We start from the raw sequence: 55,875 nt of genomic DNA, 5'->3' as shown, positions 1-55,875 counted from the left end.
AGTCTCGACCGCGAGCTCGAGCGTCGCCAAGCCAAGGCTGACCACAAGCCAACGCTGGAAGAACTGCTGGAGATCCTCGTCGAGCAAGCCCTGGTGGTTCAACCGCGCAGTGGCAACGACCTGTCGATCTTCATGCGCCTGTTGGGCCTCGCATTCAGCCAGAGCCAGGGCCACCTGCGGCGGTACCTGGAAGACATGTACGGCAAGGTATTCCGTCGGTATATGCTGCTGGTCAACGAAGCCGCCCCGCGTATTCCGCCGATCGAGCTGTTCTGGCGCGTGCACTTCATGCTCGGTGCCGCGGCGTTCAGCATGTCCGGGATCAAGGCGTTGCGCGCGATTGCCGAGACCGATTTCGGGGTGAATACCTCCATCGAGCAGGTGATGCGCCTGATGGTGCCGTTCCTCGCTGCCGGCATGCGTGCCGAAACCGGCGTGACAGACGCCACCATGGCGGCCGCCCAACTGCGCCCACGCAGCAAATCCGCGCCAACCCCCGCCAAGGTTTGACCTCCCCGGGTGGGCGCGGCCGCTTGCATCCGCTAAGCTAGCGGCCCATGCCGAACTCAGCTATTTACTCACAACCCGTTGTGCTCACTGTGCCTGGTGAGAGCAACGGGTTGTGTGCGTTCTATAAGGAAGGTTTATGACTGTTGCCCTGCAAGGTTCTTTGATGGTCGACGTGGCCGGTACCTGGCTGACGGCCGAGGATCGCCAGCTGTTGCGCCAGCCTGAAGTGGGTGGCCTGATCATTTTCGCGCGCAATATCGAGCATCCGCGCCAGGTGCGGGAGTTGAGCGCGGCGATTCGTGCCGTGCGCCCGGATCTGCTGCTGGCGGTCGACCAGGAAGGCGGTCGCGTACAGCGCCTGCGCCAGGGCTTCGTGCGCCTGCCGGCCATGCGTGCGTTGGCGGATAACCCCAATGCTGAATTCCTGGCCGAGCAATGCGGCTGGATCATGGCGACTGAAGTGCTGGCGGTGGGCCTTGACCTGAGCTTCGCCCCGGTACTCGATCTGGACTATCAACGCAGCGCCGTGGTTGGCACCCGTTCCTTCGAAGGCGACCCCGAGCGTGCCGCCGTGCTGGCCGGTGCATTCATCCGTGGCATGAACAGCGCCGGCATGGCGGCCACCGGCAAACACTTCCCGGGCCATGGTTGGGCTGAGGCGGATTCCCACGTCGCGATTCCCAATGACGAACGTAGCCTGGAACAGATTCGCGCCAATGACCTGGTGCCTTTCGCACGCCTGACCCAACAGTTGGCGGCGGTCATGCCTGCCCACGTTATCTACCCGCAAGTCGACGCCCAGCCTGCCGGCTTCTCACGCCGCTGGTTGCAAGACATCCTGCGCGGGGAGTTGCAGTTCGATGGGGTGATTTTCAGCGATGACCTGTCCATGGCCGGGGCTCATGTGGTTGGCGACGCGGCCAGTCGTATCGAGGCTGCGTTGACGGCGGGTTGTGACATGGGCCTGGTGTGCAACGACCGTGCGGCGGCGGAGTTGGCGCTGAGTGCGGCGCAGCGGATGAAGGTCAAGCCGTCGGCGCGCATTGCACGCATGCGTGGGCAGGCGGTTGCTTCGACGCAATACAAGCAGGATCCGCGATGGTTGGCGGCGCTGACGGCGTTGCGTGACGCTCAGTTGATCGACTGAAAACCGCAGCGCGTCCTTCGCGGGCAAGCCCGCTCCCACACTTGATTGTATTCACACATCAACACGTGGGGGCGGGCTTGCTGGCGAAGGCGATCTGACATTTAGCGCTTCTCTTGCTTATTGGGCAGCGGCGCAAACAACGCCTCGATATCCTCATTACCCAACTGCCAGTCCCCCGTCGTCCGCCCATCCAGCACACCCGCCGCCAGGTCGGATTTTTCCTTCTGCAGGTGCTGGATTTTCTCCTCCACCGTGCCCCGGGCAATCATCTTGTAGACGAACACCGGCTTCTCCTGTCCGATGCGATAGGCACGGTCAGTCGCCTGGTTTTCCGTCGCGGGGTTCCACCATGGGTCATAGTGGATGACGGTATCGGCTTCGGTCAGGTTCAGGCCTACGCCCCCGGCCTTCAGGCTGATCAGAAAAATCTGCAGCTTGCCGCTCTGGAAGTCCTTCACCGGCGTGCGCCGGTCCCGGGTCTGGCCGGTTAACAGGGCGTAGGCCACACCGCGCTTCTTGAGCTCGTCCTCGATCAGGCTCAGCATCGAGGTGAACTGAGAAAACAGCAGGATCCGCCGACCTTCTTCAAACAGCTCTTCAAGCATTTCCATCAGACTGTCGAGCTTGCCTGAACTGCTGCCGCGCGCGGGCAGGGCGGCGTCGTTGACCAGGCGCAGGTCGCAACACACCTGGCGCAGCTTCAGCAGCGCCTCGAGAATGATGATCTGGCTGCGCGCCACGCCCTTGCGGGTGATCTCGTCGCGCACCTTTTTGTCCATGGCCAGGCGCATGGTTTCGTACACGTCGCGCTGGGCTTCGTTGAGGTCGACCCAGTGGATGATCTCGGTCTTGGGCGGCAACTCCGTGGCGACCTGTTCCTTGGTGCGGCGCAACAGGAAAGGTTTTATCCGACCGTTGAGGTGCTGCAAGCGCACATCACTGGCGCGCTTCTCGATGGGCACGCGGTAATCGCGGTTGAAGCTTTTCACGTCGCCCAACCAGCCTGGCAGCAGGAAGTGAAACAATGACCACAGCTCACCCAAGTGGTTTTCCAACGGCGTGCCGCTCAGGCACAGGCGCTGCCGTGCATTCAGTTCGCGTGCCGCCTGGGCAGCCTTGCTGGAAGGGTTCTTGATGTACTGGGCCTCATCGAGGATCAGGACATGCAGGGGCAGGGCCGCGAGCTGTTCGATGTCCTTGGGCAGCAGCGCGTAGGTGGTCAGCAGCAGGTCATAGTCCCGCAGGTTCGCGAAATGTTTCTTGCGTGCCGCGCCATACAGCGCCAGCACCTTGAGCTGCGGCGTGAAGTGCGCCGCTTCATCCAGCCAGTTGGGAATCAGGCTGGTCGGCATCACCACCATGCACGGTCGATCCAGGCGCCCGGCGGCTTTCTCTGTGAGGATATGCGCCAGGGTTTGCAGGGTTTTGCCCAGGCCCATGTCATCCGCAAGTATCCCGCCGACGTCCAGCTGGCGCAGTGACTGCATCCAGCTCAAGCCTTCCAGCTGGTACGGGCGCAAGGTTGCGTTCAGCCCCTCGGGGGCCACGCAGGTGAAGTCCTTGATGTCCCGCAGGCGCTGGGCGAAGTTGCGGATCTTCTCGCCACCTTCCCATTGCAGTGGCAGGTCTTCGAGTGGGTTCAACCGAATCGCATCGGCCTTGGCCAGGCGCAGCGTCGTAGTGCCGGCGTCTTGCAGGTAGAACTCGCCCAGGGTAGCCAGCACCGGTTTCAGGCGGCCGTAGGGCAGGGCAACTTGCAGCGGGCCATGGCCGCCGTTGGGCAGGCCGGGGATGTTCACCAGGATCAGTTCATCATCGCGGCGGCGTGCGAGTTTTTCCGGGTTGAGGATCTCGGTGTGGGAGCGCATCAGGTTCAGCAGGATCGGCAGCAGGCTCAGCCGTTCACCGTTGACGATAATCCCCAGCTCCAGGTCGAACCAATCGCGCTCCGGGCCTTCGTCGACGGTGGCGTACCAGTCGTCGACGGCGCTCAGGTCGAAGCCGAAGTCCTCATCGATCTGCAGCTCCCACCCCTCGGCCCGCAAGGTCGGTGATGCATTGAGGGTGAAGTTCAGCCAGGCACTGTCGTTGACCATCTCGAACAGCTCGCCAGCGCTTTCGGGCAGCGCCTTGCTCTGGCGCGTAGCGATCTTGAAGCCCAATAGGCGCAGTTGCTCGCGATACGGCTGCTCCCGCTCCGGATGCCGCTTGATGCGCAGGCTCTGGGTTTCCTGGCGCACGATGATGTCGGCATTTTTCTGCCCACTGACGTAGTTGCCCAGATAGTTGAAAGACAGCGCCGCACGGTGCTGGATGTAACGCTGCATCTTGCCGTTGCGCGGCTCAAATGCACTGAACTCGACACTGGCGAGCCACAAGCGCGGCACGGGTAACACGTCTTCCATGACCACCTGGGGCAGCACCGCACGGTTTTCCAGCACAGCCTGGAGTTTTTCCAGCAGCTCGGCGTCCTGGGCGGCGGCGGGGTAGGCCAGGGTTTCCTGGACCTTGAGCAGCACCGCCGCGATGTGTTTGCAGTTGGTGTGCACCGGGCAGGTACAGCGGCTGTCCACCAGGATCAGCGTGCCCTTGGCCGACTCACGCAACGAGATGGTCTGCCGGTAGACGTTGCCGCCCGAGCCTTCGCAACTGGCGACGATGGTGCTGTCGCCGGACTCGACGATGCGCACGCGGTTCTCCAGGGCATAACGTCGCCCGCGCTCCAGGCTTTGCTCTTTGAAGCGATTGGCCCACGAAGGGGCCAGGGGTTTGGTCAGCGACGACGTCAGGGGCATGGCGCTGGATCAGTCCTGGAGGTCGGGCGGTGGTGCGCTGGGTGGCTTGGCGGTCAGCGAGGTGATCTTGATCAGCAGCGCCAAGTGGCCGCCGTCCAGGTAGTTGAGCTGATTGTTCTTGGTGCGCACATCGGTCTGGCTCAGGTGCTCGCTGGCGATCACGCTGCCGTTGGCGTCGAACTGGTTGATCCAGAAGTTCGCATCAATGTCGGTAAAACGCCCCAGTTGCAGGCTCAGCACGCCCTCGATAGGAAACTGGCCGAACTGCTCTTGCCCATCAGTGATGGCGATCTTGACCGGCTGCTCGCCCAGGTTCTGCTCCCACGCCTTGTGCGCCAGCACGGTGTAGCTTGAGCCGGCACGCAGCTTGTCGACGATATTACCCAGGCGCGGCGGGCTCAACCTGTCCCCCAGGCGCACGGCGCCAGCATCCCAGTTTTCCGGGGCGGCGCGGCTGCTGATCACCGGCTCCGCGTTCTGGCGCACCAGGATCATTTCCACCTGGTACGGGCTGTCGGCGAACGCTGTGGGTGCCACTACTACCAACAACAGGCTCAAAATGCGGAACAGGCGCATTGGGGCGTCCTTCAAGCAGATTTCGGGATGAGGCGCTCGAACAACGCCTCCAATGTATTAAAGCGTTCTTCGGCACGTTCCATCGGCACCATGAACTTGAACAGCGTAGCCCCTTCGAACTTATAACGGTTGGGCTGGCCCTGGATCAGCTTGATCAGCACCAGGGGGTCCACCGGCGTCTGCGCTTCGAACTCGATGCGCCCACCTTGCGGCCCGGCGTCGACCTTCTTGATACCCAGTTGCTCGGCCTGCAACTTGAGCAGGGTCAGGCGCACCAGGTTCTTGGTCGGCTCCGGCAACAGGCCGAAACGGTCGATCATCTCCACCTGCAGGTCCTTGAGGCCTTCTTCGTCGGTGGCCGAGGCGATGCGTTTGTACAGGATCAGTCGCGCATGCACGTCCGGCAGGTAGTCTTCGGGAATCAGTGCAGGCAAGCGCAGGTTGATCTCCGGGCCGCCACCCAGGGGTTGATCGAGGTTGGGCTGCTCGCCTTTGCGGATGGCTTTCACCGCGCGCTCAAGCATCTCCATGTACAGGGTGAAACCGACCGCCTGGATCTGCCCGCTCTGGCCGTCGCCCAGCAATTCGCCGGCACCACGGATCTCCAGGTCGTTGGTGGCCAGTACGAAACCGGCGCCCAGGTCCTGGGTATTGGCGATGGCTTCCAGGCGCTTTTCTGCGTCGCCGGTGATCTGTTGGCGCGGTGGCGTCAGCAGGTAGGCATACGCCTGGTGGTGACTACGACCCACCCGGCCGCGCAATTGGTGCAGTTGCGCCAGGCCGAACTTGTCGGCGCGCTCGATGATGATGGTGTTGGCGCTCGGTACGTCGATGCCGGTCTCGATGATGGTCGAGGCGATCAGCACGTTGAAGCGCTTGTGGTAGAAGTCGCTCATTACCTGTTCGAGTTCACGCTCGCGCATCTGCCCGTGGCCGATCGCAATACGCGCTTCCGGCACCAGTTCGGCGAGGTCGGCGGCGCACTTCTCGATGGTCTTCACGTCGTTGTGCAGGTAGTAAACCTGCCCGCCGCGCAGCAATTCGCGCAGCAGTGCTTCCTTGACCGTGCTTTTGTTCTGCTCCATCACGAAGGTGCGCACCGACAGGCGACGTGCCGGTGGCGTGGCGATGATCGACAGGTCGCGCATGCCCGACACCGCCATGTTCAGTGTGCGCGGAATCGGCGTGGCGGTCAGGGTGAGGATATCGACTTCGCTGCGCAGGGCCTTGAGCTGTTCTTTCTGGCGCACACCAAAGCGGTGTTCTTCGTCGATGATCACCAGGCCCAGGTTCTTGATCTTCACGTCGTCCGACAGCAGCTTGTGCGTGCCGATAACGATATCGATCTTGCCTTCCGCCAAATCGGCGACGGCCGCGTTGACTTCCTTGGCCGATTTGAAGCGGCTCATCACTTCCACGGTCACCGGCCAGTCGGCAAAGCGGTCGCGAAAGCTGTTGTAGTGCTGCTGGGCGAGCAGGGTGGTGGGGACCAGGATCGCCACTTGCTTGCCGCCATGCACGGCAATAAAGGCGGCGCGCATCGCCACCTCGGTCTTGCCGAAGCCCACGTCACCGCACACCAGGCGGTCCATCGGCTTGGGCGCGAGCATGTCGGCGCGTACTGCTTCGATGGTGGTTTGCTGGTCCGGGGTCTCTTCGAACGCGAAGCCGGCGCTGAATGTCGCATAGTCGGCTTTCGGGTCGGCGAAGGCATAACCTTCGCGCGCCGCACGCCGGGCATAGATGTCGAGCAATTCGGCGGCGACGTCGCGCACCTGCTCGGCGGCCTTGCGCTTGGCTTTTTGCCAGGTCTCGGAACCCAGGCGGTGCAACGGCGCCAGGGCATCGTCGCTGCCGGTGTAGCGCGCGATCAGGTGCAGGCTGGCCACCGGCACGTAGAGCTTGGCGCCCTCGGCGTATTCCATGGTGAGGAATTCGGCAGCCTGGTTGTCGATCTCCAGGGTCTGCAGGCCCAGGTAGCGGCCGACACCGTGATCGATATGCACCACCGGCGCGCCTTCGCGCAGCTCGGTGAGGTTCTTGATCACCGCGTCGTTGTTGGCGTCGGCGCGTTTTTCACGGCGACGACGCTGCATCACACGCTGGCCGAACAGCGGGCTTTCGGCGATCAGCGCGAGGGCCGGGTCATCCAGCAGCAGGCCTTCGTCGAGCGGTGCGATGGTGATCGCCAGGCGCTCCTTGCTCTTGACGAAGTCAGGCCAGCTGTCGACGGTTTTGGGACGCAGCTTCAGGCGCTCGAGCAATTCCAGCAGCACTTCGCGACGGCCTGCTGACTCGGCCGTAAACAGCACGCGGCCAGGGAAGTCGCCGAGGAAGTTGGACAGCGCTTCCAGCGGTTGCGTGGCTTTGGCCTGGATCGCCAGATCCGGCAACGCCGCCGCGGGGAAGCGCTCGCGGCCCACACCGGGGTCTACATCTTGCTGGCTGGCGACTACACGCGGCCAGTTTTTAAGGCGCGCGAAGCAGTCTTCCACCGGCAGGAACAGCTCGGCGGGCGGCAATAAGGGGCGCGAGGGATCGACGCGGCGTTCTTCGTAGCGGTTACGCACGTCGTTCCAGAAGTTTTCTGCAGCTTGCTCAATGCCCGGCAGCGAGAACACTTGAGTGTCCTGGGGCAGGTAATCGAACAGGGTGGAGGTTTCATCGAAGAACAGCGGCAGGTAGTACTCGATACCGGCCGGGGTGATCCCGCTGCTCAGGTCCTGGAAGATCGGGCAGCGGCGGAAGTCGACGTCGAAGCGTTCACGGAAGCGCGCCTTGAAGCGGGTGACCGCGTCTTTTTGCAGCGGGAATTCCCGTGCGGGCAGCAGCTTGACCGAGTCCACCTTGTCGATGGAGCGCTGGTTTTCCGGATCGAAGGTGCGCAAGGTCTCGATTTCGTCATCGAACAGGTCGATGCGGTAGGGCAGTTTGCTGCCCATCGGGAACAGGTCGATCAATGCACCGCGCACCGCGAACTCACCGTGTTCATACACCGTGTCGACGCACCGGTAGCCGCTGGCTTCCAGGCGTGTGCGCATCTGCTCTACGTCGAGCTTCTGGCCGATATCCAGGACCAAGCTGCTGCCCAGCAGGAACTTGGTCGGCGCCAGGCGATGCAGCGCCGTGGTGATCGGCACGACCAGCACGCCGTGGGCCAGTTCCGGCAAGCGGTACAGGCTGGCGATGCGCTGGGAGATGATGTCCTGGTGCGGCGAGAACAGGTCGTAGGGCAGGGTTTCCCAATCGGGGAAATGCAGCACCGGCAAATCGGGGGCGAAGAAGCTCAGCTCCTGCTCCAACCGTTCGGCACTCTGGCTGTCGGCGGTGAGCAGCAGGGTAAAGCGCTTGGCTGCGCTGGCAGCCTCGGCAATGGCCAGGCTCAGGGCGGCACCGGGCAGGTTGCCCCAGTGCTGTTTACCTGCCGCGGCAGGGAGAAGCGGTAGACGCAGAACGGGCACGGAAGGTTGAGCTCCAAGCGTTGCGACAAAGTCGGTAATTGTAACGGCCCAAGGTGCCGCCTGTCAGTTTCTGACTGAGCCTATTACGGTTTGTAGGAAATGTAGTGGCTAAGACAAACAATGGCGTGTTTTGACTCAATATGTAGTGCCGAAATACGCGATTGTTTAGGAGGGTTACGGACAAGTCGACACGCTTCCCCAACTAGTGGCCTTCTGGAACCCGCGTATTTACTGGGCTGCAGCGGGGCGGTATTTTTTGGCAAGGGGTTTTTGTTGTAGGGCGCGCATTGCTCCGAGGGCGGTCGGGCGGCATAATGTAGCCCCTTTTTTCAGCCCCTACATGTGGAAGGTTCCCGTGACTCAGAAGCCCGACCAGTGTCTTGGTGAATGGATCGACCGTGAAGCACTCGCAGAAGCGATGATCCCGCTTATCGGTCAGCTGTACCGCAATAACAATGTGGTGAGCTCGATCTATGGCCGCAGCCTGATCAACCAGTCTGTCATCGCGATTCTCAAAGCCCACCGCTTTGCGCGCCATCGCTCCGCCGACGACAGCGAACTCTCCGTCCACGAAACATTCCCACTGCTCAAGGCCATGAGCGAGCTCAAGCTCGGCGCGGCTTCGGTAGACCTGGGCAAGCTGGCCTACAAATTCCGTAAAGAAGGCAATGGCCGTAGCGCCGAGCAGTTCGTACGCGAAGAAATGGCCGAAGTGGTAGGTCAGCAAAACGCCGCGGCTCGCAAGGGCACCGACGTTGTGCTGTACGGCTTCGGTCGTATCGGCCGCCTGCTGGCGCGCATCCTGATCGAAAAAACCGGTGGCGGCGACGGCCTGCGCCTGCGTGCCATCGTGGTGCGTAAAGGCGCCGAGAACGACCTGACCAAACGTGCCAGCCTGCTGCGTCGCGATTCGGTACACGGTCCGTTCAACGGCACCATCGTCATCGACGAAGAAAACAACACCATCACCGCCAACGGTAACCTGATCCAGGTGATCTACGCGAAGAACCCGTCCGAGGTGGATTACACCCAGTACGGCATCAAGGACGCCCTGCTGGTGGACAACACCGGCGTATGGCGTGACGCCGAAGGCCTGGGCCAGCACCTGGCCTGCCCGGGTGTCGACCGCGTTGTGTTGACCGCGCCTGGCAAGGGCAAGCTGAAGAACATCGTTCACGGCATCAACCACACTGAAATCACCGCCGACGACAAGATCGTGTCCGCCGCTTCCTGCACCACCAACGCCATCGTGCCGGTGCTCAAGGCAGTGAATGACAAGTTCGGCATCGTCAACGGCCACGTCGAGACCGTTCACTCGTACACCAACGACCAGAACCTGATCGACAACTTCCACAAGGGCGATCGCCGTGGCCGTAGCGCCGCGTTGAACATGGTGATCACCGAGACCGGCGCTGCCACCGCTGCTGCCAAGGCCCTGCCTGAGCTGGCCGGCAAGCTGACCGGTAACGCGATTCGCGTTCCGACGCCGAACGTGTCGATGGCCATCCTCAACCTGAACCTTGAGAAAGCCGCCACCCGTGAAGAGATGAACGAGTACCTGCGCTACATGGCGCTGCACTCCGATCTGCATAAGCAAATCGACTTCGTCAATTCCCAGGAAGTGGTCTCCACCGACTTCGTGGGTTCGCGCCACGCCGGTGTGGTGGACGCGGAAGCGACCATTACCCAGGACAACCGCGTTGTACTGTACGTCTGGTACGACAACGAGTTCGGCTACAGCTGCCAGGTGGTTCGCGTGATGGAAGACATGGCCGGGGTCAACCCGCCTGCGTTCCCGCGTTAAGCGTTTGCGTTGAATGAAAAAGCCCCGACTGGTTCGGGGCTTTTTTACACCTGATGGTTTCGTGCTGTCGGTCATGGCCCCATCGCAGGCAAGCCAGCCTCCACCTTTTGAATGTGTTCGCAAATCAAAATGTGGGCGCTGGTTGCCTGCGATGGGCTGTCAGTCCAAAAGCTTGCTACGCAGGCTGTCGGACAATCCGTTGGGCGCAAGCCAGATCCCCAGGTAAGCCTTTGCCAGCTCGTCATCGCGACTGCTGAACGCCACTTGGCCATTGATCTCGAGGTTCAAGCCCCGCCCCGGACGAAAATCCAGGGCATAGCGATCGCCGCTGCGGATATTGCGAAAGCTGGCGTGCAGTTTTTCTATCTCGGGCTTCAGCCGGGCACTCGCTTGCTGGCGTTCCAGTGTGGTGGTGGCGGCCTTGATCACATCGTTGCGGTCGATATCACGGAAGTAGTACAGCACAAGGTGCAGTGCTTTTTGTTGGTCCCAGGCTTGTTTGGCGCTCAAATCCGACGGGGCATACAGCGCCGCCGCATACACATCCGCCCAGAGGTACGTGAGCACCGCCTGGTTTTTCAGCACCAGTGACTGGGACTGTGCCGGGAAGTTGGCTTGCTTGAGCCGATCCGCCTCATTGGCGTGTGCGGTGATCGACAGCATGAGCAATAAACAGAAAACGATGTGTCGCATAATGGCCCGTCCCGAAAAGATGCGTGACTACAGGTTAATTCATTTTCCGACAGCAGCAGGGTTCAGGGATAATCTGCGTTGTGTAGTAAAGGCAAGACTGGCCTACGACGCGACCAAGGGTTAATGTTCGCGGCGTTGAGCCTTATATAGACTGTGCCCCGGTTCACACACTTGAGCCAAATTGTCCTTCATGACCGCTGGCCGCGGCATGATTTAGCCCGGCGTCCAACCGTACGCCTGGCCTGTTCTGAGGAGTACGCATGGCTGTCTACAACTACGACGTGGTGGTACTGGGTTCCGGCCCGGCTGGAGAAGGTGCGGCGATGAACGCCGCCAAAGCTGGGCGCAAGGTGGCGATGGTCGATAGCCGTCGCCAGGTTGGCGGTAACTGCACCCACCTGGGCACCATCCCGTCCAAGGCCTTGCGTCACTCGGTGCGCCAGATCATGCAGTTCAACACCAACCCGATGTTCCGGGCCATTGGTGAGCCGCGTTGGTTCTCGTTCCCGGACGTGCTGAAAAGCGCCGAGAAAGTCATCTCCAAGCAGGTTGCTTCGCGGACTGGCTACTACGCCCGTAACCGCGTCGACCTGTTCTTCGGCACCGGCAGCTTCGCCGACGAGCAAACCATCGAAGTGGTCTGCCCCAATGGCGTGGTCGAGAAGCTGGTGGCCAAGCACATCATCATCGCCACCGGTTCGCGCCCGTATCGCCCGGCGGATATCGATTTCCACCACCCGCGTATCTACGATAGCGACACCATCCTGAGCCTGGGCCACACCCCGCGCAAACTGATCATCTACGGCGCGGGCGTGATTGGCTGTGAATACGCCTCGATCTTCAGCGGCCTGGGTGTATTGGTCGAGCTGGTGGATAACCGCGACCAGTTGCTGAGCTTCCTCGACTCGGAAATCTCCCAGGCGTTGAGCTATCACTTCAGCAACAACAACATCACCGTGCGCCACAACGAGGAGTACGAGCGGGTCGAGGGCCTGGACAACGGTGTGATCCTGCACCTCAAGTCCGGCAAGAAGATCAAGGCTGACGCCTTGCTGTGGTGCAACGGCCGTACCGGTAACACCGACAAGCTGGGCATGGAAAACATCGGGGTCAAGGTCAACAGCCGTGGCCAGATCGAGGTGGACGAGAACTACCGCACCTGCGTGACCAACATCTACGGTGCCGGTGACGTGATCGGCTGGCCAAGCCTGGCCAGTGCCGCGCACGACCAAGGGCGTTCGGCCGCTGGCAGCATCGTCGACAACGGCAGCTGGCGCTACGTGAACGACGTGCCGACCGGCATCTACACCATTCCGGAGATCAGCTCGATCGGCAAGAACGAGCACGAACTGACCAAGGCCAAGGTGCCGTATGAAGTGGGCAAGGCGTTCTTCAAGAGCATGGCGCGTGCGCAGATCGCCGGTGAGCCGCAAGGCATGCTGAAGATCCTGTTCCACCGCGAAACCCTGGAAGTCCTCGGCGTGCATTGCTTCGGCTACCAGGCGTCGGAGATCGTGCACATCGGCCAGGCGATCATGAACCAGCCAGGTGAACTCAATACCCTCAAGTATTTTGTCAACACCACGTTCAACTACCCGACCATGGCGGAAGCCTATCGGGTAGCGGCCTACGACGGCCTCAACCGGCTTTTTTGAGCGGCTCCGGCCGGTGGCCTGAGCCGGCCGGGGAGACCGATTTCAGTAATTCCCGAGAGTGGCAGTGGCCAAACCGGGAAAGTCTGTAATCAGGCTATCTACGCCGAAGTCGGCGAGCCTGCGCATCAGCGCGGGTTCGTTGACTGTCCACACGGACACGTGCAAACCCTGGCGCTGGGCTTTTTCCAGGCGCTCGGGGGTGCACAACGTCCAGTTCAACGCCAGAATCTCACAGCCATAGTTCTGCGCGACCTTCAACGGGTCGAGCCAGGCGTATTCGGCGACCAGCCCGCGTGACAGGTCTGGGGTGAGTTCAACCGCTGCTTTCAACACTTCTCGCGAACTCGAGGTGACGGTGACTTTGTCCATCAGGCCAAAGCGCACGGCCATTTCCCGAATCGCCAGCACGGTAGTGGCGGCGCGGGTGCGCGAAGCGCTTTTGACTTCCAGTTGCCAGTGATCGAAATCGCAGTGCTCGAACAGCTCTTCCAGGCGCGGGATCGGGCAAGGCTTGACCCAGCCCGGGCCGCCTTTGCGCGCGTCCATTTTCACCAGGTCTGCCGCCGAGTACTCGACGACTTTGCCGCGCCGGTCGGCGGTACGCTTGAGGGTCGGGTCGTGAATGACCATCAGCTCGCCGTCCATGGACAGGTGCAAGTCCAGTTCGCAGCGGCGTACGCCGTGCTTGAGGCACTCCTGGAAGCTGGTCAGGGTGTTTTCCGGTGCTTCGCCTTTGGCACCGCGGTGGCCGTAGATCAGGGTCACAGTTGCTCCTTTATGCCAGGTCGTCTGGCCGTGTAAATACGTATTCAGGTGTCTTGTGCGTCGCTCTGTTCCCGCGCCAGGCGCCGTTCCTGGGCCTGTTTCTGCAGGATGTAGCGCGCCAGCAGCTGGCGTTGGGCGTCGGTCATGGCTTCGAATTCCGTGCCAACATCAAAACCACCGGCCTTGGGGTCGCAATGAGTGACCCGCGCGCGCAGCAGCAGGCCGAGCGCCTGGGGCATCAGCACCAGCTTGACCGCCAGGTGGGCGCCGGCCGCCAAGGGCGTGGGGTGCTGGAAGTCGATACCGCCCTCGGAAATGATCACCGGCTGCGGTGCGCCGACCTCATCCAGCAGGCCGCGTGCCATGATCTGGCTGAGCAGGTCGAGGCGTTTGTTCTGCACGCGGAGGAAGGCGGCGAGGGTGCGATCCTTCTCGCTGAGCTGGCGTAGCAGGTGCTGGGCTTCGAATTCACTCAGGTGCAATTCGCTGAGCAGATTGAACAGTGGCGAATCATCCAGCAACACTTCCTTGCTCGCTGCTTCGGGGGCAGACAGGCTTTTGATTTGGAGTGCGATCATGTCGTCGATACGGTAGTATTCGCGGCGCTCTTCTTCATCTAATGTCGACATGGCGAACCCCAGGTAACGGTAATGGTCTGAGTGTAAAGCTGCTGACCAGACCCCGCCACCGGGACGTCTTCTTTTCCTCCGAACAAGCCCCGACATGTTCAGACCTCTCTTCGTATTTATCGGCACGCGTTATACCCGTGCAAAGCGCCGCAATCATTTTGTGTCGTTCATTTCCCTCACGTCGATGATCGGGCTCGCCTTGGGCGTGGTCGTGATGATCGTGGTGTTGTCGGTGATGAACGGCTTCGATCATGAGATGCGCACCCGCGTGCTGGGCATGGTGCCCCACGCGACCATCGAGGGCGATGCGCCCATCAGCGACTGGCAAAGCCTGGCCGACAAGGTCAAGCAGAACCCCAAGGTGCTGGCCGTTGCGCCATTTACCCAGATGCAGGGGTTGCTGACCAATGACGGCAAGGTGCAAAAGATCCTGCTCAATGCCATCGACCCAGCCCAGGAGCGCAACGTCTCGATCATCGACAAGTTCATGCTGCAGGGCAAACTCGACGACCTGGCGCCCGGCAGCTTTGGCATCGTCATCGGCGACAAGGCCGCGGCCAAGCTCGGTGTAGGCGTCGGCGACAAGCTGACCTTCGTCGCCCCGGAAGTCACCGTGACCCCGGCCGGCATGTTCCCCCGCATGAAGCGCTTCACCGTGGTGGGCACCTTCCACGTCGGCGCCGGCGAGATCGACGGCTACCTTGGCCTGACCAACCTCACCGACCTGGCCCGCCTGCACCGCTGGCAGCCAGACCAGGTGCAGGGCCTGCGCCTCAAGTTCAACGACCTGTTCGACGCACCGCGCGGTGCCTGGGAAATCGCCCAGCACCTGGGTGAAAGCCAGTACTACGCCCGCGACTGGACCCGTACCCACGGCAACCTGTACCAGGCCATCCGCATGGAAAAAGCCATGATCGGCCTGCTGTTGCTGCTGATCGTCGCCGTGGCTGCCTTCAACATCATCTCCACGCTGGTGATGGTGGTGAACGACAAGAAGGGCGATATCGCCATCCTGCGTACCCTTGGCGCCACGCCGGGGCAGATCATGGCGATCTTTATGGTGCAGGGCACCGTCATCGGCGTGGTCGGCACCTTGATCGGTACGGCCGTCGGCATTCTGGCCGCGTTGAACGTCAGTGCGGCCATTGCCGGCCTCGAAACCCTGATCGGCCACAAGTTTCTCAACGCCGATGTCTATTTCATCGACTACTTGCCGTCCCAGGTTCAGGCCCAGGACGTGCTGATGGTGGGCGGCGCTGCGCTGCTCCTGAGTTTCCTTGCCACCCTGTATCCAGCCTGGCGCGCGGCACGTACCCAGCCAGCACAGGCCTTACGTTATGAGTGAATCGGGCATGAGTGAAAAAGCAATCCTGAGCTGCCGCAACCTGGGCAAATCCTACGAGGAAGGCCCGGAATCGGTGGTGGTGCTGTCCAACCTGCAACTTGAGCTGCACCCTGGCGAGCGCGTAGCGATCGTCGGCAGTTCCGGTTCCGGCAAAAGTACCTTGCTGAACCTGCTGGGCGGCCTTGATACGCCGTCCCAGGGCAGTGTCTGGCTGGCCGGTGAAGAACTGTCGGCCCTGGGCGAAAAGGCCCGTGGCCAACTGCGCAACCGTTCGCTGGGCTTTGTGTACCAGTTCCACCACCTGTTGCCGGAATTCACCGCCCTGGAAAACGTGTGCATGCCGCTGTTGATCGGCAAGACCGCGATCCCCGAGGCGCGCCAGCGTGCTACAGCCTTGCTGGAGCGCGTCGGCCTCGGCCACCGCCTGGAGCACAAGCCGGCTGAACTGTCCGGCGGCGAGCGCCAGCGTGTGGCGATTGCCCGCGCCCTGGTGAACAACCCAGGCTTGGTGATGCTCGACGAGCCGACCGGCAACCTCGACTCCCACACCGCCCAGGGCATCAAGGACCTGATGCTGGAGCTGAGCACCCAGATGCGCACTGCGTTCTTGGTGGTGACCCATGACATGAGCATGGCCCGGCAGATGGACCGCGTGTTGCACCTGCAGGAAGGTCACCTGGTCGCCATCTGACCTGCTTCAAGCCCGGTGTTTTTGACGCTGGGCTTTTTAATTTTTTCAGGCGGTGTACGCGAATGTTCAGACCGTTATCGATTTTCATCGGCACGCGCTATACGCGCGCCAAGCGCCGCAACCGTTTTGTCTCGTTTATCTCGATGACCTCAATGATCGGCCTCGCCCTGGGCGTGCTGGCAATGATCGTGGTGTTGTCGGTGATGAATGGCTTCCAGCGCGAAATGAGCTCACGCATTCTTGGCATGGTGCCCCACGCCACGATCGTTGGCGTAAACCCGATCGACGATTGGCAGCCCGTGGCCGCCGCGGCGATGAAGAATCCGCAGGTGACTGCTGCAGTGCCCTTCACACAGATGGATGGCATGTTCTCCTACAAGGGCGCGATGCAGCCGATCGAGATCAACGGCGTTGACCCGGCGCAGGAAGGCAAGGTGTCGATCGTGGCCCAGCACATCGTGCGTGGCAAACTCGATGACCTGAAGCCCGGCGAGTTCGGCGTGGTGGTCGGTGAAATCACCGCCCGACGCTTCCGCCTGAATGTGGGCGACAAGTTGACCCTGATCGTGCCGGAAATCAGCACCGCACCGGGTGGCATCACCCCGCGCATGCAGCGCTTGAATGTGGTGGGCATTTTCAAGGTCGGCGCCGAGCTGGACGGCTCCATGGCGTTGATCCACATGGCCGACGCCGCAGAAATTCAACATTGGCAACCGAACCAGGTGCAAAGCGTACGCCTGGCGGTGAAAGACTTGTACGCGGCGCCCAAGGTCTCGTCGGACATCGCCGCCAGCCTGGGCGCCGGCTACAAGCCCGATGACTGGACCCACACCCAGGGCAGCCTGTTCAGCGCGATGAAGATGGAAAAGACCATGATCGGCCTGCTGTTGCTGATGATCGTCGCAGTGGCTGCGTTCAACATCATCGCCACGTTGATCATGGTGGTGAACGACAAGGGCGCGGACATTGCGATCCTGCGCACCATCGGCGCCACGCCACGGCAGATCATGGCGATCTTCATGGTGCAGGGCACGGTGATCGGTATTGTCGGCACCCTCATCGGCGGCGTATTGGGTGTGATCGCGGCGTTGAACGTGAGCGAGCTGGTGGGCTGGGTAGAGCGGGTCACCGGGCAGCATATCTTCAGTTCGGATGTGTACTTTGTCAGCAACCTGCCTTCGGAACTGCAGGGCGGGGATGTGCTGCTGATCTGCACGGCCGGGTTTGTGTTGAGCTTCTTGGCGACGATTTACCCGGCGTATCGGGCGGCGAAGATTGAGCCGGCGCATGCGCTGAGATATTCGTAAGATTCGAGACCGCTATCGCAGGCAAGCCAGCTCCCACCAGTTGATTTGTGAATACATTCAAATGTGGGAGCTGGCTTGCCTTCCATAGGGCTGGCCCAGCCTGCATCAAATCACCTCGGGCAATTCGATCACAAACCGTGTCCACCCCGGCCCAGACTCACAATAAATCCTCCCCCCGTGCGCCCGCACAATCGACTGGGTAATTGCCAACCCCAGCCCCGCATGCTCGCTGCTGCCTTCGTGCCGCGACGGGTCCGCCCGGTAGAACCGATCAAACAACCTGGGTAACAACGGCGCGGGAATGCCTTCACCGGTGTTCTCAACCGTCAGCGTCACGCCATCCACCATGCGCACCCGCACTTCGCCACCCGCGGGGGTAAAGCGCAGCGCGTTATCGAGCAGATTCGACAGCGCCCGGCGCAACATGCCGCGATCCCCCGATGCATGGGCGCTACCTTCGCGCACCAGGCTGACTTGAGCGTCCTCCGCCAACAACGCGAAAAACTCCAGCAGCGCATCCACTTCATCCGCCAACGACAGGGGCTCGCGCTTGGGCATGAGCAACCCATGATCCGCCTTGGCCAGGTACAGCATGTCATTGACCAGTTGTGCCATCCATTGCAGCTCTTCCAGGTTGCTGTGCAGCGCCTCGCGGTAATCCTCCAGCGGGCGTGGCTGGGTGAGGATGACCTGGGTTTGGGTCAGCAGGTTTGACAGCGGTGTACGCAGTTCGTGGGCGATGTCAGCCGAGAACGCCGAAAGGCGCTGGAACGCGTCGTCCAGGCGTTCGAGCATGGCGTTGAAGGCCTGGGCCAGCTCGGCCAGCTCTACCGGCATGTGTTGCTGGGGCAGGCGCTGGGTCAAGGAGTGTGCCGATACGCCAGCGGCCACTTCACCCATGCGTCGCAACGGCCGCAACCCACTGCGGGCAGCCCACGCGCCGAGCAGGGCGGTTGCCAGGGCTGACAGGCCGACGGTGAGCCAGATCAGACGCTGCATGCGTTGCAGGAAGTGCTGGTGGTGGGTGATATCGAGCATCAGGCTCAGGTGCGGCGAGTCGGGCTGGCCCGGCGTCAGCGGCGCATTGTAGACCCGGTAATCAGTGCCGGCGTTTTGCAGGCTGTGCAGCCCGGGGGCGGTGGGTAACGTCATGCTCGGCGCATCGTCGAGCCAGCGTTGCCCGGCCGCGCTAATGCGCAGGGTCAAGTCTGGTTGGCGACTGAGCTCGGCGCGCAGTTGCGCTTGGCGTTGGGCGAACAACGCTGGCGAGTCTACACCCTGCAAAGTGCTGCGCAGCGCCACCAGCGTGCTGTCGAGTTGCTGCTGGTCCAGCTCGATAAAGTGTGCCTCGCTGGCGCGGTTGAACAGCACGCCTGCGATCAGCGACACCACCGCCGTGCAGGCGGCAAACAGCAGCGCCAGGCGACTGGCCAGGGACAGGCGCTTGATCAATTGACGTGCTCCTCCAGCACATAACCCATGCCGCGTACGGTATGGATCAGTTTAGTGGGGAAGTTGTCATCGACTTTCAGGCGCAGGCGACGGATCGCCACTTCGATAATGTTGGTGTCGCTGTCGAAATTCATGTCCCACACCTGGGACGCGATCAGTGATTTGGGCAACACTTCGCCCTGGCGGCGCAGCAGCAGTTCGAGCAGGGCAAACTCCTTGGCCGTCAGGTCGATGCGCTGGCCGTCCCGCTCGACGCGGCGGCGGATCAGGTCCAGGCGCAGGTCGGCCAGTTGCAGCGCGGTTTCCTGCGGTGCGCTGCTGCCACGGCGCAACAGGCTGCGCACCCGCGCCAGCAGTTCGGAAAAGGCGAAGGGCTTGACCAGATAGTCATCGGCGCCCAGTTCCAGGCCATGCACGCGGTCTTCCACGGCGTCGCGGGCGGTCAGGAACAATACCGGGATGTCCAGGCCCGCACTGCGCACGGCCTGGAGGATCTGCCAGCCATCACGGCCCGGCAGCATCACATCCAGGATCAACAGGTCGTAGTCGCCAGTCAGCGCCAGGTGCTGCCCGTGAGTGCCGTCGGCCACCAGTTCGGTGGTGAAGCCGGCCTCGTTCAAACCCTGGCGCAGGTAATGGCCGGTTTTCGGTTGGTCTTCGACGATCAGCAGTTTCATGGGCGACTCTTGGCAGCGTTGGACGACGGCTTTATACCTTGGGTGCCAGGGCTGGGGGGCAACCTGACAAAGTTGTAATCTAGCAGTCAGCTGGCTGGCAGCGGCGCAGGCTTAGAGTGTGCCCCAGGCGAGTCAGACATATTTGGAGAAAAGAGATGGTAGTGCGTTTACCCCAGGTGTTGGCGGTGTGCCTGCTGGCGTTGAGTGTTGATGCGATGGCCGATGCTGCCCATGGTTACGCGTTTGGCGAGGCCGCGCCAGCAAGCAAGGCCACGCGTACCGTAGAGGTGACGCTGCAGGACATTTCCTTTTCGCCCACGTCCATTGACGTAAAAGCCGGTGAGACGGTGCGCTTTGTGCTGGTCAACAAAGGCCAGTTGCTCCACGAATTCAACCTGGGCGACGCGGCGATGCATGCCGAGCACCAGAAGGAAATGCTGCAGATGCAAGCCAGTGGCATGCTCACGTCCACGGGCATGGGCAAGATGGACCACAGCGCAATGGGCCACGGCGCGATGAAACACGACGATCCCAACAGTGTGTTGGTCGAACCCGGCAAAACCGCCGAGCTGACCTGGACGTTCACCAAGGCCACGGGCCTGGAGTTTGCCTGCAACTTACCAGGGCATTACCAGGCGGGCATGGTCGGCAAGCTCAACGTCGATTGATCTGCTGGCGCTTAGGCGCGGGGGCAAAGGCTGGTAGACTGGCACGGTTTATTTAGCCAGGTTTCCGCCATGCATCCCGCAGCCGAACATTCACCGCTGGGCAAGTCCAGTGAATACATCTCCACCTACACACCTTCGTTGCTGTTCCCGATCCCGCGTGCGGCCAAATGGGCCGAGCTGGGCCTGAGCGCCGAGACCCTGCCCTACAAGGGCGTGGATTTCTGGAACTGCTTCGAACTGTCCTGGTTGCTGCCGTCGGGCAAGCCAGTGGTGGCCATCGGTGAATTCAGCATCCCGGCCGACTCGCCGAACATCATCGAGTCCAAGTCGTTCAAGCTCTACCTCAACTCGCTGAACCAGACGGCGTTTGCCGACACCGCAAGCCTTGAAGCGACCCTGCGCACCGACCTCAGCGCCGCTGCCGGCAAGCCGGTGAGCGTGCGCATCCGCCGCTTGGCCGAGATCGAGGCCGAAGGCGTGATGGCATTGCCGGGCGTGTGCATTGACGACCTGGATATCCGTGTCAGCAACTATGAGCACCCGCGCCCGGAACTGCTGCGCTGCGATGACTCGCGCGTTGTCGAGGAGAGCGTGCACAGCCACTTGCTCAAATCCAACTGCCCGGTGACCAGCCAGCCTGACTGGGGCAGTGTGGTGGTGGAGTACCGTGGTCACGCGTTGGATCACGCCAGCTTGCTGGAATACATCGTCAGCTTTCGCCAACACTCGGACTTCCATGAGCAATGCGTGGAGCGCATCTTCCTGGACTTGCAGCGGTTGCTGAAGCCGCAGACGTTGACGGTGTACGCGCGGTACGTGCGGCGTGGCGGGTTGGACATCAACCCGTATCGCAGTACCGAGGATGTGGCGTTCCAGAATGTGCGCCTGGCTCGCCAGTAGCCTTCACGCACATCGAATGTGGGAGTTGGCAAGCCAGCTCCCACATTGGTTTCTGTGCATGCATCGGGTCTTGGTTTAAATCCCCATGCTGCCCAGCGTGTTCATGATATTGCGCAACGTGCCGGAAATGACCGGATGTTCGGCATCGAACTCGATGGCCGCTTGGTTCACATCGTCGGAAATACTGGGCGTCTGAGTCGCCGGTTCAAGTTCAAGTTGTAATTCGAACTTGGCAATCAAGGCTTCCAGTGCTTCACGTTTTTCTTCCGACAGCGGCGGTTCCTGTTCCAGTTGCCCGCGCAGGATCTCGACCTGTTCTTCCAGTTTTTTGCGATCAGGCATGACGTGTTTCCTTTTATCGATTGGCACTGGCATAGACCACGGCACGCCGAGAAAGGTCTACGGGCTGACCTGTAGATTAATCCACTGGCGCCTGCTGTGCATGATCCGTGTCAGGGCTTCTCGCCTTTGAGCTGGCGCAGGCTGATGTCGGCGAGGCAGGTGCCGAGTTCGCCCAGGTGATCGATCACCGAGTGCACGCCCAATCCGTACAGCGCCAGGGTGGCCTTGCCGCGCTTGAGCTCGCGTTCCGGTTCGCTCAGCGCCAGCCATTGCTCGGGGGCCATGCCACAGAGTGAGCCGCAGGAGGCGAGGCCGATGGTCCATAACCCGGCGTTAAGGCCCGATTGCAGCAGGCGTGGTTCGCCGCTGACCAATACGCAGCCTTCCAGGCGTTCGATGTTGAGTTCCATCAAGGCTTGCCAGCAGGCGTGGGGCGCAGGCCAGCGAATGGAGGAGGGCGAGGTGGCCTTGACCCAGTCGGGCAGCGTGGCGGCCAGGGGCGTGGTGACGGTGGGGGGGAGCTCATCCAGCCAGGCGCAGGGCACGCCTTGTTCCTTGAGGCTGCGCAGGATCTTCAGTGCACCGGGGGTGGCCTGGGAGTCGGGGGAGGGTGAATCGGTGCGCGCCCGGGAACCGAAGTCCACCAGGCAGCCACTCAGGCCAAACAGGACGGCAGTCAAGGCGGGAGCGCTGGCGATGGCTATCTCGGCGTGAGGCATGTCGACATCCCTGAAATAGCGTTAACGCTATCCAGGGACCATGACAAACCGATGACAGGACTGTTAATTGTAGGAATTTTGTCCATTTTACGTCTGACGTTTCCTAGTTGCTGCCTAATTGGAGACTTCCGTCATATACTGACGGCCTTATTCAGGGCATAGCGCCCATGACAGACCATTCAAGGAGCAAAAGCTATGCGCTGGAGCCAATACTTCGCTCAGCTGTCAGTGTGTGCCACTGTCCTGCTGGCCCCGTTTGCCGCACACGCAGCGTCGGAAGACGATCCGTGGGAAAGCGTCAACCGCCCGATTTTCACCTTCAACGACACCGTTGATACCTACGCCCTCAAGCCATTGGCCCAAGGCTATCAGTTCGTGACGCCGCAATTCGTCCAGGATGGCGTGCACAACTTCTTCCGCAACATCGGCGATGTCGGCAACCTGGCCAACAACGTGCTGCAGCTCAAGCCCCATAATGCCGGTGTCGACACCGCCCGCTTGCTGGTCAACACCACCTTCGGCGTGCTGGGCTTTATCGACGTCGGCACCAAAATGGGGCTGCAACGCAGCGACGAAGACTTCGGCCAGACCCTCGGCTACTGGGGCGTCGGCAGCGGTCCTTACGTGATGCTGCCACTGCTGGGTCCAAGCACCCTGCGTGATGCGCCGTCCAAGTACGTGGACAGCTACACCCAACCGTACCGCTACATGAACGATATCGGCTGGCGCAACAGCACCTTTGGCCTGAACATCGTCGACACCCGTGCCAGCCTGCTCGACAGCGAGAAGCTGATCACCGGTGACAAATACACCTTCATCCGCAACGCTTACCTGCAGAACCGCGAGTTCAAGGTCAAGGACGGCAAGGTCGTCGACGACTTTTAAGCTGTGATGTTTTGAAATGAAAAAGGCGACCCACAGGTCGCCTTTTTTTCGCGCGGTTTTCAGCGCATTTTCAGGATTTTGAGGCCCAGGTGCTGGTCTTGACCGGTGGTTTTGGTCCACACCACTTCGGTGTCCGCTTCCAGGCCCTTCAGGGCGGCGTGCTCCGAATCGATGCGCACGGTCAGTTGGTCGCCGACGTTGAACTGGCGAGGCGCCTGCACTTGCATGCCGGAGCTGGACAGGTCCACACAAACCCCGGCGATCTCCTGGCCTGCGTGGATCAACGACACATCGGCATCCACACGCATGCGGATGAAATCGCGTTTTTCGGCGTAGTCGCGCTCGTGTTCGCTCATGGGTTCCATCCTTACTTTGTGTTGTGGTCGTGCCTGTTCTTATAACTCCCGGTGATTTGCGGTGTAAAGACGCCCGGCGACCATCGGCATGAGCTTGAAACCCCTCACGGATGGGAGTACCGTCTGCGCCTTAGAAGGGCACCTCTGCTTTACCTTTGTGCATGGGCTAAATCCCAGTACTTTGTAGGACAGAGAGGCTAGAAAGCGAATCCAGTACGTGAGCCCGGCCATTGCCGAGCCGCCTACGCCAACCTAATTCTGGCGCCGTTTGCCCACATGCAAAAAACCAGTGCCACGCTGCTGATAATCGATGACGACGAAGTAGTGCGCGCGAGCCTCGCGGCCTATTTGGAAGACAGTGGCTTCAGCGTCCTGCAGGCCAGCAATGGCCAACAGGGTCTCCAGGTGTTCGAGCGCGACCAGCCCGACCTCGTGATCTGCGATCTGCGCATGCCCCAGATGGGCGGCCTGGAGCTGATTCGCCAGGTGACCGAGCGTGCCCCACAGACTCCGGTGATTGTCGTGTCCGGTGCCGGCGTGATGAACGATGCCGTCGAGGCCTTGCGCCTGGGTGCCGCCGATTACCTGATCAAGCCCCTGGAAGACCTGGCCGTGCTGGAGCATTCGGTGCGCCGCGCGCTGGACCGTGCCCGCCTGCTGGTCGAGAACCAGCGTTACCGCGAAAAGCTCGAAACCGCCAACCGCGAACTCGAAGCCAGCCTCAACCTGCTACAGGAAGACCAGAACGCCGGTCGCCAGGTGCAGATGAACATGCTGCCGGTCAGCCCGTGGACCATCGACGAATTCAAGTTTGCGCACCAGATCATCCCGTCGCTGTACCTGTCGGGTGATTTCGTCGACTATTTCCGCGTCGATGAGCGACGTGTCGCGTTTTACCTGGCCGACGTGTCTGGCCACGGTGCTTCCTCTGCATTCGTCACCGTGTTGTTGAAGTTCATGACCACACGGCTGTTGTTCGAATCAAAGCGCAATGGCACTTTGCCGGAGTTCACCCCTTCCGAGGTGCTGGGCCACATCAACCGAGGCCTGATCAGCTGCAAGCTGGGCAAGCACGTGACGATGGTCGGTGGCGTTATTGATGAAGAAACCGGTCTTTTGACCTATAGCATCGGCGGTCACCTGCCGATGCCTGTTTTATACACTCCAGACAGTGTGCGTTACCTGGAAGGGCGTGGTCTGCCGGTAGGCTTGTTCAATGAGGCCACCTACGAAGACCACATCCTGGAGTTGCCGCCGACCTTCAGCCTCACGCTGATGTCCGATGGCATACTGGACCTTCTTCCAGAGCCTACACTCAAAGAGAAAGAAGCCGCCTTGCCCCAAAAGGTCAAGTCGGCGGGCGGCAGCCTGGATGGCCTGCGGCAGGTTTTTGGATTGGCCACGCTAGGGGAGATGCCGGATGATATCGCCCTATTGGTGTTGAGCAGGAATCTTTGATGAGTACCGGAAGAATCCAATTCGCCGAGCAAGACGGGACCTTCGTCCTGAAATTTGTCGGTGAAGTGCGCCTGACCTTGTGTTCGGCGCTGGATGCGACGATTGAGCGGATCTTCACAGCGCTGAACTTCTCGGCGATCGTGATCGATCTGACCGAAACCCGCAGCATCGATAGCACCACCCTTGGCTTGCTGGCCAAGTTGTCCATTCTGTCTCGGCAGAAGGTCGGCCTGTTGCCGACAGTCGTCACCACCCACGAAGACATTACCCGGCTGCTGCAGTCGATGGGCTTCGACCAGGTGTTCAACATCGTTGACCGCCCGATCCCATGCCCGGAATGCCTCACCGACCTGCCGTCCCAGGACCAGTCCGAGGAAGTCGTGCGGGTCAAGGTGCTGGAAGCGCACAAAATCCTGATGGGCCTCAACGAGTCCAACCGCGAAGCCTTCCACGACCTCGTGAACGCGTTAGAGCGCCACTGACCCCCTCGGCTGCTGGAACACCGTCCAATGTGGGAGCAGGCAAGCCAGCCCCCACAGTTGATCCGAGGTCGGCCTGAGGTACGGGACACAAGCATAAAAAAGGGCGGCACCCGCGAGGGTACCGCCCTTTTTGTCGCCGCCTGCTTTACAGCTTGGCAGTCAACAACGCTTCAAGCTTTTCTTGGTCGCGAGCAAACTGACGAATACCTTCCGCCAGCTTCTCGGTCGCCATCGCATCCTCGTTGGACTCCCAACGGAACTGCGCTTCAGTCAGATGCACACGCGCCTCACCGGCATGGCCTGGCGACAATTTACGCTCCAGCTTGCCTTCATCCGCCGCCAGCTTTTCCAGCAGGTCAGGGCTGATGGTCAGGCGATCACACCCAGCCAACTCTTCGATCTGGCTCAGGTTACGGAAGCTCGCACCCATGACCACGGTCTTGTAGCCGTTGGCCTTGTAGTAGTTGTAGATGCGCGTCACCGACTGCACGCCCGGGTCTTCAGCACCGGTGTAGTCGTTGCCGTTGGCCTTCTTGTACCAGTCGTAGATACGGCCCACGAACGGCGAAATCAGGAATACACCGGCTTCTGCACACGCCACGGCCTGGGCGAACGAGAACAGCAGGGTCAGGTTGGTCTGGATGCCTTCTTTTTCCAGTTGCTCGGCGGCGCGGATGCCTTCCCAGGTGGAAGCGATCTTGATCAGCACGCGGTCGCGGCCAACGCCGGCCTTGTCGTACAGGTCGATCAGACGGTGCGCACGCTTGAGTACGGCGTCAGTGTCGAACGACAGACGGGCATCTACCTCGGTGGAAATGCGGCCCGGTACCACTTTGAGGATCTCTTGGCCCACCGCCACCGCAAAACGGTCACTGGCCAGGCCCACGTCGCCGTTGCAGTCCTTGACGCACTCATCCAGCAGCTTGGCATAGCCAGGGATCGAAGCGGCCTTGAGCAACAGGGAAGGGTTGGTGGTGGCGTCTTGCGGTTTGAGCTTGGCGAGGGTGGAGAAATCGCCGGTATCGGCTACGACGGTGGTGAATTGCTTGAGTTGTTCCAGCTTGGAAGTCATGGGCGTGCTCTGTCCTATGGGTCTGGTGACATTACCCGAGCGCCGGCAGGCGCTCAAGGGCGCAAATGCGTTCGATCGTTTGCGAGGGCAACAACCTGAAAACAGCCGTTTGATTCACCGGCTGTGGTGCTAAATAGGAGGCCAAAAACACCATCGGGTTCAACCTAACTTGCACCCGATCCACTCAGTCGACCTGAGGGCGCGGGCTTGCTCGCGAATGCGGCCTGTCAGCTCCCCAATACACCAACTGACACCCAGGCCATCACCGCCCCTCCAACAACTCCCCCGCCTGATCCAGCAACGCCAACGGATCGCTCGCCTTGTGAATGTCCACCGACAACAACTGCCTGAACTTGCGCGCGCCCGGGAAACCGGTGCCCAGCCCAAGAATATGTCGAGTGATATGGTGCATCGATCCACCCGAAGCCAAATGCTGCGCAATGTAAGGCCGCAACTGCACCAACGCCTCAGCCCGACTGATCACCGGCGCCTCACTGCCAAACAACTGCTGATCCACCTCCGCCAACAAATACGGGTTGTGATAAGCCTCGCGCCCCAGCATCACCCCATCAAACACCTGCAAATGCTCCTGGCACTGCTCCAGCGTCTTGATGCCGCCGTTGAGGATAATCTCCAGTTCCGGGAAGTCCTGCTTCAACTGCGCCGCCACGTCATAGCGCAACGGCGGAATGTCGCGATTCTCCTTCGGCGACAACCCCTCCAGAATCGCAATCCGTGCATGCACGGTGAAACTGGTGCAGCCGGCGTCCCTCACTGTCCCGACGAACTCACACAACTGGCCATAACTGTCCCGGCCATTGATCCCGATACGATGTTTCACAGTCACCGGAATCGACACCGCATCACGCATTGCCTTCACGCAATCCGCCACCAACGCCGGGTGCGCCATCAGGATCGCGCCGATCATATTGTTCTGCACCCGGTCGCTGGGGCAGCCGACGTTCAGGTTCACCTCGTCGTAACCGGCCGCCTCGGCCATGCGCGCGCACGCGGCCAGGTCAGCGGGCACGCTGCCGCCCAACTGCAGCGCAAGCGGGTGCTCGGCTTCGTTGTGGCGCAGGAAACGGTCGTGGTCACCGTGCAGGATGGCGCCGGTGGTGACCATCTCGGTGTAGAGCAGGGCGTGCTTGGAGAGCAGGCGCAGGAAGAACCGGCAGTGGCGGTCGGTCCAGTCCATCATCGGGGCGACGGAGAAGCGGCGGGAGAGTGACTTCGGTGAGGCGCTGATCAGGGGCATTGGACAATCTGAGTGGGTAGGGCGGAATGCGTGAGTTTATCAGGAATGAGCGTGCAGGTTTTGTGCTCAGGCTGAGAGGGTTCTTCTGTCCATAATGCGACTGCGGCCTTGGCGTTCGACGTTGACGAACCTGGCGAGTGAAGGGGGAAGCATGCGTGTTGTTTTCAGCAAAAAATTACCGTGAAAAAAGGCAGGCACGGTGCAATAATGGCTTTAGGCCATTATTTTACTTTATAAAAGTATCCTTGATGAAAACAACATTTTCCGCGAAATTGTTTATTGTTTTTATTGCTTCCCTGCTGGTCTGCGTTGTTTATTTCCTGGTTGAAGAGTTCCTGTAGCGTTACGACGCTCAGTTCGACTGTTTGTATTGTCGAATGAAGAACCTGCCGAGCACAAAGACACTCCCTAGCACCAGTCCTAAAAAGGCGCCGAGAAAGGCAAACTTTTTAGTGCTCTTGGTGGAGGACGTTTTTATTTCATCAAGGGCGTTAAAGGCTTTTAGCGTATTGCCTGCGGCCAGGGCTGGCAAGTTAAGTGCTATGGCCTCGGCGTTGGCCGTTTCCATCGCGGACTTCAACTGGGCAGACGCCAGTGCTGCTGTCGTAGCGGTGGTTGAGGCGACATAGAGTACAGGCTCATTACCTCCCGACTTAGGTGGGGTGTCTTTCAAGGCAATGGAGTTGGCAGCCATCACGCCCATCGCAGAATAGAAAATATCATTCTGTATCGTGCTGTACAGCTTGGTTTCCAATGACAGCGGGCTGGCCTTCGCGGGCGCGTCCTTTTCATTGATTTCTTTATATAAGCTGTAGAGGGAAGGTTTAGTAATGTAAGTGCTGGCAGTCCATTGTTCAGGCGACGTGACAGAGAGAGCCAAAGAAGCAACTGTACCCAACACCGTGGTTGCAATAATCGTGGTCTTGCTAGTCCACAGTGCCTGAATAAGCGGTATCAGATCTATCTCATCATGGTTGGAACGGTCGTTTGAATTCGTAGGGCTGCTCACGAAAAATTCCTTTATTTGCGTTTTCAAATTGTAGAGAAAAAAACACAATGCGCCCACGTAAAAGTACGCGTCGTATTAGATGCGAATAGTTCTTGTCTGTTAAGCTCGGCGGACTCTAATAGCGTCGCGCCGACTCAGTACACTTGCCGTAGGATCATTTCTACGACGCATTCGTTCATCTACCAACGGTTCAATGTCCGCCTCGCATCCTTCGTGCGATGAGATAAACACCGAGACCCACCAAAGCCGTTACCGCACCGATATAGCCGGTACTCGTCCAGCCATAACCTGCGGTAATCGCCATCCCACCAAACCACGGCCCCAACGCGTTCGCCAGGTTGAACGCCGCGTGGTTCGACGCTGCCGCCAGGCTTGGCGCTTCATGGGCGATGTCCATCAGGCGGATTTGCAGCGGTGCGGCCAGGGCCACCATGGTGCCGACCAGGCCCATGCTCAGCAGCACGCCCCACAGCGACGATGCCGCGAAGGGGAAGAACAGCAGCACGGCCATCGACCACACCAGGATCAAGCCCACTGCACGGAACTGCATGCGGTCAAACAGCTTGCCGCCGGCAATGTTGCCGATGATCCCGCCCACGCCAAACGCCGCCAGGCCGAAGGGAATCCACTGGGGTGACACTTTGGTCACCTCGAGCATGGTCGGGGCCAGGTAGCTGAACACGCAGAACATCCCGGCAAACCCGATCGCGCCAATCGACAGCGCCATCCACACCTGCGGTTTGGTGAATGCGCGCAGTTCCTTGCGCGGGTCGCTGCGTTGTTCGTCGTGGCGATGGGGCACGAATTGCCAGACCAGCGCGATGGTGCACAGGGCGATGACGCTGACCAGTGCAAAGGCCGAGCGCCAGCCCAGGTGCTGGCCGAGGAAGGTGGCGATGGGGTTGCCGAGCAGCATGGCCAGGGTCAAGCCCATCATCACGCGGGCCACGGCGCCAGCGCGTTTGTCGTTGGGCACCATGCTCGAGGCGACCACGGCGGCAATCCCGAAGTAGGCGCCATGGGGCAGGCCGCTGATGAAGCGGAAGGCCACCAGCGAGCCAAAGGTCGGGGTGAAGGCCGTGGCGAGGTTGCCCAGGGCGTACAGGCCCATCAACAGCAACAACATGTGTTTGCGCAGCAGCTTGGCGCCGAGGATGGCCAGCAGCGGGGCGCCGACCATCACGCCGAGGGCGTAGGCGCTGATGGCGTGCCCGACCTGCGGTTCGCTTAACCCCAGGTTCTGGGCGATGTCGGGCATCAGGCCCATGATGGCAAATTCGCCGGTGCCGATCGCGAAGGCGCCCACGGCCATGGCAGCTTCCATTTTGGCGGCGCTGCGCGCGGGCAGCACGTGCCCGGGTGTTTGCTGGATAGTCATGGGTAACTCTATTTGGAAGGATTGCACGAAGGACAGTCGCCGATGCTACGCAAGCAACGACGAAGGTGTCTAGAACAGCTATTTGCACGAGAGTTCCAGGCCTGTGACCTCAGGTCGCGCCTGCCACCCTTGACATCGACACGGCAAAACCTGCGATTTGGAGCTGTCAATTGGCCAAACAGCGCATATCGGCTGTTTGCCGTGATATTCTGCGCGCCGTCTTGGTCTAGTCTTTCTCTGGTACGTACACCCGTATACGTCCCAGCGATTGGCTGTCGCCCAGGTAGCTGAAGCCAATAATGATAAGAAGTCAGCGCAGAAGGGACATAAAAGTGAGGTCGATACGTCGGCCTTGTGTGCCCACCCTGCGGCCCTCTAGTGAATGTGTGAACCCCGCGGTGCGTTGCCTGGCGCAGCGTGATCGAGGGTTGCCCATGATCAGGGGCGGTAGGGCGGATGGCGTTTTATCATAGGTGCTACTGATGTTTAAAAAAGTAAACACTGCCCTGCTGGGGCTGGCTTTGTCGATGGGGATCACGTCCGTTCAGGCGGAAGAGGCAAAGAAAGTCGATGTGCTGCTGATCGGCGGCGGCATCATGAGTGCGACCCTGGGTGTATGGCTCAATGAGCTGGAGCCGGGTTGGTCGATGGAGATGGTCGAGCGCCTCGATGGCGTGGCCGAAGAAAGCTCCAACGGCTGGAACAACGCCGGTACCGGTCACTCGGCCCTGGCTGAGCTGAACTACACCCCGGAAGACAAGAACGGCAACGTTGAGATCCCGAAAGCGGTCGAGATCAACGAAGCGTTCCAGATCTCCCGTCAGTTCTGGTCCTGGCAGGTCCAGCAGGGCGTGCTGAAGAACCCGCGTTCGTTCATCAACTCCACACCGCACATGAGCTTTGTGTGGGGCGATGACAACATCAAGTTCCTGAAAAAGCGCTACGAAGCCCTGCAAGCGAGCCCGCTGTTCGCCGGCATGCAGTATTCCGAAGACCCGGCGCAGATCGCCAAGTGGGTTCCGCTGATGATGGAAGGGCGTGACCCGAACCAGAAAATCGCGGCCACCTGGACCCCGATCGGCACCGACGTTAACTTCGGCGAGATCACCCGCCAGTTCGTCGCTCACCTGCAAACCACTCCTAAGTTCGACCTGAAACTGTCGAGCGAAGTGCAGGACATCACCAAGAACGCCGACGGTTCGTGGCGTGTGAGCTACAAAAACCTGAAAGACGGCACCAAGACTGAAACCGACGCCAAGTTCGTGTTCATCGGCGCCGGCGGCGGTGCACTGCACCTGCTGCAGAAGTCGGGCATTCCTGAAGCCAAGGAATACGCTGGCTTCCCAGTGGGCGGTTCGTTCCTGGTGACCGATAACCCAACCATCGCCGAGCAGCACCTGGCCAAGGCCTACGGTAAAGCTTCGGTTGGCGCGCCACCGATGTCGGTTCCGCACCTGGACACCCGTGTGCTGGATGGCAAGCGCGTGATTCTGTTTGGCCCATTCGCAACCTTCTCGACCAAGTTCCTGAAAGAAGGCTCGTACCTGGACCTGCTGACCAGCACCACCACCCACAACATCTGGCCAATGACCAAAGTCGGTATTCGTGAATACCCACTGGTCGAGTACCTCGCCGGCCAACTGATGCTGTCGGATGACGACCGCTTCAAGGCGTTGCAAGAGTACTTCCCGAACGCCAAGCAATCCGACTGGCGCCTGTGGCAAGCCGGTCAGCGCGTGCAGATCATCAAGCGTGACGAAGAGCAGGGCGGCGTCCTGAAACTCGGTACCGAAGTGGTCAGCTCCGCCGACAACACCATTGCTGGCCTGTTGGGTGCATCGCCAGGCGCGTCCACCGCGGCTCCGATCATGCTGACCGTGCTGCAGAAAGTGTTCAAGGACAAGGTCGCGACCCCTGAGTGGCAGACCAAGTTGCACCAGATCGTACCGAGCTACGGCACCAAGCTGAACGACAATCCTGAGGCTGTTGCCAAGGAATGGGCCTACACCGCCGGTATCCTGCAACTGACGCCGCCACCTGCTATTCCGCAAGTGACCGCGCCAAAGGCCATCGAGGCTGCCAAGCCTGCGGCTGCGCCGAGCAAGCCGGCCTCTGACCTGGCGCTGTAAGCCCAGTAACGAGCCGATGTCACAAGCCCGCTGAACCGGTAACGGTCAGCGGGCTTTTTTGTGGGCGGGTGTTTAAGCGTGGGTGTGCTCGCGGTTGACGGGAGGCAGCTCGACCGTGCGCTCGGCCGCTTGCAGGGCAGCCTTCAGCCCCGGCTGGTCCAGCGCCACGCAATACGCGGGCTTGGCACGCTCGAACCGCCAGCTTTCATCCAGGCTGCCGGCATCGACGGCGTCAAAGCCCAGTTCGTCGAGCAGGGTGATCACCAGCGCTTTAGCGACAGCTTCGTCGCCCGCCACCGGCAATGCGCGGCGGTCAGGTGCGCCGTGGGGGCGGGCATCATCGATAAGGTCTGCGGCGAAGATCGCGTTGAACACCTTGACCAACGTTGACTGGGAAAAATGCTCGGCGAGCAGCCGGCTGGTGGTGGCTTCAAAGCGATCCAGCACGGGGAAATGCCCGTCACGCTCCGGGTAGTAATTGTTCGCGTCCAGTACGGTCTTGCCTGCCAACCACTGCGCAGGGACGCTGCGGTAGTGTTCAAACGGAATCGCCACCAGCACCACGTCACCAAACTGTGCAGCGTCTTCTGCACTGCCCACTTTGACGCCGCGTATGCCGCTGAGCACGCTGCTCATGGTCTGCGGGCCGCGCGAGTTGCTCAGCATCACTTCATGCCCTGCGGCCAGCGCCAGTTGTGCCACGGCACGTCCGATAAAACCGGCTCCAATCACGCCAATTTTCATGGTCTTGCTCCTTTCGAAAGGGGGAGCGGCTATGATGATTGGCAACCAGCGGGTGATAAATAAGCGTTCCGGCGTGGGTGTTGTTACTGGGAGTGGGGAATGATGGATCGTCTATCGAGCATGAATGCCTTTGTGATCGCTGCCGAGTTGGGCTCTTACGCCCGCGCGGCCGAGCGTTTGAACATGTCGGCGCAGATGGTCGCCAAACATGTGACCGCGCTGGAGCAGCGTCTCGGCGCGCGTTTGCTCAATCGCACCACGCGCAGGCAAAGCCTTACGGAGTTGGGGAGCGCGTATTACGAGCGGTGCAAACATATCCTCGCGGAAGCCGAGGCTGCGGACTCCCTGGCGCAGATCATGAATGACACGCCGCGCGGCAAGCTGAAACTCACTGCACCCGTGACCTTCGGCTCTTACAGCCTGATGCCGCTGATTACTGCGTTCCTGCGCGATAACCCGGACGTGGACATCGACCTGCACCTGACGGATCGTTTTGTCGACCTGGTGGAAGAGGGATACGAAGCGGCCTTTCGCATCGGCCCCTTGGCCACCACTGGCCTGACGGCTCGGCCATTGGCGCCTTATCGCTTGGTGGCTTGCGCTTCCCCTGCGTACCTGGCGGCGCGGGGTACGCCGCAGTTGCCGGCCGACCTTGAGCAGCACGAATGCCTGGGCTACGCCTTTTGGTCACGTCCTGCGGACCGCGAGTGGATGTTTTACCAAGGTTCGACGCAGCACACCGTTCAGGTGACCAGCCGTCTGCAGATCAACGAAAGCAGGGCGTTGATGTCGGCAGCGCTGGATGGTTTTGGCATTGTCCTCGGCCCCTTGGACTTCCTGGGTACGGCGATTGGCAGGGGGGAGCTGGTGCAGGTGCTGCCGGATTTCGAGGCGCCGAGCCGGCCGATGCATCTGGTCTACACCGCCAATCGGCAGCGTACCGCCAAGTTGCGGCGATTTGTCGAGGCGGTGCTGGTGCGCTTCGGTCCGGCTTGAACGCTCACCTATGGCGACGACCGACCGTCGCGTGCGCGACTTGAGCACCGCAGGTTCAGCAAGCTGACAGACACCACCTGTTAAAAATACCTAATGCCAAGCAGGAGCGAGGCTGCAACAAGGGGGCATTTTTTACCGGTGTAAGTGTTGGGCGCCAGCGCCCGAGGGTTTTGTATGTTGCTACGTTACGCAGCATTGGCGGCCATGGTCGTCGCGGCATCCGGGTGTGTGCAAGAGCGCGTCGTGCATGAGCGCAGGCCGGTGCAACGTGAGTATGTCGAAGTCGTCGCGCCGCAACCGCCGCCGGTGCAAGTGATCGAAGTCGAGCCGCCAGTGCGTTACGGCTATATATGGTCACGCGGTTACTGGCGCTGGGAAGGCGGGCGCTATGTCGCGGTGCATGGCCATTGGGAGCCGGTGCGCGAGGGCTATCGCTATGTGCATCCGCATTGGGTGCAGCGTAATGATGGCTACCACTGGCAGGGTGGCGGCTGGGTTCGCTGAGTAGCGGCTAAATCGGCTTCTGGGTGCCCAGCAGCCGCACCTCCCGCAGAAGCGCGGCACCGAGCTGATCGGTACCCAGTTCCCTGTAGCCTACTGCCTTGACCTCGCCATTCTCCTCCGCCTGGATGAGGATCACCGGGGTTTCCTTGCCGGTGGCTTCGTCCACGTGCATGGCGTACTGGGGAATATCCAGCTTGATCGGCGTACCCGCCGCCTGGCCTTTCACATTGATCAGGAAGGCGGCGCAACCGGTATCCACATCTGCGCTGGTGGCGGAGCGGCCGCTGACGAAGCAGGTTTTTGGCAGGTCCGGCCAAGTGATGGTGTCGGCCAGGGCGGGTATGGAGGCCGTGGCCAAGGCTGCGAGTAGAAACATGCGCACGTCAGTCTTTCTCTCGATCAAGGTTGGAAGCGTTTTTTACCAAAGCCCGCCCGCTGTCGCAACGCGACGGTTCAGGCCAGCCGCTTCATGCCGGTGGTCTTGATCGCATTGAGGACGAAGGTGGCCGTGTACTTGCAGCCAGCGGCATGGCCGCAGCGCTCGATCGGGCCGTCTGCAACGTCAGCCTTGTTGGCCACAAACTTGCGCAGTGCCTGCCAGACAATCTCCGCATGTTCTACGGTCAATTCGCGGGTACGGAGCAGGGGTTCCAGTACCGTCACGCCTCGCTCCTGGCCGACGGGTAGCAGCTTTGCAGCACCCAGACCAACGCCACGATGGAAACCATGCTGACGAAGCCTGGCGAGGCGGAGGCAGTGATTCGATCAGCCCGGACTGGCGGGTTTACGGATCAACCCCTTGAGGTCTTGAACCGTGTGGCTTGCGGCAATGATGGAAAACTGCCCGTCTTCCATTTCAACAAATTCGGCCCGGTCACCTGTTTCCAGGCCAAGGGCGGTCGCCATGGTGAACATCTCAATCGCTATATTCCTTACCTTAGGCTAAGGAGTGACAGAGGACGATATGCGTTGGTCCATAGGTCTCTCATCTGGTGCGGGTGAGTCGGAACAGGTAAAACACTCGTCCGAACTGTGCTCGCCCACTGGGTTTAAAGAGATACAAACCATGACCGACCGCCACCTCATCATCCCTACTGCCATGCACCCTATCGTCGAGCGCGCCGGCTACGTGCCCGCGGTCAAAGTTGGCAAGACGCTGTACTGCGCAGGGCAGGTCGGGCGTACGGCAGGGTTGGCGGTGATCGAGGACCCCGAGGCGCAATTCGTCGCGGCCTGGGAGAACCTGCGGCAGGTATTGGAAGAGGGCGGCTGCACCTTCGACGACGTGGTGGACATGACCACCTACCACGTGAACATGAGCCAGCACATGGCGGTTTTTCGCGAAGTGAAAAACCGCCTGTTTCCACGCGGGCATTGCGCCTGGACCACGATCGGGGTGTCGGAACTGGCACACCCCGGTCTGTTGGTGGAAATCAAATGTGTGGCAGTACAACGCTAATTCATTGCACCACGCGGTAGCACGGCACATACGCCGCGCCACCCGGCAACTTCATGCGGTGCTGGGCGACAAACGCCTGTAGCAATTCGTCCAGCGGTTTCATGATGGCCGGGTCGCCGTGGATCTCATACGGGCCGTTCTGCTCGATCAGGCGAATACCCTTGTCCTTCACGTTACCCGCCACGATCCCCGAGAATGCACGACGCAAGTTGGCGGCGAGTTCGTGGGGCGGCAGCGCGTGGCTCAGTTGCAGGCTGGCCATGTTTTCGTGGGTCGGGTCGAACGGGCGCTGGAAGCCCTCGTCAATCTTCAGCAGCCAGTTGAAGTGGAACGCGTCGTTGCGCTCGCGGCGGAACTGCTTCACGGCCTTGAGGCCGGCGGTCATCTGGCGTGCCACTTCGGCCGGGTCGTCGATGATGATCTGGTAGTGCGCCTGTGCAGCCTCACCCAGGGTGGCACCGACGAATGCGTGCAGTTGCTGCAGGTACGGCGCGGCGTGTTTCGGCCCGGTGAGGATGACCGGGAAGGGCAGGTCGCGGTTGTCCGGATGCATGAGGATGCCCAGCAGGTACAGGAACTCTTCCGCCGTACCGGCACCGCCCGGGAAGATGATGATGCCGTGGCCGACGCGTACGAAGGCTTCCAGGCGTTTCTCGATGTCCGGCAAGATCACCAGCTCGTTGACGATCGGGTTTGGCGCTTCGGCGGCGATGATGCCCGGCTCGGTCAGGCCCAGGTAGCGCCCACCGGTGATACGCTGCTTGGCGTGGGAAATGGTCGCGCCTTTCATCGGCCCTTTCATCACGCCAGGGCCGCAGCCGGTGCACACGTCGAGGCTGCGCAGGCCCAGTTCGTGGCCGACTTTCTTGGTGTATTTGTATTCTTCGGTATTGATCGAGTGGCCGCCCCAGCACACGACGATTTTCGGTTCGATACCTGGACGCAGCGTACGGGCGTTGCGCAGCAGGTGGAACACGTAGTCGGTGATGCCCTGGGAGTTGCTCAGGTCGATGCGTTGGCTGTCGAGTTCGTTCTCGGTGTAGACAATGTCGCGCAGGGCGCTGAACAGCATCTCGCGGGTGCTGGCGATCATTTCGCCATCGACGAACGCGTCGGCGGGGGCATTCAGCAGTTCGAGGCGCACACCACGGTCCTGCTGGTGGATGCGTACTTCAAAGTCCTTGTAGGCGTCGAGAATGGTCTTGGCGTTGTCGATGTGCGCACCGGTGTTGAGGATCGCCAGGGCGCATTGGCGGAACAGGGTGTAGATGCTGCCGGTACCGGCTTCGCTCAGTTGCTGGACTTCACGTTGTGACAGGGTTTCGAGGCTGCCCTTGGGGCTGACGGAAGCATTGATGACATGACGTTGGGGCATTCTGATTCCTTGAAAGCGCAGCCACCGCACCCGCAAGGGGCCGCGATGGCTTGAGAATGATGGGCGCCGATTTCGGTCGCACGAGCACGTTATTTACCTCAGGCACAAGGCCGAGCGCAAACACCGTCCAGCACCATCATGCCGCAGAACTTACTGAATCAGCTTCCAGTTTTTGTAGAAAACCCGACGCAGGGTAAAGACCATGCCGGCAAATCCAGCGATCACGGCGTTGAGCACCGAAGGCAGCGGGGTGGGCCGCACGATGTCGATGAACAGGCAGTAACGCTTTGCATCGTTTTTGTTGAAGGAGGCATGCATCAACGTGTCATCGAAGATGAACAGCGGGTCGTCGTGCCAGTAGTGCTTGTGCTTGCCCACCTGGATGTACACCCCTTCGTGATGGGGCGCCGGTGCCATGTTGTAGAGCACGCGGAACATCATGCGCAGGGGCCCGAAGTGAAACGACGTCGAGCGGTTTTCATTGAACACCGACACGCCGATGGTCTTCACGAACGGCAGCTTTTCGCGCAGCGTCGGAATGTCCAGGGCGGTCTCGATGGGCCGGCCATACCATTGGAAAAACAACATGCCGCGCTTCTTCTCGGCCATGCGTGCGTCCAGGTAATCGATGATTTCGTCCTTGTGGGCCATGGCATCATCGATGACCTGTTGCAGGTCTTCGCGCCAGGCCGGCGGCAGGTCACGCATCGTGTAAACGTGGCGATTACGCGAGCTCAACAGGTCGAACAAGGTATTGAACGGCGCCAGCAGCCAGGTGTTGCGGCCACTGCCGATAAAATATTTCTTGAGGGTGCCCGCGTCATACAGGCCATTGCGCAGGAAGTCGTAGATACCGCAGACCACCACCAGGCCCAGGAACACCAGTGTGGTCTCGGGGAAGATATCAATAATCAGCAGCACACCGAGTACCCAGGCGACCGATACCGCTTTTTTACGCAAAGCAGGCTTGTTCATGTAACTCAGCTCCAGCAGGACGCCATTCGACAGGTCCGGATCCGTGGCTGCGAGTGGTGGGGTTTTGAAACATATTGAAACAACTGCATCATGATAAGACGTTCTGCGCTGGATAGGCGTTTTAAATATTGCGAAATTGTGAAGGCTCTACACAGTTTTTAACCCTTGCCGAGCGGTGTGGATTGGATTTTGTAAACGGAAGATTTGCGACTATCGTGACGCTTCGGTTTTTTGGACGTCATAGACCGGTACGATTGAAGTTGAATGGCCACCACTGGCCTTCGGCACCTTGGAAGAGGCAGAAATTTTATGATCATCAAACCGCGGGTTCGTGGCTTTATCTGTGTGACCGCTCACCCTGTTGGCTGTGAAGCGAACGTCAAGGAGCAGATCGACTACGTAACTGAGCACGGCGCCATCGAAGGCGGCCCCAAAAAGGTGCTGGTCCTCGGCGCTTCCACTGGCTACGGCCTGGCCGCGCGCATCAGTGCTGCGTTTGGCTGCGGCGCCGACACCCTGGGCGTGTTTTTTGAGAAAGAAGGCGAAGAAGGCAAACTGAGCTCCGCCGGCTGGTACAACAGCGCTGCGTTCGAGAAGTTTGCCGTCGAAAAAGGCCTGTACGCCAAGAGCATCAACGGTGACGCGTTCTCCGACGATATCAAGCGCCTGACCATCGAAACCATCAAGAAAGACCTGGGCAAGATCGACCTGGTTGTCTACAGCCTGGCCGCGCCTCGCCGTACCGACCCGCAAGGCGTGGTGCACAATTCCACCCTCAAGCCGATCGGCAAGGCCGTGACCCTGCGCGGTATCAACACCGACAAAGGCGTTGTGGTCGACACCACCCTTGAGCCGGCCACCCAGGAAGAAATCGACGGCACCGTGAAAGTCATGGGCGGCGAAGACTGGCAGCTGTGGATCGACGCCCTGCGTGACGCCGACGTCCTGGCCGAAGGCGCCAAGACCACTGCGTTCACCTACCTCGGTAAAAAGCTGACCCAGGACATCTACTGGAACGGCTCCATCGGCGAAGCCAAGAAAGACCTGGACAAAAAAGTCCTGACCCTGCGCGACAACCTCGCGGCACTCAAGGGCGACGCCCGTGTATCGGTGCTCAAGGCCGTGGTGACCCAGGCGAGCTCGGCCATCCCGATCATGCCGCTGTACCTGTCGCTGCTGTTCAAAGTGATGAAAGAGCAGGGCACCCACGAAGGTTGCATCGAGCAGGTGTATGGCCTGTTCAAGGACAGCCTGTACGGCAAAGAGCCGAAGCTCGACGCCGACGGTCGCCTGCGTGCCGACCTGGCCGAGCTGGAACCTAAAGTCCAGGACGCCGTGGCAGCCCTGTGGAACCAGGTCAACGACGACAACGTCAACGAGATCAGCGATTTCGCCGGCTACAAGGCGGAATTCCTGCGTCTGTTCGGCTTTGAAATCGACGGCGTGGACTACGAGGCCGATGTAAACCCGACCGTTAAGATCAATGGCCTGATCCAGGCCTGAATACGCTCGACAATGTAGGAACTGGCTCGCTGTGGGAGCCTGGCTTGCCCGCGATGCAGGCGCCTCGGTGTATCTGATGCACCGAGGTGATGGTATCGCAGGCATGCCAGCGCCCACATAAGCCTGTTTCCACCTTTGATCTGCGTGGTTTCAGACTCCGCTTGGGCGTCAACGCTCGCCTCCTGCCTTCCAGAATCTGCCAGACTTCATCCGCTATCACTCACGCTAACGGAGGATCTGATGACGATTCGTGCAGTAGTTTTTGATTTCGGCGGTGTCCTGTTCGATTGGAACCCGCATCACCTGTATCGCAAGCTGATTGCCGACGACCATGAGCGGCAATGGTTTCTCGATAATATCTGCACCCAGGCCTGGAACACCCAACAGGACGCGGGCCGCACCCTGGCCGATGGCACCCTCAGCCTCATCGAGCAATACCCCCATCATGAGCGCTTGATCCAGGCCTATTACGACCGCTGGCACGAAATGCTGCGTGGCGCGTTGCCGGACGGCGTGGCGATCCTCAAGGCGTTGCACCAGGCCGACATGCCGCTGTTCGGGCTTACCAACTGGTCTGCCGAGACGTTCCCGTATGCGCGGGCCAATTACCCATTCCTGCAGTGCTTTCGCGACATCGTGGTGTCCGGCGAGTTGAAGCTGATCAAGCCAGACGCGGCGATTTATCACGCCAGCCTCAGCCAGGTACGTGCCCACCTGCCGGATATCCAGCCAGCTGAAGTGGTGTTCATCGATGATGTCGCCGGCAATATCGAGGCGGCCATTGCCCTGGGTTGGCAGGGCATTCACCACGTGTCGGCCGACAGTACGGCGGCGCGCCTGCGCAAAATGGGCGTGGAGTTCTAGCGCGCCCACTTTTCCATGGCGAAATCCACAAAGGCGCGCAGCTTGGGCAGGCGATACCGGTCCTGGCCGTAGAGCAGGTGCATGGGGCGGCTGGGCAGGCGATAGGTGGTGAGCAAGGCCACCAGCCTGCCGCTCTCCAGGTCCGGTTGCACCAGGGCATCGGCGAGCATGATGATGCCCATGCCGTTGACGGCCGCCTGGCGCAAGCCTTGCGAGCTGTTGATGGTCAATGAGCCGGACACCGGCACTTCCACCTCGCCGGCATCGTCGGTCATGCGCCAGCGTTTTTCAGTGTCGCGCCAATTGTCATTCGCCGGGTAGGCGAACGCCAGGCAGTCATGCTGCCTGAGGTCCTCGGGCTTTGACGGGGTGCCGCGTCGCGCCAAGTAGGCAGGTGAGGCGCACAGCGTGAGGGTGTAGTCCTGCATTGGCCTGGCGATCAGGCTCGACGTTTCCAGTTCGCCAAGGCGGATCGCCACGTCGAAGCCGCTGTCGACCAAGTCCATGCGCTCATTGCTCAACACCACGTACAGGTTGATGTGCGGGTAGCGCCGGGAAAACTCGCTCAAGGCCGGTGTGAGGCGTTCGGTGCCGAACACGGGGGGCGCGGTGATGCGCAGGGTGCCCTTGGGCACATCGCTATGGGCTTGCTCGGCCAGTTGCTCGGAGTCGGCCACCAGCCCCAACACTTCCAGGCAGCGCTGGTAATACTGCCCGCCAAATTCCGTGAGGCTTTGTTTGCGTGTGGTGCGCTTGAGCAGGCTGACACCCAGGCGCTGCTCCAGGGCGCGCAGGTGATTGCCGACCATGGTCGTGGACAACCCGCAGGCTTGGGCTGCCGCCGTCAGGCTGCCGGTCTCGACCACTTTCACGTACACCGACATTGCCTGGAACAGATCCATTATCAAGCCCTGGTTTAAAGTCATTGCAGGAATGTGCAGTTTATCCAGCTTGGGTGGCTAACGATACTGCAGCCATCCCTACGATGCACTGGAGCTTCGCACCATGACCGCCGCCTGCCTGATGACCACTTACCAACCCTTGGCCCTGAGCTTCACCCGCGGCCTGGGCACACGCCTGTGGGACCAGCAGGGGCGCGAATACCTGGACGCGGTGGCCGGCGTGGCGGTGACCAATGTCGGCCATTCGCACCCCAGGCTGGTGACGGCAATCAGCGAGCAGGCCGGCTTGCTGTTGCACACCTCCAATCTCTACAGCATCGACTGGCAGCAACGGCTGGCCCAGCGCCTCACCCAACTGTCTGGCCTGGACCGCGCCTTCTTCAACAATTCCGGTGCCGAGGCCAACGAAACAGCGCTGAAACTGGCGCGCCTGCATGGCTGGAAGAAGGGCATTGAAGCCCCCTTGGTGGTGGTCATGGAAAACGCTTTCCATGGCCGCACACTGGGCACGATGGCCGCCAGCGATGGGCCATCGGTGCGCTTGGGTTTCCAACGGTTGCCGGGGGATTTTCTCAAGGTGGGGTTTGGCGATATCGCCGCGATAGAAGCGATCACCCAAGCATTTGGCTCGCGGATCGCAGCGGTCCTGCTGGAGCCGATCCAGGGTGAAAGTGGCGTACTGCCGCCGCCGCCGGGCTACCTGCAAGCCCTGCGTGATCACTGCACACGCCACGGCTGGCTGCTGATGCTCGATGAAATTCAGACCGGCATCGGCCGCACCGGCGCCTGGTTCGCCTTCCAGCATGAAGGCATTCTCCCCGACGTGATGACCCTGGCCAAAGGCCTCGGCAATGGCGTACCGATTGGCGCTTGCCTGGCCCGTGCCGCGGTGGCCCAGTTGTTCACACCGGGCAGCCACGGCAGCACCTTCGGCGGCAACCCGTTGGCGTGCCGGGTCGGGTGCACGGTGCTGGAAATCATCGAAGAACAAGGCTTGCTGCAGAACGCTGCGCAGCAGGGCGAACGCTTGCTGGCACAGTTGCGGGTGGAGTTGAGCGAGCACCCGCAGGTACTGGCGATTCGTGGCCAGGGCTTGATGATCGGGATCGAGCTGGCGCGCCCTTATCGTGACCTGGCCCTGCGTGCCGCGCAAGAGCACGGGCTGCTGATCAACGTGACGCGCGGCAAGGTCATTCGCCTGCTGCCGCCGCTGACCCTGGACGCCAAGGAAGTCGAGATGATTGTGCGGGCCATTGCCCGCCTGTTGAGTTGAAAGACAATCACACTGTGGGAGCGGGCTTGCTCGCGAATGGGGTGGGTCAGCAACAAATGTAGCGCCTGACACGCCGCCTTCGCGGGCAAGCCCGCTCCCACATTCGATCTACCTGATGTTCATAGATCTGGCCCGTTCAGCCATTCCTGGTTCATGGTCTCGGTATCCCCCAGGTACTCCAGCAACCACGCCATGGCCGGCGACAGCTTGCTCTGCGCCCAGGCCACGCACGACGGGCTGGCCGGAAACGGCCGGCTCAGTTGCAGCGCCACCAGCTCACCGCGTTCGATCCACGGCAACACCTGATGCGCCGGCGCCATGCCGACGCACAGGCCGTCACGCAGGCAATCAAGGGCCGAGGACCAATTCGGCACCACCAGCCGGCGTTGGTTATCCAGGGTCCAGGTGTCGCGCTTGGGCAGATTACGCGAGGTGTCGGTCATGCACAGCGAAGCGAAGGGGCGCAATTGATCGTCGCTCAGCAAGCCTTCGACGCTTGCCAGCGGATGCCGCGCGCTGACCACGCAGAGCCAGTTCAACAAGCCCATATCGCGAAAGGTAAAATGACTGGCGACCGGCACCGCGCTGGTGGCGCCGATCACAATGTCAGTGCGCTCATCCGCCAACGCATCCCACACGCCGTTGTACACCTCGTACTCCAGCAACAGCTCGACCTCGGGAAACTGCCGATAGAAATCCACTACCAACTGTCGGCAGCGCTGGGGTTTGACGATGGAGTCCACCGCCACCTTCAACTGGCCACTCCAGCCATTGGCGACCTGCTGGCACAAGCGCCGCGTGCCAAGCATTTTTTTCATCACGCCACGGGCTTCGTCGATAAACAGGCGACCGGCGGGTGTCAGCTCGACGTCGCGGTGGCGTCGCACGAACAGCGGCACCGCCAGCCACTCTTCAAGCTGGCGCACCGTGTAGCTGATGGCCGACGGCACCCGGTGCAGTTCCTGGGCGGCTGCGCTGAAGCTGCCATGCCGCGCAACGGCATCGACGACATCCAGGGAATATTCGGACCACATTGTGGTTGCCTTCAAATTTATTGATAAAAGTGTCCAATTATTATCGCTTCACACACAAACTGTCAGCTTCATAATGGGCGCCAGTCAGCAAATAGTTTGATGGCAAGGTCAGCAAGGCTTCAATGAAAAATTCTTTTGGTTTCACGTGGTATCTGGCGGGGCTGAGCATGCTCGGTTACCTCGCAATGGACATGTATTTGCCGGCGTTCGGCGCCATGGGCGAGCAGTTGCACATTGGCGCTGGCGCGGTGGGCGCCAGCTTGAGTATTTTCCTCGCGGGCTTCGCGGTCGGGCAGTTGCTGTGGGGGCCATTGTCCGACCGCCTGGGGCGCAAGCCAATCCTGCTCGCCGGCCTTAGCCTGTTTGTACTGGGCTGCGCGGGCATGTTCTGGGTCGAGACCGCACCGCAACTGCTGGCGCTGCGCTTTATTCAGGCGATTGGCGTGTGTTCCGCCGCTGTGAGCTGGCAGGCCCTGGTGATCGATCGCTACCCGGCCGACAAGGCCCATCGTGTGTTCGCCAGCATCATGCCGCTGATGTCGTTGTCGCCGGCGCTCGCACCGCTGTTGGGCGCAATGGTGCTGAATCACTTCGGTTGGCAGGCGATTTTCGGCGTATTGCTGGGCGTCTCGGTGCTGTTGCTGCTGCCGACCGTATTTCTGCGCGGCGTGCCGAAACGTCCTACGGAGGAGCGCAAACCGGTACGTCTCGGTTATGGGCAACTGCTCACGTCCCGCGTGTTTACCGGCAACGTGATGATCTTCGCCGCCTGCTCGGCCAGTTTTTTCGCCTGGCTGACCGCGTCGCCGTTCATTCTCGGCGGCATGGGCTACAGCCCGAATGACATCGGCCTGAGCTACGTGCTGCCGACCCTGGCCTTTCTGATTGGTGGCTACAGTTGCCGCAGTGCCTTGCAGCACTTACCGGGCAAGACGCTGCTGCCGTGGTTGCTGCTGGCGTACTGCATCAGCATGGTGGCGTTGTACCTGGTCGCCACCTTGACCGTGCCGACGCTCACCACCTTATTGATTCCGTTCTGCCTGATGGCGCTGTGCAACGGTGCCAGTTACCCCATCGTGGTGGCGAATGCGCTGATGCCCTTTTCGGAAAACTCCGGCAAGGCGGCGGCCCTGCAAAACACCCTGCAACTGGGCTTGTGCTTTCTCAGCAGCCTGCTGGTGTCGTCGATGCTCGACCAGCCCCTGCTGATTACCGTGATCGTGATGCTGGCGACTGCGCCGTTGGCCGTATTGGGCTACTGGCTGGCGCGGCCAAAAGCCGACGCTTCAGCGCTGGCACCGGAGCTGAAATGACAATGCGGTCAACACGGTGGGAGCTGGCTTGCCTGCGCCCACCGTTTGATTGGGTTTCTCCGGTTAGAAGGTGATTTCCATGTTCACCGTCGGCGTCGATGTGCGGCTCCCCCGGCCGCCGTCTACGCCGAACTTGTTATGCCAGTACTCGTAGCCCACCCCAAGGTACAGGTTCGGCTTGACGCTTTTGCCCGGTCGCACTGCCACCATCAGCGCAGTGCGCATCAGGGCTTCGGGCTCGCTGTCGCGGCCGTGGTAGTCCTCGCCTTTTTCCCCGACATAATTGATAAAGCCCTGGAATTTCGCCGCGTGGTTGGCGATCTCGAACGGGCGCATCCACGTCAGGTTGAGCAGGTAGGTATCGTCGAACGTGTGGTTCGACTCCTGCGCGCCAGGGATGCCGGTGTGGTTCCTTTCCTTGTAGTACATCAGGCTCAGGTCCAGCACGCCGACCGTGTTGAACTTCAAGGTCGGGCCGATCACCAGTGCGCGTTTTTTCGCTGAGGCGAAGTTGTTGTTGCGGTTGGCATCGAAACCCAGGGTCAGTGCGTAATCCTTGATCAGCCCGCTGCCCAGCGGCACGTCGAACACCCGCGATGCATACACCTGGTGGCGATACACCGCGTACACCTCGCTCCCGCCATGATCGGTGCCCTTGCGCGGGTCGCGGCTGTCGGACAGGAACACATCGAGGTTGAGGAAATTGCTGCCGTACCGGTAGCCGCTGGCGTGGGTGAAGCTGTAGATGCGCTTGCTGAATTCGTCGGGGTTGTTCGGATTAGTGAACTGCTGGCCGTAGCGAAATCCTACGCTGTTGTTCATCCATTCCACTGCGACGGCCTCCCCACCGCCGAGGAGGGTGAGTGCAACGGTCGCTCCCTGTAATGCCTTTTTCATTGTTCTGGGTCCTTTGGCGTTCTGGCTCATCACGGCCGGATTGTTTTTGTAACGCCGATGGAGGGTATCTTGTTCGATTGATTGTATACAACTCTATGGACATCCAGTCCAAACATTGCATACAGTGGCCGCACAACAAAAACAGAGAACCCCTCACCATGACTATCCCGAAGGCGTCACCGCAGCGGCCAGAAGATGAGAATCTCGGCGTCGCCGCCAACATGGCTTACGGCCTGCAACATGTGCTCACCATGTACGGCGGCATCGTCGCGGTACCGTTGATCGTCGGCCAGGCGGCCGGTTTGTCGCCGGCGGATATCGGCCTGTTGATCGCCGCGTCGTTGTTTGCCGGCGGCCTGGCCACGCTGCTGCAGACCCTGGGCCTGCCGTTTTTTGGTTGTCAGTTGCCGCTGGTGCAGGGTGTCTCGTTTGCGGGCGTGGCAACCATGGTGGCGATTGTCGGCAGTGATGGCGCGGGCGGCGTGCCGGCGATTCTCGGGGCGGTGATGGCCGCGTCGTTTATCGGGCTATTGATCACTCCGGTGTTTTCGCGGATCACCAAGTTTTTCCCGCCGCTGGTGACCGGGATTGTGATCACCACCATCGGCTTGACCTTGATGCCGGTTGCGGCGCGCTGGGCCATGGGCGGCAACAGCCGCGCGGCCGATTTTGGCAGCATGTCCAACATCGGCCTGGCGGCGTTGACGCTGGTGCTGGTATTGCTGCTGAGCAAGATCGGCAGTGCGACCATTTCGCGCTTGTCGATCCTGCTGGCGATGGTGATCGGCACCGTGATTGCGGTGTTCCTCGGCATGGCCGACTTCTCCGGCGTCACACAGGGGCCGATGTTCGGTTTCCCCACACCGTTCCATTTCGGCATGCCGACCTTCCATGTGGCGGCGATCATTTCCATGTGCATCGTGGTCATGGTGACACTGGTCGAGACCTCGGCGGATATCCTGGCCGTGGGTGAAATCATCGACACCAAGGTCGACTCCAAACGCTTGGGTAACGGCCTGCGCGCCGACATGCTGTCGAGCATGTTTGCGCCGATCTTCGGTTCATTCACCCAAAGCGCCTTCGCCCAGAATGTCGGCCTGGTGGCGGTTACCGGCGTGAAGAGCCGCTTCGTGGTGGCCACGGGCGGGCTGTTCCTGGTGATCCTCGGCTTGTTGCCCTTCATGGGGCGCGTCATCGCGGCGGTGCCCACCTCGGTGCTGGGCGGCGCCGGGATCGTGCTGTTCGGCACTGTGGCAGCCAGTGGCATCCGCACCTTGTCGAAGGTGGATTACCGCAACAACATGAACCTGATCATCGTCGCTACCTCCATCGGGTTTGGCATGATCCCGATTGCTGCACCGAGCTTCTACGATCACTTCCCGTCCTGGTTCGCGACCATCTTCCACTCGGGGATCAGCTCGTCGGCGATCATGGCGATCCTGCTGAACCTGGCGTTCAACCATTTCACCGCCGGCAATTCGGACCAGCAATCGGTGTTTGTCGCGGGGACCGAGCGCAGCCTGTGCTTCCGTGATGTGTCGGAACTGCGTGATGGGGATTATTTCAAAGGCGGCAAGTTGTTTGACGCCGAGGGACGCGAGATTCCGCTGGTGGCGGATGCGCCCAGGAAAACATCCAAGCCTGAGACCTCGCAGGCCTGAAGCCGAAAGGGGGGGGGCTTAATGTGGGAGCTGGCAAGCCAGCTCCCACATTGACTCAGCCAGCCTTGAGTTCCTTGTAATGCGCTGAGCACACCTCATCCAGAAACTTCACCACCGTCCCCATGCACGCCTGGCGTTCTTCCACGTGGGGCATGTGGCTGGAGTCTTCAAACAGTGCCCAGCGCACATCCGCGATTTCATCCAGGAACGGCTTGACCACCAGCGGCGTGGCTTCGTCGTGGCGGCCGGAGATCACGAGGGTCGGCACATTGATCGCCGACAGTCGGCCAATGGATGTCCAGTCTTTCAAGCTGCCGATCACGTGGAATTCGGTCGGGCCGCTCATGGCGTGGTACACCGTCGGGTCCGCATCGACCTGGGCGAAGGTGCGTGCCACCTCTTCCGGCCACGGGATGACCCGGCACACGTGATGGTCATAGAACACCCGCGACGCGGCGAGGTATTCCGGGTCTTGATAGGTGCCGGCGGCTTCATGTTTGAGCAGGGTTTCATGCACGCCTTCCGGTAGCAATTGGCGCAGGCGGTTGGCTTCGCTGACCCAGGTGCGCATGCACGTCGGCGAGTTGGCAGGGATGAAGGCGCGCAGGCCCTTGGGTTGCAGGATCGCGTGTTCACTGCCGAGCATGCCGCCCCAGGACTGGCCGAGGATCGCGTAGTTATCGCTGATCTGCAGGTGGTCCAGCAGGTTGTTGAGCTCTTCGAGGAACAGGCCGACGGTCCAGAACGACGCGTCTTTGTCGGGCAGATGGGTGGAGCGGCCGTTGCCCAACTGGTCGTAGTGGATCACGGCGTGGCCGCTGGCCGCGACGTCCTTGAACGCGTCGACATAATCATGGGTGCATCCGGGGCCGCCGTGGATAACCACCAGGGGGGTGCGGCCGCTGGAGAGGTCACCGGTGACGCGGTACCAGGTTTGGTAGGCGCCAAACGCCGCATACCCTTCGCGGATTTTTTCGATGAATTCCATTTCGTACCCTGCTCTGAAAAAAAAGGACCAGGGACACGATAATGCGTGAGGGACATTTAAGTAACTAGCAAAACAGCTAGGTTTTGCCGGGTGGTCAATCGTCGAGCAAGCGGTAATGAGTGGCACGAACCACGGCCTGTACGCGGTTCTTGGCGCCCAACTTGTGCATCGCCGACGCCAGGTGCAGGGTGACCACGGCGAGTGAGCGGCTCAATTGCGTGGCGATTTCGGCGGCCGTCAGGCCGTCGGCGGCCCACTTGAGGCACTCGCGTTCGCGTTTAGTCAGGTGAATATGCGGGTAAGTGCGTAGCTCTTTGCTGAACAGCGGGTAGGCCGCCTCCTGCAAGGCGTGGGAAATCAGGCTGAAATCCGACAAGGTCTGCTGCGCATCCTGCAACACACTGCGGGCCTTGCCGGTACGCAAGCCGGTCAGCGAGGCGAAACCGCCGCGGGGCAGGTGGATCGGAACGCTGACGCCGCAGGTCAGTTGCTGGTCGTGCAGGTAGGATGAAACCGGCGCATGGCAGGGGTCGATGATCTTTTGCAGGGGGGTATCGACCTTGACGTCGTAGGACCACACGAAGGGCGACACCGTACTCAGCGCCACGTGTTGCACCGGGTCGATCTGGTAGAACCCTTCTCTGCACCACAAGGTGTGCCAGTCGGACGGGGTGTTGCGCAGTTCCAGCACCGAAGGCGTGATCAACGCACCATCCTGGTCGATCGGCACCGGGGTGTAGTCATACACCAGTGCATCGAAGCCCAACTGCTGGGCGAGGATAAAGGTGTTGTCCATCTGTTCATCCAGGCTCCTGCCCGGCATCAGACGGTGATTTAAGGCAGTCAGCTTGGCCAGCATCCGTTCTGCTCCCGAATTCATTTGAATCTCGACTTGCTGCAAGTAGAATGCCACGCCCCGGCGAAGGACTGCCAGGCCAAACCTATAAGAAATGCTAGGTTATGGACGCGCGGCATCCTCGGTAGTGTTGGCCTGAGCAACGGCCGCTACCTGCCAGGCCGACACTACACAAGGAATGTATGCATGTGGCGTGAAATTGCCCCCGACCAGCAGTACAACGTGCAAGTCGACGGCCATAACCTCGTGGTCTACAGCTTCGGCGAAGGCGATGAGGTGCTGCTGTGCCTCAACGGCGGGCCGGGCCTGCCGTGCGACTACTTGCGCGACGCCCATGGCTGGCTCAAGGACCATAACCTGCGAGTGGTTGCATTCGACCAGCTTGGCACGGGCGCATCAGCCAGACCCACCGACGTTTCCCTGTGGGAAATCGGCCGTTATGTCGAAGAAGTCGAAACCGTCCGCCAAGCCCTGGGCCTGGGCCGCGTGCATCTGCTCGGGCATTCCTGGGGCGGCTGGCTCGGTATCGAATACGCCATCCATTACCCCGACGCACTGAAAAGCCTGATCCTCGAAAACACCGTCGGCGACATTCCCCACCTGTCCCAGGAGCTGGAACGCCTGCGCGGCGCCCTCGGCAGCGAAACCGTGGCGATGATGCAGCGCCACGAGGCCCTGGGCACCCTGGACCACCCGCAGTACCAGGCCGCGATTACCTTGCTCAACTACCGCCACGTGTGCCGCCTCGATGAGTGGCCCGAGCCGGTCAAGCGATCTCTGGGCGACTGGAACATGGGGCCCTACGAAACCATGCAGGGCCCCAACGAATTCCTCTACATCGGCAACCTCAAGGACTGGAACCGCATCCCCGAGATGGCCGAATTCAAGATGCCGATCCTGATCACCACCGGTCAGCACGACGAACTCACCCCGGCCTGTGCCCTGCGCATGAAGCTTGCCGCCCGGCACGCTGAATTGCATGTATTCCCCAACAGCAGCCATATGCCCTTTTATGAGGAACCCCAGGCGTACTTCCCGGTGCTGTTGGACTTTCTCGCTCGTCATCGAGGCTGACGGATGAACCTGGCGCGTTATCGCTTTGTGCTCTCCCGGCCGCTGCAATTGCTGCCGGTGCTGTTTGGCATCAGCCTGATCACCTTTGTGCTGGTGCGCTCGATTCCCGGCGACCCGGCGCGCGCCTTGCTGGGCTCGCGCAGCACGCCCGACGCCTTGCTGAAGATCCGCGCCCAGTACGGCCTCGACCAGCCGTTGTGGCTGCAATATTTCTACTTCCTCAAGAACCTGCTCAAGGGCGACCTCGGCCAATCGCTGCTGTACAAAGTCGACGCCCTCAAGCTGATCGTTACCCGCATCGAGCCCACGCTGGTATTGGTGCTGGGCAGCGTGGTGCTGGCGCTGCTGATCGCGGTGCCGTTGGCGACCTTGGCCGCACGCAATAAAGGCGGCTGGGCCGATAACCTGATCCGCGTATTCACCACGGTCGGCCTGGGCATGCCGGCGTTCTGGCTGGGCTTGATGCTGATCTTGTTGCTGAGTGTGCAATGGGGGTTGTTTCCGGTGTCTGGTTACGGTCGCACCTGGCTGGACAAGGCGCACCACATGGTTTTGCCGTGCCTGACGATTGCCCTGGCGTTGTCGGCCGTGCTGGTACGCAACCTGCGGGCGAGCATGTTGATGGAGTTGCAGGCTGACCATGTGACTGCCGCCCGCGCCCGTGGGCTGTCAGAAGCCGCGGTGTTCCGTCGCCACGTGCTGCCCAATTCCCTGGTGCCGGCGGTCAACCTGCTGGCGGTGAATATCGGCTGGCTGATCAGCGGCACGGTGGTGATCGAAAGCCTGTTCGCCATCCCCGGCATCGGCCAGTTGCTGGTGCGCGGCATTTTCACCCGCGACTACATGGTGGTGCAGGGCGTGGCCATGGTGCTGGCCTGCGCGACGGTGGTAGTCAACTTCATCGCCGACGTGGTGACGGTGGCCCTCGACCCACGGGTGAAGATGCAATGAGCAGCCGCCCATTAATTGCCCCGTGGCGCTTGCGCCTGCGTTTCGGTTTTCGCAATGGCCGGTTGACCGCCGCGTGGGGCCTGTTGATTTTGCTGGTGTGGTTGGTGCTTGCGCTGTGTGCACCCTGGATCGCACCCTATGACCCGATCGCGCAGAACACCGATTTCAGTTTGCTCGGCCCCAGCCTGGCACATCCGTTTGGTACGGATAACTATGGCCGGGATATCCTTTCGAGGGTGATCTGGGGCGCGCGCATTGACCTGCAGTTGGCAATCGTCGGCGTGATTTTTCCGTTCATGATCGGCACCTTCGTCGGCGCCGTCTCCGGCTATATCGGCGGGCGCTTCGACAGTTTCTGCATGCGTGTGATCGATGTGATCCTGGCGTTCCCGTTCCTGGTGCTGATGCTGGCGATCATGGCCATCCTCGGCCCAGGCCTTAAAAGCTTCTACATCGCCATGGCCCTGGTGGGCTGGGTGTCGTATGCGCGGCTGATCCGCTCGCAGATCCTGGTGCTCAAGGAAAGCGAGTTCGCCCTGGCCGCCAACAGCCTGGGCTTTGGCCATGGGCGCATTCTGTTCCGGCATCTGCTGCCCAACGCGATGTTCGGTTCGATTGTGTTTTCCATGTCTGACGCGGTGCTGGTCCTGCTCAATGGCGCCGCCGTCAGCTACCTGGGCCTGGGCGTGCAACCGCCGACTGCCGAATGGGGCACGATGGTGGCCGAGGGGCAGGCCTTTATCACCACGGCCTGGTGGATCTGCACTTTTCCGGGGTTGGCCATCGTGACCTTGGCCATGGGTTTCAGCCTGTTGGCTGATGGTGTGGCGCAAGTGTTGGGGGATCGCTCATGAGCCTGCTGCAAGTGCGCGACCTCAGCGTGATCGCCAACAACAGCGGGCGTGACGTGACCCTGGTGGACCGGGTGTCCTTCGATTTGGCCGAGGGTGAAATCCTTGGCCTGGTGGGCGAAAGCGGCTCGGGCAAGACCATGGCTTGTCGCGGCTTGATGCGCCTGCTGCCATCGCCCAGCCTGCGCGTGCAAGGTGGCACTGTGCGGCTGGCCGGCCAGGACCTGTTGTCACTGGATGACGCTGGCATGCGGGCCGTGCGTGGCGGCAAGCTGGGCATGATCTTCCAGAACCCCAGCAGCCACCTCGACCCGTTGATGCGTATCGGCGAGCAGATTGCCGAGGGCATTCGCCTGCATCAAGGCGCCTCAAAAAAAGACGCGCGCCTGCAGGCCATCGAGGTGCTGCGCCAGGTGGGAATCCCCGATCCCCAGGCGCGTGTCGACAATTACCCCCACGAGTTTTCCGGTGGCATGCGCCAGCGGGCGATGATCGCCGTAGCCCTGGGGTGCAACCCGAAGGTACTGATCGCCGACGAGCCGACCACCGCCCTGGATGTGACGGTGCAGGCGCAGATCCTGCGCTTGCTGCTGGACCTGCGTGATCAACGCGGCCTGTCGATCATCATGATTACCCACGACCTCGGCGTGGTCGCGCAAACCTGCGACGCCATCGCCGTGATGTACGCCGGGCGCCTGTGCGAGCACGGCAGCAAATACGACCTGCTGGCTCGGCCGCAGCACCCGTACACCGCCGGCTTGATCGACTGCCAGCCAGCCCACAGCAGCGGCCACGCCTTGCTGCGCACGATCCCTGGGCAGCCGCCGTTGCTGGACGCATTGCCCGCCGGGTGCCGGTTCAATCCGCGCTGCCCGCAGGCGGGGGCCTTGTGCACCGAGGTGCTGCCGCAAGGTTCGCGCGTCGCCTGTCATTACCCGTTGGGAGTGCAGCCATGAGCCTGTTGCAGATCAAAGACCTTGAGGTGAAGTTTGCCGCCTCCGGCACCGGCCTGTTCGGTTTGAACAAGCAGTGGGTGAGGGCGGTGAACGGTGTATCGCTGGAGCTGGCGGCAGGCCAGACCCTGGGGTTGGTCGGTGAGTCTGGCAGCGGCAAAAGCACCCTCGGCCGCGCCATCCTGCACCTCAACCCGATCAGCGCCGGGCAGGTGTTGTTCGATGGCATCGACATGGCCCACGGCAGCGCCATCGACATCGCTCGCCTGCGCCAGGAAACCGCGATGATCTTCCAGGACCCGTATGCGGCGCTGAACCCGCGCCACACCATCGGCGAAACCCTTGCCGAAGTGCTGCGTGTGCAGCGCAAGGTCGCGCCAGGGCAGATTCCAGCACGCGTGAATCAACTGCTCGAGCTGGTCGGCCTGCGCCCCGAACTGGCCAGCCGCAAACCCGGCTCCCTCAGCGGCGGGCAATGCCAGCGCGTCGGAATTGCCCGGGCGCTGGCGGTGGAGCCACGCCTGATCATCGCCGACGAATGCGTGGCGGCGCTGGATGTGTCGATCCAGGGGCAGATCATCAACCTGCTGCTGGCGCTGCAGCAGCGCATGAACCTGGCGATCCTGTTCATTGCCCATGACCTCGCCATTGTGCGTCGCCTGTGCGACCGCGTGGCGGTGATGTACCTGGGCAAGATCGTCGAGGAAGGTCCGGTGGAGGCGGTCTTTACGGCGCCACGCCATCCGTACACGGCGGCGCTGATCCAGGCGATTCCCGAGATTGACCCGCATCGGCCATTACCGACGCAGCCCTTGCCGGGTGAGCCACCCAGCCCGCTGAATTTGCCGACGGGCTGCGCCTTTCATCCGCGTTGCCGGCATGCCCGCTCCATGTGTTCCGTGGTGTTGCCGCCGACGCATTACCTGCACGAGCATCGGTACAGTTGCGTGCTTGAAGAACCTTTGCTTTAACCCTCTGCCATTCATTAACAAGGAGTTGTGATATGCAATCGCGCCACTTGAAGTTGCTCGCCGCCGCGACATTGACCGCCTGGTCGCTGACCGCTGGTTTCGCCCAGGCCGCCGGTGTCCTGACCATCGGCTGCCGTGAAGACAGCACCACGTTCGACCCGATCAAAAGCGCGCAAAACCGCGACACCTGGGTGTTCGCCAACGTCTACGACACCCTGGTGCGCGTCGACAACCTGGGCACCAAGATGGAACCGGGCCTGGCCGAAAGCTGGGACATCTCCAAGGACGGCCTGACCTACACCTTCAAACTGCGCGATGCGAAGTTCTCCGACGGTTCGGCGATCACTGCCGACGATGCGGCGTTCAGCCTGTTGCGCATCCGCGACAACAAGGCCTCGCTGTGGGCAGACCCCTTCAACCTGATCAACACGGCCAAGGCAGCGGACCCGAAAACCCTGGTGGTCACCCTGAAGACCCCGGCCGTGGCTTTCCTCTCGCAACTGGCGTCGCCGACGGTGTCGATCCTGTCGGAAAAAGCCATGACCAAGATGGGCGAAGACGCCTACTCGGAAAATCCGGTGACCTCCGGCGCGTTTACCGTGGACGAGTGGCGCAAGGGCGATCGGGTGATCCTCAAGAAAAACCCGAACTTCTGGCAGGCCAAGAACGTGAGCCTCGATGGCGTGGAGTGGGTCTCCGTCACCGACGACAACACGCGCATGCGCATGGTGCAGAACAACGAGCTGGACACGGCGATCTTCGTACCGTTCTCGCGGGTTGAAGAGCTGAAGAAAGACAAGAACGTGGTGATCCACGCCGACCCGTCCACCCGCGAAGACCACCTGCTGATCAACCACGACCACGGGCTGCTGGCCAAGCCGGAAGTGCGCCAGGCGCTGGACATGGCCATCGACAAGCAATCGCTGGTGAAGACCGCCACTTACGGTCAAGGCACTGTGGCCTATTCCTACATTCCAAAGGGCTCGCTGTACCACTACGCCAACAACCTGCAACGCCCGTATGACCCGACCGCCGCCAAGAAACTGCTGGAGCAGGCCGGTGCCAAGGACTTGAAGCTCAACTACGTGGTCAACGCCGGCAACGAAGCCGACGAGCAGATCGCGGTGATCATCAAGGACCAACTGGCCAAGGTCGGCGTGACCGCCAACCTGCAAAAGGTCGACCCGACCCAGAGCTGGCAGATGCTGGTGGACGGTGAGTACGATATTTCGGTGATGTACTGGACCAACGACATCCTCGACCCGGACCAGAAGACCACCTTCGTGCTGGGCCATGACACCAACCAGAACTACATGACCCGCTACAAGAACGACAAGGTCAAGGAATTGGTAGCCGCGGCACGAATCGAAGCAGACCCGGCCAAGCGTGAGCAGATGTACGTGGAACTGCAGAAACTGGCGAAACAGGATGTGAACTGGATCGACTTGTACTACAGCCCGTACATTAATATTTCACGCAAGAATGTGAGCAACTTCCTGCAAAACCCACTGGGGCGCTTCACCCTCGAGGAAGTGGTGAAAAACTAAACCCCAGGTACATCGAACATC

At 61.0% G+C, this 55,875-nt stretch carries 52 protein-coding genes and 1 pseudogene (1 of these 53 cut by a window edge); 27 read left to right on the top strand and 26 right to left on the bottom strand.

The window, feature by feature from the left end:
• Nucleotides 1-510 carry the 3' portion of a TetR/AcrR family transcriptional regulator gene (locus CQ002_RS21360; protein WP_034102546.1) on the top strand. Its footprint begins 198 nt before the window's first position, so the window shows 510 of its 708 coding nt (coding positions 199-708); the start codon falls outside the window, past its left edge; its stop codon occupies nt 508-510.
• 136 nt (nt 511-646) lie between these two features.
• Nucleotides 647-1,657, top strand: a complete 1,011-nt coding sequence (gene nagZ, locus CQ002_RS21355; protein WP_105161827.1) for a beta-N-acetylhexosaminidase — start codon at nt 647-649, stop codon at nt 1,655-1,657.
• A 101-nt stretch (nt 1,658-1,758) separates the two neighbouring features.
• Here nagZ and CQ002_RS21350 read toward each other — a convergent pair whose 3' ends face one another.
• Genes CQ002_RS21350 through mfd form a run of 3 tightly spaced genes read right to left on the bottom strand, consistent with a single transcriptional unit; the run spans nt 1,759 to nt 8,489 of the window.
• A complete protein-coding gene (locus CQ002_RS21350; RefSeq protein WP_098465991.1) occupies nt 1,759-4,452 on the bottom strand; it encodes a DEAD/DEAH box helicase in 2,694 nt (897 codons plus the stop codon).
• A 9-nt stretch (nt 4,453-4,461) separates the two neighbouring features.
• Nucleotides 4,462-5,028, bottom strand: a complete 567-nt coding sequence (locus tag CQ002_RS21345; RefSeq protein WP_105161828.1) for a CsiV family protein — start codon at nt 5,026-5,028, stop codon at nt 4,462-4,464.
• An 11-nt stretch (nt 5,029-5,039) separates the two neighbouring features.
• Nucleotides 5,040-8,489: a transcription-repair coupling factor gene (mfd, locus tag CQ002_RS21340; protein ID WP_034102550.1), complete on the bottom strand. Its 3,450-nt coding sequence runs from the start codon at nt 8,487-8,489 to the stop codon at nt 5,040-5,042.
• Nucleotides 8,490-8,829: 340 nt separating this feature from the next.
• Between mfd and CQ002_RS21335 the strand changes: the two genes are divergently transcribed.
• On the top strand, nt 8,830-10,293 hold the full coding sequence (locus tag CQ002_RS21335) for a glyceraldehyde-3-phosphate dehydrogenase (protein WP_034102551.1): 1,464 nt from the start codon (nt 8,830-8,832) through the stop codon (nt 10,291-10,293).
• A gap of 159 nt (nt 10,294-10,452) precedes the next feature.
• On the opposite strand, the gene CQ002_RS21330 is transcribed toward CQ002_RS21335, so the two are convergent.
• On the bottom strand, nt 10,453-10,986 hold the full coding sequence (locus CQ002_RS21330; protein WP_034102552.1) for a chalcone isomerase family protein: 534 nt from the start codon (nt 10,984-10,986) through the stop codon (nt 10,453-10,455).
• Nucleotides 10,987-11,246: 260 nt separating this feature from the next.
• Here CQ002_RS21330 and sthA point away from each other — a divergent pair, with 260 nt between their 5' ends.
• Complete coding sequence (gene sthA / locus CQ002_RS21325; RefSeq protein ID WP_010212052.1) at nt 11,247-12,641, top strand: Si-specific NAD(P)(+) transhydrogenase; 1,395 nt, start codon at nt 11,247-11,249, stop codon at nt 12,639-12,641.
• Nucleotides 12,642-12,683: 42 nt separating this feature from the next.
• Here the strand turns inward: sthA and CQ002_RS21320 are convergent, their stop codons facing one another.
• Entirely contained in the window at nt 12,684-13,406 is a 723-nt protein-coding gene (locus CQ002_RS21320; protein ID WP_034102553.1) for a glycerophosphodiester phosphodiesterase, read from the bottom strand.
• A gap of 44 nt (nt 13,407-13,450) precedes the next feature.
• Entirely contained in the window at nt 13,451-14,035 is a 585-nt protein-coding gene (locus tag CQ002_RS21315; RefSeq protein WP_105161829.1) for a PilZ domain-containing protein, read from the bottom strand.
• Between the two features lie 94 nt (nt 14,036-14,129).
• Here CQ002_RS21315 and CQ002_RS21310 point away from each other — a divergent pair, with 94 nt between their 5' ends.
• The 3 genes from CQ002_RS21310 (at nt 14,130) to CQ002_RS21300 (ending at nt 17,378) form a co-directional block, all read left to right on the top strand.
• On the top strand, nt 14,130-15,380 hold the full coding sequence (locus tag CQ002_RS21310; protein ID WP_034102555.1) for a lipoprotein-releasing ABC transporter permease subunit: 1,251 nt from the start codon (nt 14,130-14,132) through the stop codon (nt 15,378-15,380).
• Nucleotides 15,381-15,387: 7 nt separating this feature from the next.
• Nucleotides 15,388-16,071, top strand: a complete 684-nt coding sequence (gene lolD, locus CQ002_RS21305; protein WP_162830773.1) for a lipoprotein-releasing ABC transporter ATP-binding protein LolD — start codon at nt 15,388-15,390, stop codon at nt 16,069-16,071.
• A 62-nt stretch (nt 16,072-16,133) separates the two neighbouring features.
• Complete coding sequence (locus CQ002_RS21300) at nt 16,134-17,378, top strand: lipoprotein-releasing ABC transporter permease subunit (protein WP_034102556.1); 1,245 nt, start codon at nt 16,134-16,136, stop codon at nt 17,376-17,378.
• 105 nt (nt 17,379-17,483) lie between these two features.
• Here the strand turns inward: CQ002_RS21300 and CQ002_RS21295 are convergent, their stop codons facing one another.
• Nucleotides 17,484-18,830, bottom strand: coding sequence for a heavy metal sensor histidine kinase (locus CQ002_RS21295; RefSeq protein WP_105161830.1), 1,347 nt, complete (start codon nt 18,828-18,830; stop codon nt 17,484-17,486).
• Entirely contained in the window at nt 18,827-19,507 is a 681-nt protein-coding gene (locus CQ002_RS21290) for a heavy metal response regulator transcription factor (RefSeq protein ID WP_105161831.1), read from the bottom strand. Before CQ002_RS21290 ends, CQ002_RS21295 begins: the two co-directional genes overlap by 4 nt.
• 155 nt (nt 19,508-19,662) lie before the next feature.
• Here CQ002_RS21290 and CQ002_RS21285 point away from each other — a divergent pair, with 155 nt between their 5' ends.
• Nucleotides 19,663-20,175 (top strand): plastocyanin/azurin family copper-binding protein, encoded by a 513-nt coding sequence (locus tag CQ002_RS21285; protein ID WP_034102562.1) that lies wholly within the window; start codon nt 19,663-19,665, stop codon nt 20,173-20,175.
• Nucleotides 20,176-20,244: 69 nt separating this feature from the next.
• Complete coding sequence (gene queF, locus CQ002_RS21280) at nt 20,245-21,075, top strand: NADPH-dependent 7-cyano-7-deazaguanine reductase QueF (protein ID WP_034102564.1); 831 nt, start codon at nt 20,245-20,247, stop codon at nt 21,073-21,075.
• Between the two features lie 75 nt (nt 21,076-21,150).
• On the opposite strand, the gene CQ002_RS21275 is transcribed toward queF, so the two are convergent.
• Together CQ002_RS21275 and CQ002_RS21270 are read right to left on the bottom strand one after the other, a co-directional pair.
• Nucleotides 21,151-21,417 (bottom strand): DUF4404 family protein, encoded by a 267-nt coding sequence (locus tag CQ002_RS21275; protein WP_034102566.1) that lies wholly within the window; start codon nt 21,415-21,417, stop codon nt 21,151-21,153.
• Between the two features lie 110 nt (nt 21,418-21,527).
• Nucleotides 21,528-22,136: a phosphatase gene (locus CQ002_RS21270; RefSeq protein ID WP_069022396.1), complete on the bottom strand. Its 609-nt coding sequence runs from the start codon at nt 22,134-22,136 to the stop codon at nt 21,528-21,530.
• 195 nt (nt 22,137-22,331) lie between these two features.
• Between CQ002_RS21270 and CQ002_RS21265 the strand changes: the two genes are divergently transcribed.
• Complete coding sequence (locus CQ002_RS21265) at nt 22,332-23,021, top strand: VacJ family lipoprotein (protein WP_034102570.1); 690 nt, start codon at nt 22,332-22,334, stop codon at nt 23,019-23,021.
• Between the two features lie 59 nt (nt 23,022-23,080).
• Here CQ002_RS21265 and CQ002_RS21260 read toward each other — a convergent pair whose 3' ends face one another.
• Nucleotides 23,081-23,377, bottom strand: a complete 297-nt coding sequence (locus CQ002_RS21260) for a PilZ domain-containing protein (protein WP_034102572.1) — start codon at nt 23,375-23,377, stop codon at nt 23,081-23,083.
• Nucleotides 23,378-23,653: 276 nt separating this feature from the next.
• Between CQ002_RS21260 and rssB the strand changes: the two genes are divergently transcribed.
• Both rssB and rssC read left to right on the top strand, forming a co-directional pair.
• Nucleotides 23,654-24,835 (top strand): two-component system response regulator RssB, encoded by a 1,182-nt coding sequence (gene rssB, locus CQ002_RS21250; protein ID WP_025856971.1) that lies wholly within the window; start codon nt 23,654-23,656, stop codon nt 24,833-24,835.
• A complete protein-coding gene (rssC, locus tag CQ002_RS21245; protein ID WP_003172602.1) occupies nt 24,835-25,317 on the top strand; it encodes an anti-sigma factor antagonist RssC in 483 nt (160 codons plus the stop codon). Before rssB ends, rssC begins: the two co-directional genes overlap by 1 nt.
• A 145-nt stretch (nt 25,318-25,462) precedes the next feature.
• Here the strand turns inward: rssC and tal are convergent, their stop codons facing one another.
• The 4 genes from tal to CQ002_RS21225 all read right to left on the bottom strand — a co-directional run bounded on the left by tal (nt 25,463) and on the right by CQ002_RS21225 (nt 30,034).
• On the bottom strand, nt 25,463-26,389 hold the full coding sequence (tal, locus tag CQ002_RS21240; RefSeq protein WP_034102574.1) for a transaldolase: 927 nt from the start codon (nt 26,387-26,389) through the stop codon (nt 25,463-25,465).
• A gap of 262 nt (nt 26,390-26,651) precedes the next feature.
• Nucleotides 26,652-27,647, bottom strand: coding sequence for a tRNA dihydrouridine(20/20a) synthase DusA (gene dusA / locus CQ002_RS21235; RefSeq protein WP_034102577.1), 996 nt, complete (start codon nt 27,645-27,647; stop codon nt 26,652-26,654).
• 352 nt (nt 27,648-27,999) lie between these two features.
• Nucleotides 28,000-28,656 (bottom strand): Wzz/FepE/Etk N-terminal domain-containing protein, encoded by a 657-nt coding sequence (locus CQ002_RS21230; protein WP_105161832.1) that lies wholly within the window; start codon nt 28,654-28,656, stop codon nt 28,000-28,002.
• Nucleotides 28,657-28,846: 190 nt separating this feature from the next.
• Nucleotides 28,847-30,034 (bottom strand): MFS transporter, encoded by a 1,188-nt coding sequence (locus CQ002_RS21225; RefSeq protein ID WP_034102581.1) that lies wholly within the window; start codon nt 30,032-30,034, stop codon nt 28,847-28,849.
• 482 nt (nt 30,035-30,516) lie between these two features.
• Here CQ002_RS21225 and mqo point away from each other — a divergent pair, with 482 nt between their 5' ends.
• Nucleotides 30,517-32,163, top strand: coding sequence for a malate dehydrogenase (quinone) (mqo, locus tag CQ002_RS21220; protein WP_105161833.1), 1,647 nt, complete (start codon nt 30,517-30,519; stop codon nt 32,161-32,163).
• A gap of 72 nt (nt 32,164-32,235) precedes the next feature.
• Here the strand turns inward: mqo and CQ002_RS21215 are convergent, their stop codons facing one another.
• Nucleotides 32,236-32,907 (bottom strand): NADPH-dependent F420 reductase, encoded by a 672-nt coding sequence (locus CQ002_RS21215; protein WP_105161834.1) that lies wholly within the window; start codon nt 32,905-32,907, stop codon nt 32,236-32,238.
• A gap of 99 nt (nt 32,908-33,006) precedes the next feature.
• Between CQ002_RS21215 and CQ002_RS21210 the strand changes: the two genes are divergently transcribed.
• Nucleotides 33,007-33,903, top strand: coding sequence for a LysR family transcriptional regulator (locus CQ002_RS21210; protein ID WP_069022406.1), 897 nt, complete (start codon nt 33,007-33,009; stop codon nt 33,901-33,903).
• 174 nt (nt 33,904-34,077) lie between these two features.
• The gene (locus CQ002_RS21205; protein WP_043274284.1) at nt 34,078-34,407 is read left to right on the top strand and encodes a YXWGXW repeat-containing protein; all 330 of its coding nucleotides are present in this window, start codon (nt 34,078-34,080) and stop codon (nt 34,405-34,407) included.
• A 7-nt stretch (nt 34,408-34,414) separates the two neighbouring features.
• Here the strand turns inward: CQ002_RS21205 and CQ002_RS21200 are convergent, their stop codons facing one another.
• The 3 genes and pseudogenes from CQ002_RS21200 to CQ002_RS28350 all read right to left on the bottom strand — a co-directional run bounded on the left by CQ002_RS21200 (nt 34,415) and on the right by CQ002_RS28350 (nt 35,313).
• Nucleotides 34,415-34,783, bottom strand: a complete 369-nt coding sequence (locus CQ002_RS21200; RefSeq protein ID WP_052211068.1) for a hypothetical protein — start codon at nt 34,781-34,783, stop codon at nt 34,415-34,417.
• 77 nt (nt 34,784-34,860) lie between these two features.
• Nucleotides 34,861-35,188 (bottom strand): annotated as a pseudogene (locus CQ002_RS21195) (PIN domain-containing protein); the annotation flags it as partial.
• Nucleotides 35,173-35,313: a hypothetical protein gene (locus CQ002_RS28350; RefSeq protein WP_167356481.1), complete on the bottom strand. Its 141-nt coding sequence runs from the start codon at nt 35,311-35,313 to the stop codon at nt 35,173-35,175. The gene CQ002_RS28350 and the pseudogene CQ002_RS21195, both read right to left, overlap by 16 nt.
• Nucleotides 35,314-35,473: 160 nt before the next feature.
• On the opposite strand from CQ002_RS28350, the gene CQ002_RS21190 reads away from it, so the two are divergent.
• On the top strand, nt 35,474-35,866 hold the full coding sequence (locus tag CQ002_RS21190) for a RidA family protein (RefSeq protein WP_105161835.1): 393 nt from the start codon (nt 35,474-35,476) through the stop codon (nt 35,864-35,866).
• 1 nt (nt 35,867) lies between these two features.
• Here the strand turns inward: CQ002_RS21190 and ppnN are convergent, their stop codons facing one another.
• Both ppnN and CQ002_RS21180 read right to left on the bottom strand, forming a co-directional pair.
• Nucleotides 35,868-37,241 (bottom strand): nucleotide 5'-monophosphate nucleosidase PpnN, encoded by a 1,374-nt coding sequence (gene ppnN, locus CQ002_RS21185; protein ID WP_034102596.1) that lies wholly within the window; start codon nt 37,239-37,241, stop codon nt 35,868-35,870.
• A gap of 150 nt (nt 37,242-37,391) precedes the next feature.
• Nucleotides 37,392-38,216 carry an aspartyl/asparaginyl beta-hydroxylase domain-containing protein gene (locus CQ002_RS21180; protein ID WP_069022410.1) on the bottom strand — a complete coding sequence of 275 codons (825 nt, stop codon included), beginning with the start codon at nt 38,214-38,216 and terminating at the stop codon, nt 37,392-37,394.
• A gap of 309 nt (nt 38,217-38,525) precedes the next feature.
• Between CQ002_RS21180 and fabV the strand changes: the two genes are divergently transcribed.
• Both fabV and CQ002_RS21170 read left to right on the top strand, forming a co-directional pair.
• Nucleotides 38,526-39,719, top strand: coding sequence for an enoyl-ACP reductase FabV (gene fabV / locus CQ002_RS21175; RefSeq protein ID WP_105161836.1), 1,194 nt, complete (start codon nt 38,526-38,528; stop codon nt 39,717-39,719).
• Nucleotides 39,720-39,959: 240 nt separating this feature from the next.
• Entirely contained in the window at nt 39,960-40,583 is a 624-nt protein-coding gene (locus CQ002_RS21170; protein WP_105161837.1) for an HAD family phosphatase, read from the top strand.
• On the opposite strand, the gene CQ002_RS21165 is transcribed toward CQ002_RS21170, so the two are convergent.
• Nucleotides 40,580-41,485 carry a LysR family transcriptional regulator gene (locus CQ002_RS21165; protein WP_034102603.1) on the bottom strand — a complete coding sequence of 302 codons (906 nt, stop codon included), beginning with the start codon at nt 41,483-41,485 and terminating at the stop codon, nt 40,580-40,582. The genes CQ002_RS21170 and CQ002_RS21165 overlap by 4 nt on opposite strands.
• Before the next feature lie 103 nt (nt 41,486-41,588).
• Here CQ002_RS21165 and CQ002_RS21160 point away from each other — a divergent pair, with 103 nt between their 5' ends.
• Nucleotides 41,589-42,758: an aspartate aminotransferase family protein gene (locus CQ002_RS21160; protein ID WP_105161838.1), complete on the top strand. Its 1,170-nt coding sequence runs from the start codon at nt 41,589-41,591 to the stop codon at nt 42,756-42,758.
• Between the two features lie 119 nt (nt 42,759-42,877).
• On the opposite strand, the gene punR is transcribed toward CQ002_RS21160, so the two are convergent.
• The gene (gene punR / locus CQ002_RS21155) at nt 42,878-43,792 is read right to left on the bottom strand and encodes a DNA-binding transcriptional activator PunR (protein ID WP_034102608.1); all 915 of its coding nucleotides are present in this window, start codon (nt 43,790-43,792) and stop codon (nt 42,878-42,880) included.
• A gap of 122 nt (nt 43,793-43,914) precedes the next feature.
• On the opposite strand from punR, the gene punC reads away from it, so the two are divergent.
• A complete protein-coding gene (punC, locus tag CQ002_RS21150) occupies nt 43,915-45,105 on the top strand; it encodes a purine nucleoside transporter PunC (protein ID WP_034102610.1) in 1,191 nt (396 codons plus the stop codon).
• 63 nt (nt 45,106-45,168) lie between these two features.
• Here the strand turns inward: punC and CQ002_RS21145 are convergent, their stop codons facing one another.
• The gene (locus tag CQ002_RS21145; protein ID WP_105161839.1) at nt 45,169-46,002 is read right to left on the bottom strand and encodes a nucleoside-binding protein; all 834 of its coding nucleotides are present in this window, start codon (nt 46,000-46,002) and stop codon (nt 45,169-45,171) included.
• A 158-nt stretch (nt 46,003-46,160) separates the two neighbouring features.
• Between CQ002_RS21145 and CQ002_RS21140 the strand changes: the two genes are divergently transcribed.
• Nucleotides 46,161-47,663 (top strand): nucleobase:cation symporter-2 family protein, encoded by a 1,503-nt coding sequence (locus CQ002_RS21140; RefSeq protein ID WP_034102715.1) that lies wholly within the window; start codon nt 46,161-46,163, stop codon nt 47,661-47,663.
• 55 nt (nt 47,664-47,718) lie between these two features.
• On the opposite strand, the gene CQ002_RS21135 is transcribed toward CQ002_RS21140, so the two are convergent.
• Both CQ002_RS21135 and CQ002_RS21130 read right to left on the bottom strand, forming a co-directional pair.
• On the bottom strand, nt 47,719-48,651 hold the full coding sequence (locus tag CQ002_RS21135) for a proline iminopeptidase-family hydrolase (protein ID WP_034102614.1): 933 nt from the start codon (nt 48,649-48,651) through the stop codon (nt 47,719-47,721).
• Between the two features lie 94 nt (nt 48,652-48,745).
• Nucleotides 48,746-49,510 carry a LuxR family transcriptional regulator gene (locus CQ002_RS21130; protein WP_034102616.1) on the bottom strand — a complete coding sequence of 255 codons (765 nt, stop codon included), beginning with the start codon at nt 49,508-49,510 and terminating at the stop codon, nt 48,746-48,748.
• A gap of 183 nt (nt 49,511-49,693) precedes the next feature.
• On the opposite strand from CQ002_RS21130, the gene CQ002_RS21125 reads away from it, so the two are divergent.
• The 6 genes from CQ002_RS21125 to CQ002_RS21100 are packed head-to-tail and all read left to right on the top strand — an operon-like array spanning nt 49,694 to nt 55,854.
• Entirely contained in the window at nt 49,694-50,581 is an 888-nt protein-coding gene (locus tag CQ002_RS21125; protein ID WP_034102618.1) for a proline iminopeptidase-family hydrolase, read from the top strand.
• Between the two features lie 3 nt (nt 50,582-50,584).
• Nucleotides 50,585-51,532, top strand: a complete 948-nt coding sequence (locus CQ002_RS21120) for an ABC transporter permease (RefSeq protein ID WP_012722919.1) — start codon at nt 50,585-50,587, stop codon at nt 51,530-51,532.
• Nucleotides 51,529-52,386: an ABC transporter permease gene (locus CQ002_RS21115; RefSeq protein WP_105161840.1), complete on the top strand. Its 858-nt coding sequence runs from the start codon at nt 51,529-51,531 to the stop codon at nt 52,384-52,386. Before CQ002_RS21120 ends, CQ002_RS21115 begins: the two co-directional genes overlap by 4 nt.
• A complete protein-coding gene (locus CQ002_RS21110; protein WP_098466069.1) occupies nt 52,383-53,339 on the top strand; it encodes an ABC transporter ATP-binding protein in 957 nt (318 codons plus the stop codon). The genes CQ002_RS21115 and CQ002_RS21110 overlap by 4 nt, the downstream gene beginning before the upstream one ends.
• Nucleotides 53,336-54,307: an ABC transporter ATP-binding protein gene (locus CQ002_RS21105; RefSeq protein ID WP_069022422.1), complete on the top strand. Its 972-nt coding sequence runs from the start codon at nt 53,336-53,338 to the stop codon at nt 54,305-54,307. Before CQ002_RS21110 ends, CQ002_RS21105 begins: the two co-directional genes overlap by 4 nt.
• A gap of 32 nt (nt 54,308-54,339) precedes the next feature.
• The gene (locus CQ002_RS21100) at nt 54,340-55,854 is read left to right on the top strand and encodes an ABC transporter substrate-binding protein (protein ID WP_034102625.1); all 1,515 of its coding nucleotides are present in this window, start codon (nt 54,340-54,342) and stop codon (nt 55,852-55,854) included.
• Nucleotides 55,855-55,875 lie beyond the last annotated feature (21 nt).

The sequence above is a fragment of the Pseudomonas sp. MYb13 genome (assembly GCF_002980075.1).
Classification (GTDB): Bacteria; Pseudomonadota; Gammaproteobacteria; order Pseudomonadales; family Pseudomonadaceae; genus Aquipseudomonas; species Aquipseudomonas lurida.
Note: the sequence above shows the minus strand (reverse complement) of the source record. Positions and strands in the feature narration are given on the sequence as shown.

Excerpts from the sequence above, each read along its gene's own strand:
- CQ002_RS21100 (WP_034102625.1), top strand. The coding sequence starts at position 54,340 with ATGCAATCGCGCCACTTGAAGTTGCTCGCCGCCGCGACATTGACCGCC.
- CQ002_RS21310 (WP_034102555.1), top strand. The coding sequence starts at position 14,130 with ATGTTCAGACCTCTCTTCGTATTTATCGGCACGCGTTATACCCGTGCA.
- rssB (WP_025856971.1), top strand. The coding sequence starts at position 23,654 with ATGCAAAAAACCAGTGCCACGCTGCTGATAATCGATGACGACGAAGTA.
- CQ002_RS21165 (WP_034102603.1), bottom strand. The coding sequence starts at position 41,485 with ATGGATCTGTTCCAGGCAATGTCGGTGTACGTGAAAGTGGTCGAGACC.
- CQ002_RS21120 (WP_012722919.1), top strand. The coding sequence starts at position 50,585 with ATGAACCTGGCGCGTTATCGCTTTGTGCTCTCCCGGCCGCTGCAATTG.
- CQ002_RS28350 (WP_167356481.1), bottom strand. The coding sequence starts at position 35,313 with ATGGCGACCGCCCTTGGCCTGGAAACAGGTGACCGGGCCGAATTTGTT.
- fabV (WP_105161836.1), top strand. The coding sequence starts at position 38,526 with ATGATCATCAAACCGCGGGTTCGTGGCTTTATCTGTGTGACCGCTCAC.
- CQ002_RS21180 (WP_069022410.1), bottom strand. The coding sequence starts at position 38,216 with ATGAACAAGCCTGCTTTGCGTAAAAAAGCGGTATCGGTCGCCTGGGTA.
- sthA (WP_010212052.1), top strand. The coding sequence starts at position 11,247 with ATGGCTGTCTACAACTACGACGTGGTGGTACTGGGTTCCGGCCCGGCT.
- CQ002_RS21210 (WP_069022406.1), top strand. The coding sequence starts at position 33,007 with ATGATGGATCGTCTATCGAGCATGAATGCCTTTGTGATCGCTGCCGAG.
- CQ002_RS21350 (WP_098465991.1), bottom strand. The coding sequence starts at position 4,452 with ATGCCCCTGACGTCGTCGCTGACCAAACCCCTGGCCCCTTCGTGGGCC.
- punC (WP_034102610.1), top strand. The coding sequence starts at position 43,915 with ATGAAAAATTCTTTTGGTTTCACGTGGTATCTGGCGGGGCTGAGCATG.
- nagZ (WP_105161827.1), top strand. The coding sequence starts at position 647 with ATGACTGTTGCCCTGCAAGGTTCTTTGATGGTCGACGTGGCCGGTACC.
- queF (WP_034102564.1), top strand. The coding sequence starts at position 20,245 with ATGCATCCCGCAGCCGAACATTCACCGCTGGGCAAGTCCAGTGAATAC.
- CQ002_RS21205 (WP_043274284.1), top strand. The coding sequence starts at position 34,078 with ATGTTGCTACGTTACGCAGCATTGGCGGCCATGGTCGTCGCGGCATCC.
- CQ002_RS21125 (WP_034102618.1), top strand. The coding sequence starts at position 49,694 with ATGTGGCGTGAAATTGCCCCCGACCAGCAGTACAACGTGCAAGTCGAC.
- CQ002_RS21140 (WP_034102715.1), top strand. The coding sequence starts at position 46,161 with ATGACTATCCCGAAGGCGTCACCGCAGCGGCCAGAAGATGAGAATCTC.
- CQ002_RS21335 (WP_034102551.1), top strand. The coding sequence starts at position 8,830 with ATGTGGAAGGTTCCCGTGACTCAGAAGCCCGACCAGTGTCTTGGTGAA.
- ppnN (WP_034102596.1), bottom strand. The coding sequence starts at position 37,241 with ATGCCCCAACGTCATGTCATCAATGCTTCCGTCAGCCCCAAGGGCAGC.
- CQ002_RS21145 (WP_105161839.1), bottom strand. The coding sequence starts at position 46,002 with ATGAAAAAGGCATTACAGGGAGCGACCGTTGCACTCACCCTCCTCGGC.
- CQ002_RS21130 (WP_034102616.1), bottom strand. The coding sequence starts at position 49,510 with ATGCTGGCCAAGCTGACTGCCTTAAATCACCGTCTGATGCCGGGCAGG.
- CQ002_RS21200 (WP_052211068.1), bottom strand. The coding sequence starts at position 34,783 with ATGTTTCTACTCGCAGCCTTGGCCACGGCCTCCATACCCGCCCTGGCC.
- rssC (WP_003172602.1), top strand. The coding sequence starts at position 24,835 with ATGAGTACCGGAAGAATCCAATTCGCCGAGCAAGACGGGACCTTCGTC.
- CQ002_RS21345 (WP_105161828.1), bottom strand. The coding sequence starts at position 5,028 with ATGCGCCTGTTCCGCATTTTGAGCCTGTTGTTGGTAGTAGTGGCACCC.
- CQ002_RS21260 (WP_034102572.1), bottom strand. The coding sequence starts at position 23,377 with ATGAGCGAACACGAGCGCGACTACGCCGAAAAACGCGATTTCATCCGC.
- punR (WP_034102608.1), bottom strand. The coding sequence starts at position 43,792 with ATGTGGTCCGAATATTCCCTGGATGTCGTCGATGCCGTTGCGCGGCAT.
- CQ002_RS21330 (WP_034102552.1), bottom strand. The coding sequence starts at position 10,986 with ATGCGACACATCGTTTTCTGTTTATTGCTCATGCTGTCGATCACCGCA.
- CQ002_RS21265 (WP_034102570.1), top strand. The coding sequence starts at position 22,332 with ATGCGCTGGAGCCAATACTTCGCTCAGCTGTCAGTGTGTGCCACTGTC.
- CQ002_RS21215 (WP_105161834.1), bottom strand. The coding sequence starts at position 32,907 with ATGAAAATTGGCGTGATTGGAGCCGGTTTTATCGGACGTGCCGTGGCA.
- CQ002_RS21300 (WP_034102556.1), top strand. The coding sequence starts at position 16,134 with ATGTTCAGACCGTTATCGATTTTCATCGGCACGCGCTATACGCGCGCC.
- CQ002_RS21110 (WP_098466069.1), top strand. The coding sequence starts at position 52,383 with ATGAGCCTGCTGCAAGTGCGCGACCTCAGCGTGATCGCCAACAACAGC.
- CQ002_RS21115 (WP_105161840.1), top strand. The coding sequence starts at position 51,529 with ATGAGCAGCCGCCCATTAATTGCCCCGTGGCGCTTGCGCCTGCGTTTC.
- mqo (WP_105161833.1), top strand. The coding sequence starts at position 30,517 with ATGTTTAAAAAAGTAAACACTGCCCTGCTGGGGCTGGCTTTGTCGATG.
- CQ002_RS21105 (WP_069022422.1), top strand. The coding sequence starts at position 53,336 with ATGAGCCTGTTGCAGATCAAAGACCTTGAGGTGAAGTTTGCCGCCTCC.
- lolD (WP_162830773.1), top strand. The coding sequence starts at position 15,388 with ATGAGTGAAAAAGCAATCCTGAGCTGCCGCAACCTGGGCAAATCCTAC.
- CQ002_RS21270 (WP_069022396.1), bottom strand. The coding sequence starts at position 22,136 with ATGCCTCACGCCGAGATAGCCATCGCCAGCGCTCCCGCCTTGACTGCC.
- CQ002_RS21290 (WP_105161831.1), bottom strand. The coding sequence starts at position 19,507 with ATGAAACTGCTGATCGTCGAAGACCAACCGAAAACCGGCCATTACCTG.
- tal (WP_034102574.1), bottom strand. The coding sequence starts at position 26,389 with ATGACTTCCAAGCTGGAACAACTCAAGCAATTCACCACCGTCGTAGCC.
- dusA (WP_034102577.1), bottom strand. The coding sequence starts at position 27,647 with ATGCCCCTGATCAGCGCCTCACCGAAGTCACTCTCCCGCCGCTTCTCC.
- CQ002_RS21190 (WP_105161835.1), top strand. The coding sequence starts at position 35,474 with ATGACCGACCGCCACCTCATCATCCCTACTGCCATGCACCCTATCGTC.
- CQ002_RS21135 (WP_034102614.1), bottom strand. The coding sequence starts at position 48,651 with ATGGAATTCATCGAAAAAATCCGCGAAGGGTATGCGGCGTTTGGCGCC.
- CQ002_RS21225 (WP_034102581.1), bottom strand. The coding sequence starts at position 30,034 with ATGACTATCCAGCAAACACCCGGGCACGTGCTGCCCGCGCGCAGCGCC.
- CQ002_RS21170 (WP_105161837.1), top strand. The coding sequence starts at position 39,960 with ATGACGATTCGTGCAGTAGTTTTTGATTTCGGCGGTGTCCTGTTCGAT.
- CQ002_RS21285 (WP_034102562.1), top strand. The coding sequence starts at position 19,663 with ATGGTAGTGCGTTTACCCCAGGTGTTGGCGGTGTGCCTGCTGGCGTTG.
- CQ002_RS21315 (WP_105161829.1), bottom strand. The coding sequence starts at position 14,035 with ATGTCGACATTAGATGAAGAAGAGCGCCGCGAATACTACCGTATCGAC.
- CQ002_RS21160 (WP_105161838.1), top strand. The coding sequence starts at position 41,589 with ATGACCGCCGCCTGCCTGATGACCACTTACCAACCCTTGGCCCTGAGC.
- CQ002_RS21275 (WP_034102566.1), bottom strand. The coding sequence starts at position 21,417 with ATGCCTGATCGCAAAAAACTGGAAGAACAGGTCGAGATCCTGCGCGGG.